Annotated in this window: 54 protein-coding genes (1 of these 54 running past the window's edge); 30 read left to right on the plus strand and 24 right to left on the minus strand. The window is 60.6% G+C overall.

Features of this window, described 5'->3' with window-relative positions; all coding sequences use genetic code 11:
• The 10 genes from ftsY to hutH all read left to right on the plus strand — a co-directional run.
• Positions 1–1,587: signal recognition particle-docking protein FtsY (gene ftsY / locus BN1121_RS16590; protein ID WP_156139409.1), on the plus strand; the 1,587-nt coding region annotated here is incomplete at its 5' end.
• A 48-nt stretch (positions 1,588–1,635) separates the two neighbouring features.
• A complete protein-coding gene (gene ftsE / locus BN1121_RS16595) occupies positions 1,636–2,304 on the plus strand; it encodes a cell division ATP-binding protein FtsE (RefSeq protein WP_005353859.1) in 669 nt (222 codons plus the stop codon).
• Positions 2,304–3,257 (plus strand): permease-like cell division protein FtsX, encoded by a 954-nt coding sequence (gene ftsX, locus BN1121_RS16600; protein WP_005353877.1) that lies wholly within the window; start codon positions 2,304–2,306, stop codon positions 3,255–3,257. The genes ftsE and ftsX overlap by 1 nt, the downstream gene beginning before the upstream one ends.
• Positions 3,258–3,726: 469 nt before the next feature.
• Positions 3,727–4,575, plus strand: a complete 849-nt coding sequence (gene rpoH / locus BN1121_RS16605) for an RNA polymerase sigma factor RpoH (RefSeq protein ID WP_005353879.1) — start codon at positions 3,727–3,729, stop codon at positions 4,573–4,575.
• Positions 4,576–4,712: 137 nt separating this feature from the next.
• Entirely contained in the window at positions 4,713–5,369 is a 657-nt protein-coding gene (gene can / locus BN1121_RS16610; protein ID WP_005353880.1) for a carbonate dehydratase, read from the plus strand.
• Positions 5,366–6,070, plus strand: a complete 705-nt coding sequence (hutC, locus tag BN1121_RS16615; protein ID WP_005353882.1) for a histidine utilization transcriptional repressor HutC — start codon at positions 5,366–5,368, stop codon at positions 6,068–6,070. Before can ends, hutC begins: the two co-directional genes overlap by 4 nt.
• Positions 6,071–6,227: 157 nt before the next feature.
• Positions 6,228–7,451 carry an imidazolonepropionase gene (gene hutI, locus BN1121_RS16620; protein ID WP_005353884.1) on the plus strand — a complete coding sequence of 408 codons (1,224 nt, stop codon included), beginning with the start codon at positions 6,228–6,230 and terminating at the stop codon, positions 7,449–7,451.
• Positions 7,448–8,371 (plus strand): formimidoylglutamase, encoded by a 924-nt coding sequence (hutG, locus tag BN1121_RS16625; protein WP_005353886.1) that lies wholly within the window; start codon positions 7,448–7,450, stop codon positions 8,369–8,371. The genes hutI and hutG overlap by 4 nt, the downstream gene beginning before the upstream one ends.
• A 45-nt stretch (positions 8,372–8,416) precedes the next feature.
• Complete coding sequence (gene hutU, locus BN1121_RS16630) at positions 8,417–10,120, plus strand: urocanate hydratase (RefSeq protein ID WP_005353888.1); 1,704 nt, start codon at positions 8,417–8,419, stop codon at positions 10,118–10,120.
• Position 10,121: 1 nt separating this feature from the next.
• Positions 10,122–11,654 carry a histidine ammonia-lyase gene (hutH, locus tag BN1121_RS16635; protein ID WP_005353890.1) on the plus strand — a complete coding sequence of 511 codons (1,533 nt, stop codon included), beginning with the start codon at positions 10,122–10,124 and terminating at the stop codon, positions 11,652–11,654.
• Between the two features lie 98 nt (positions 11,655–11,752).
• On the opposite strand, the gene BN1121_RS16640 is transcribed toward hutH, so the two are convergent.
• Positions 11,753–12,811, minus strand: a complete 1,059-nt coding sequence (locus BN1121_RS16640) for a porin (protein WP_005353891.1) — start codon at positions 12,809–12,811, stop codon at positions 11,753–11,755.
• Positions 12,812–13,032: 221 nt separating this feature from the next.
• Between BN1121_RS16640 and glpX the strand changes: the two genes are divergently transcribed.
• Entirely contained in the window at positions 13,033–14,043 is a 1,011-nt protein-coding gene (gene glpX / locus BN1121_RS16645; protein WP_005353895.1) for a class II fructose-bisphosphatase, read from the plus strand.
• 71 nt (positions 14,044–14,114) lie between these two features.
• Complete coding sequence (locus BN1121_RS16650) at positions 14,115–14,366, plus strand: YkgJ family cysteine cluster protein (protein WP_005353898.1); 252 nt, start codon at positions 14,115–14,117, stop codon at positions 14,364–14,366.
• Here the strand turns inward: BN1121_RS16650 and BN1121_RS16655 are convergent.
• On the minus strand, positions 14,363–16,213 hold the full coding sequence (locus tag BN1121_RS16655; RefSeq protein WP_005353899.1) for a methyl-accepting chemotaxis protein: 1,851 nt from the start codon (positions 16,211–16,213) through the stop codon (positions 14,363–14,365). The two genes, BN1121_RS16650 and BN1121_RS16655, sit on opposite strands and share 4 nt — an antisense overlap.
• Before the next feature lie 147 nt (positions 16,214–16,360).
• Here BN1121_RS16655 and rraA point away from each other — a divergent pair, with 147 nt between their 5' ends.
• Positions 16,361–16,846, plus strand: a complete 486-nt coding sequence (gene rraA / locus BN1121_RS16660; protein ID WP_005353900.1) for a ribonuclease E activity regulator RraA — start codon at positions 16,361–16,363, stop codon at positions 16,844–16,846.
• A 275-nt stretch (positions 16,847–17,121) separates the two neighbouring features.
• On the opposite strand, the gene BN1121_RS16665 is transcribed toward rraA, so the two are convergent.
• The 3 genes from BN1121_RS16665 to BN1121_RS16675 form a co-directional block, all read right to left on the minus strand.
• Entirely contained in the window at positions 17,122–17,787 is a 666-nt protein-coding gene (locus BN1121_RS16665; RefSeq protein ID WP_005353901.1) for a 7-cyano-7-deazaguanine/7-aminomethyl-7-deazaguanine transporter, read from the minus strand.
• A gap of 71 nt (positions 17,788–17,858) precedes the next feature.
• Positions 17,859–18,176 carry a DUF3630 family protein gene (locus BN1121_RS16670; RefSeq protein ID WP_005353902.1) on the minus strand — a complete coding sequence of 106 codons (318 nt, stop codon included), beginning with the start codon at positions 18,174–18,176 and terminating at the stop codon, positions 17,859–17,861.
• Between the two features lie 10 nt (positions 18,177–18,186).
• Positions 18,187–19,611 carry a protein adenylyltransferase SelO gene (locus tag BN1121_RS16675; RefSeq protein ID WP_005353905.1) on the minus strand — a complete coding sequence of 475 codons (1,425 nt, stop codon included), beginning with the start codon at positions 19,609–19,611 and terminating at the stop codon, positions 18,187–18,189.
• Between the two features lie 80 nt (positions 19,612–19,691).
• Here BN1121_RS16675 and BN1121_RS16680 point away from each other — a divergent pair, with 80 nt between their 5' ends.
• A complete protein-coding gene (locus BN1121_RS16680) occupies positions 19,692–19,994 on the plus strand; it encodes a c-type cytochrome (protein WP_005353909.1) in 303 nt (100 codons plus the stop codon).
• A gap of 5 nt (positions 19,995–19,999) precedes the next feature.
• Here the strand turns inward: BN1121_RS16680 and recQ are convergent, their stop codons facing one another.
• Positions 20,000–21,820, minus strand: a complete 1,821-nt coding sequence (gene recQ, locus BN1121_RS16685; RefSeq protein WP_005353911.1) for an ATP-dependent DNA helicase RecQ — start codon at positions 21,818–21,820, stop codon at positions 20,000–20,002.
• Positions 21,821–21,935: 115 nt separating this feature from the next.
• Between recQ and BN1121_RS16690 the strand changes: the two genes are divergently transcribed.
• Both BN1121_RS16690 and BN1121_RS16695 read left to right on the plus strand, forming a co-directional pair.
• On the plus strand, positions 21,936–22,400 hold the full coding sequence (locus BN1121_RS16690) for a thioesterase family protein (protein ID WP_005353915.1): 465 nt from the start codon (positions 21,936–21,938) through the stop codon (positions 22,398–22,400).
• A gap of 122 nt (positions 22,401–22,522) precedes the next feature.
• On the plus strand, positions 22,523–23,050 hold the full coding sequence (locus BN1121_RS16695) for a hypothetical protein (RefSeq protein WP_005353918.1): 528 nt from the start codon (positions 22,523–22,525) through the stop codon (positions 23,048–23,050).
• A 126-nt stretch (positions 23,051–23,176) separates the two neighbouring features.
• On the opposite strand, the gene BN1121_RS16700 is transcribed toward BN1121_RS16695, so the two are convergent.
• The 4 genes from BN1121_RS16700 to hemC are packed head-to-tail and all read right to left on the minus strand — an operon-like array spanning position 23,177 to position 27,079.
• Complete coding sequence (locus BN1121_RS16700; RefSeq protein ID WP_005353920.1) at positions 23,177–24,340, minus strand: heme biosynthesis HemY N-terminal domain-containing protein; 1,164 nt, start codon at positions 24,338–24,340, stop codon at positions 23,177–23,179.
• An 11-nt stretch (positions 24,341–24,351) separates the two neighbouring features.
• On the minus strand, positions 24,352–25,422 hold the full coding sequence (locus BN1121_RS16705; protein WP_005353922.1) for a uroporphyrinogen-III C-methyltransferase: 1,071 nt from the start codon (positions 25,420–25,422) through the stop codon (positions 24,352–24,354).
• Entirely contained in the window at positions 25,419–26,153 is a 735-nt protein-coding gene (locus BN1121_RS16710) for a uroporphyrinogen-III synthase (protein ID WP_005353924.1), read from the minus strand. Before BN1121_RS16710 ends, BN1121_RS16705 begins: the two co-directional genes overlap by 4 nt.
• On the minus strand, positions 26,150–27,079 hold the full coding sequence (gene hemC, locus BN1121_RS16715) for a hydroxymethylbilane synthase (protein WP_005353926.1): 930 nt from the start codon (positions 27,077–27,079) through the stop codon (positions 26,150–26,152). The genes BN1121_RS16710 and hemC overlap by 4 nt, the downstream gene beginning before the upstream one ends.
• A gap of 322 nt (positions 27,080–27,401) precedes the next feature.
• On the opposite strand from hemC, the gene BN1121_RS16720 reads away from it, so the two are divergent.
• On the plus strand, positions 27,402–29,888 hold the full coding sequence (locus tag BN1121_RS16720; protein ID WP_043157606.1) for a class I adenylate cyclase: 2,487 nt from the start codon (positions 27,402–27,404) through the stop codon (positions 29,886–29,888).
• Positions 29,889–29,942: 54 nt separating this feature from the next.
• Here the strand turns inward: BN1121_RS16720 and BN1121_RS16725 are convergent, their stop codons facing one another.
• On the minus strand, positions 29,943–30,596 hold the full coding sequence (locus tag BN1121_RS16725; protein ID WP_005353928.1) for an alpha/beta hydrolase: 654 nt from the start codon (positions 30,594–30,596) through the stop codon (positions 29,943–29,945).
• Entirely contained in the window at positions 30,593–30,907 is a 315-nt protein-coding gene (cyaY, locus tag BN1121_RS16730) for an iron donor protein CyaY (protein WP_005353930.1), read from the minus strand. The genes BN1121_RS16725 and cyaY overlap by 4 nt, the downstream gene beginning before the upstream one ends.
• A 73-nt stretch (positions 30,908–30,980) precedes the next feature.
• On the opposite strand from cyaY, the gene lptM reads away from it, so the two are divergent.
• From lptM to BN1121_RS16755, 6 genes are read left to right on the plus strand one after another with little or no spacing between them, the layout of a single operon-like run.
• On the plus strand, positions 30,981–31,157 hold the full coding sequence (lptM, locus tag BN1121_RS19585; RefSeq protein WP_005353931.1) for an LPS translocon maturation chaperone LptM: 177 nt from the start codon (positions 30,981–30,983) through the stop codon (positions 31,155–31,157).
• 20 nt (positions 31,158–31,177) lie between these two features.
• The gene (gene lysA, locus BN1121_RS16735) at positions 31,178–32,431 is read left to right on the plus strand and encodes a diaminopimelate decarboxylase (protein WP_005353933.1); all 1,254 of its coding nucleotides are present in this window, start codon (positions 31,178–31,180) and stop codon (positions 32,429–32,431) included.
• An 11-nt stretch (positions 32,432–32,442) separates the two neighbouring features.
• Entirely contained in the window at positions 32,443–33,273 is an 831-nt protein-coding gene (gene dapF / locus BN1121_RS16740; RefSeq protein WP_005353935.1) for a diaminopimelate epimerase, read from the plus strand.
• Positions 33,270–33,950 (plus strand): DUF484 family protein, encoded by a 681-nt coding sequence (locus BN1121_RS16745; protein WP_005353937.1) that lies wholly within the window; start codon positions 33,270–33,272, stop codon positions 33,948–33,950. The genes dapF and BN1121_RS16745 overlap by 4 nt, the downstream gene beginning before the upstream one ends.
• Positions 33,943–34,863 (plus strand): tyrosine recombinase XerC, encoded by a 921-nt coding sequence (xerC, locus tag BN1121_RS16750; RefSeq protein WP_005353939.1) that lies wholly within the window; start codon positions 33,943–33,945, stop codon positions 34,861–34,863. The genes BN1121_RS16745 and xerC overlap by 8 nt, the downstream gene beginning before the upstream one ends.
• Positions 34,864–34,874: 11 nt before the next feature.
• Entirely contained in the window at positions 34,875–35,579 is a 705-nt protein-coding gene (locus BN1121_RS16755) for an HAD-IA family hydrolase (protein WP_005353941.1), read from the plus strand.
• 1 nt (position 35,580) lies between these two features.
• Here the strand turns inward: BN1121_RS16755 and BN1121_RS16760 are convergent, their stop codons facing one another.
• Positions 35,581–37,092 (minus strand): cyclic nucleotide-binding domain-containing protein, encoded by a 1,512-nt coding sequence (locus tag BN1121_RS16760; protein WP_005353943.1) that lies wholly within the window; start codon positions 37,090–37,092, stop codon positions 35,581–35,583.
• A 106-nt stretch (positions 37,093–37,198) separates the two neighbouring features.
• On the opposite strand from BN1121_RS16760, the gene BN1121_RS16765 reads away from it, so the two are divergent.
• Complete coding sequence (locus tag BN1121_RS16765; RefSeq protein WP_043598117.1) at positions 37,199–37,606, plus strand: hypothetical protein; 408 nt, start codon at positions 37,199–37,201, stop codon at positions 37,604–37,606.
• On the opposite strand, the gene glnG is transcribed toward BN1121_RS16765, so the two are convergent.
• The 4 genes from glnG to glnA all read right to left on the minus strand — a co-directional run bounded on the left by glnG (position 37,603) and on the right by glnA (position 42,210).
• Entirely contained in the window at positions 37,603–39,012 is a 1,410-nt protein-coding gene (gene glnG / locus BN1121_RS16770) for a nitrogen regulation protein NR(I) (RefSeq protein ID WP_005353948.1), read from the minus strand. The two genes, BN1121_RS16765 and glnG, sit on opposite strands and share 4 nt — an antisense overlap.
• An 8-nt stretch (positions 39,013–39,020) precedes the next feature.
• Positions 39,021–40,073, minus strand: coding sequence for a nitrogen regulation protein NR(II) (gene glnL, locus BN1121_RS16775; RefSeq protein WP_005353950.1), 1,053 nt, complete (start codon positions 40,071–40,073; stop codon positions 39,021–39,023).
• A 69-nt stretch (positions 40,074–40,142) separates the two neighbouring features.
• Positions 40,143–40,706: a DUF4124 domain-containing protein gene (locus BN1121_RS16780; protein WP_005353952.1), complete on the minus strand. Its 564-nt coding sequence runs from the start codon at positions 40,704–40,706 to the stop codon at positions 40,143–40,145.
• 94 nt (positions 40,707–40,800) lie between these two features.
• On the minus strand, positions 40,801–42,210 hold the full coding sequence (glnA, locus tag BN1121_RS16785) for a glutamate--ammonia ligase (RefSeq protein ID WP_005353953.1): 1,410 nt from the start codon (positions 42,208–42,210) through the stop codon (positions 40,801–40,803).
• 348 nt (positions 42,211–42,558) lie between these two features.
• Between glnA and typA the strand changes: the two genes are divergently transcribed.
• Both typA and BN1121_RS16795 read left to right on the plus strand, forming a co-directional pair.
• Positions 42,559–44,379, plus strand: a complete 1,821-nt coding sequence (gene typA / locus BN1121_RS16790) for a translational GTPase TypA (RefSeq protein WP_005353956.1) — start codon at positions 42,559–42,561, stop codon at positions 44,377–44,379.
• Positions 44,380–44,491: 112 nt separating this feature from the next.
• Positions 44,492–45,364, plus strand: coding sequence for a virulence factor BrkB family protein (locus BN1121_RS16795; RefSeq protein ID WP_005353958.1), 873 nt, complete (start codon positions 44,492–44,494; stop codon positions 45,362–45,364).
• Positions 45,365–45,415: 51 nt separating this feature from the next.
• Here BN1121_RS16795 and bacA read toward each other — a convergent pair whose 3' ends face one another.
• The 4 genes from bacA to BN1121_RS16815 all read right to left on the minus strand — a co-directional run bounded on the left by bacA (position 45,416) and on the right by BN1121_RS16815 (position 49,511).
• On the minus strand, positions 45,416–46,231 hold the full coding sequence (gene bacA, locus BN1121_RS16800; RefSeq protein WP_005353960.1) for an undecaprenyl-diphosphate phosphatase: 816 nt from the start codon (positions 46,229–46,231) through the stop codon (positions 45,416–45,418).
• 263 nt (positions 46,232–46,494) lie between these two features.
• Positions 46,495–47,520, minus strand: a complete 1,026-nt coding sequence (gene tdh, locus BN1121_RS16805; protein WP_005353963.1) for an L-threonine 3-dehydrogenase — start codon at positions 47,518–47,520, stop codon at positions 46,495–46,497.
• Between the two features lie 52 nt (positions 47,521–47,572).
• Complete coding sequence (locus BN1121_RS16810; protein WP_005353965.1) at positions 47,573–48,763, minus strand: glycine C-acetyltransferase; 1,191 nt, start codon at positions 48,761–48,763, stop codon at positions 47,573–47,575.
• 112 nt (positions 48,764–48,875) lie between these two features.
• Positions 48,876–49,511 carry a TetR/AcrR family transcriptional regulator gene (locus tag BN1121_RS16815; RefSeq protein ID WP_005353966.1) on the minus strand — a complete coding sequence of 212 codons (636 nt, stop codon included), beginning with the start codon at positions 49,509–49,511 and terminating at the stop codon, positions 48,876–48,878.
• 135 nt (positions 49,512–49,646) lie between these two features.
• On the opposite strand from BN1121_RS16815, the gene rfaD reads away from it, so the two are divergent.
• The 3 genes from rfaD to BN1121_RS16830 all read left to right on the plus strand — a co-directional run bounded on the left by rfaD (position 49,647) and on the right by BN1121_RS16830 (position 53,694).
• Positions 49,647–50,600 carry an ADP-glyceromanno-heptose 6-epimerase gene (gene rfaD / locus BN1121_RS16820; protein WP_005353967.1) on the plus strand — a complete coding sequence of 318 codons (954 nt, stop codon included), beginning with the start codon at positions 49,647–49,649 and terminating at the stop codon, positions 50,598–50,600.
• 108 nt (positions 50,601–50,708) lie between these two features.
• Positions 50,709–52,469 (plus strand): bifunctional glycosyltransferase family 4 protein/polysaccharide deacetylase, encoded by a 1,761-nt coding sequence (locus BN1121_RS16825; RefSeq protein ID WP_005353968.1) that lies wholly within the window; start codon positions 50,709–50,711, stop codon positions 52,467–52,469.
• Positions 52,453–53,694: an O-antigen ligase family protein gene (locus BN1121_RS16830; RefSeq protein ID WP_005353969.1), complete on the plus strand. Its 1,242-nt coding sequence runs from the start codon at positions 52,453–52,455 to the stop codon at positions 53,692–53,694. Before BN1121_RS16825 ends, BN1121_RS16830 begins: the two co-directional genes overlap by 17 nt.
• A 346-nt stretch (positions 53,695–54,040) precedes the next feature.
• On the opposite strand, the gene BN1121_RS19590 is transcribed toward BN1121_RS16830, so the two are convergent.
• From BN1121_RS19590 to BN1121_RS16840, 3 genes are read right to left on the minus strand one after another with little or no spacing between them, the layout of a single operon-like run.
• Entirely contained in the window at positions 54,041–54,667 is a 627-nt protein-coding gene (locus BN1121_RS19590) for an acyltransferase (protein WP_081606444.1), read from the minus strand.
• The gene (locus tag BN1121_RS16835) at positions 54,664–55,758 is read right to left on the minus strand and encodes a glycosyltransferase (protein WP_043598119.1); all 1,095 of its coding nucleotides are present in this window, start codon (positions 55,756–55,758) and stop codon (positions 54,664–54,666) included. The genes BN1121_RS19590 and BN1121_RS16835 overlap by 4 nt, the downstream gene beginning before the upstream one ends.
• 11 nt (positions 55,759–55,769) lie before the next feature.
• On the minus strand, positions 55,770–56,438 hold the full coding sequence (locus BN1121_RS16840; protein ID WP_043598121.1) for a glycosyltransferase family 25 protein: 669 nt from the start codon (positions 56,436–56,438) through the stop codon (positions 55,770–55,772).
• Positions 56,439–56,568: 130 nt separating this feature from the next.
• Between BN1121_RS16840 and BN1121_RS16845 the strand changes: the two genes are divergently transcribed.
• Positions 56,569–56,961, plus strand: partial view of a glycosyltransferase family 9 protein gene (locus tag BN1121_RS16845; RefSeq protein ID WP_081606461.1) — the 5' portion only. The gene runs 690 nt beyond the window's last position; 393 of the gene's 1,083 nt are visible here — the first part of the coding sequence; it begins with the start codon at positions 56,569–56,571; its stop codon lies beyond the right edge, outside the window.

The following is a 56,961-nucleotide window of genomic DNA, read 5'->3' on the forward strand; positions in this document are numbered from 1 at the left end:
CGTCTGGCGGAAGCCGCTCGCGTCGCCGAAAAGGCTCGTCTGGCCGAGGCCGCTCGCGTCGCCGAAGAGGCTCGTCTGGCTGAGGCCGCTCGCATCGCCGAGGAGGCTCGTCTGGCCGAAGCTGCCCGCATCGCCGAGGAGGCTCGTCTTGCCGAGGCCGCTCGCGTCGCCGAGGAGGCGCGTCTGGCCGAAGCCGCTCGCATTGCCGAGGAGGCTCGTCTGGCCGAAGCCGCTCGCGTCGCCGAGGAGGCGCGTCTGGCCGAAGCCGCTCGCGTTGCCGAAGAGGCTCGTCTGGCTGAGGCCGCTCGCGTCGCCGAAGAGGCTCGTCTGGCCGAAGCCGCTCGCGTCGCCGAAGAGGCTCGTCTGGCCGAAGCCGCCCGCGTCGCCGAAGAGGCTCGTCTGGCTGAAGCCGCTCGCGTCGCCGAGGAGGCTCGTCTGGCCGAAGACGCTCGCGTCGCAGAGGAAGTCCGTCTGGCGGAAGCCGCTCGCGTCGCCGAGGAGGCGCGTCTGGCCGAAGCTGCTCGCGTCGCCGAAGAGGCTCGTCTGGCGGAAGATGCTCGCGTCGCCGAGCAGGCCCGTCTGGCCGAAGAGGTCCGTGCCGCTGAGGCCGCCAGTGTGGCTACCGCTGCCGTCATAGCCGACGACACCCAGGAAAAACCCCAGCGCGAGGGGCTGTTTGCTCGCCTCAAACGCAGCCTGGTGCGCACCCGTGAGAACATAGGGTCAGGCTTCTTCGGTCTGTTCCGTGGCAAGAAGATCGACGACGAGCTGTTCGAGGAGCTGGAGACCCAGCTGCTGAGCGCGGATCTCGGCATCGAGACCACCACTCGCATCATCGATGGCCTGACCCAGCACGCCAGCCGCAAACAGCTCAAGGATGCCGAGGCGCTCTATGGCCTGCTCAAGCAGGATATGGGCGAGATGCTGACCCAGGTCGAGCAGCCCCTGGTGATCGACACCAGCAAGAAGCCCTACGTCATCCTGATGGTCGGTGTGAACGGGGTGGGCAAGACCACCACCATCGGCAAGCTGGCCAAGCAGTTCCAGGCCGAGGGCAAGAGTGTGATGCTGGCCGCCGGCGATACCTTCCGTGCCGCCGCGGTCGAGCAGCTGCAGGTGTGGGGCCAGCGCAACAATATCCCGGTGATCGCCCAGCATACCGGCGCCGATTCAGCCTCCGTCATCTATGATGCCATCGAGGCGGCCCGCTCGCGCGGGGCCGACGTGCTGATCGCCGACACCGCCGGCCGTCTGCAGAACAAGAACAACCTGATGGAAGAGCTCAAGAAGATAGTGCGGGTGATGAAGAAGCTCGATGAGGCTGCGCCCCACGAGATCATGCTCACCGTCGACGCCGGCACCGGCCAGAACGCCCTGAGCCAGGCCAAGCTGTTCAGCGAGGCGGTGGGGCTGACGGGCATCACCCTTACCAAGCTCGATGGTACCGCCAAGGGTGGCGTCATCTTCGCGGTGGCGGACAAGTTCCAGATCCCCATCCGCTACATAGGGGTGGGCGAGGGGATCGATGATCTGCGTCCCTTCGTGGCCAACGACTTCATCGAGGCCCTGTTCAGCCGGGATGAGTAACCATTGGCGGGCTCCTTCGGGAGCCCGTGCAGCGATCAGGATGTGTCCATGATTCGTTTTGAACAGGTCAGTAAGGTCTACAGTGGTGGCCATCAGGCGCTGCAGAAGGTGAGTTTTCACCTTCGCAAGGGAGAGATGGCCTTCCTCACCGGTCACTCGGGGGCGGGCAAGAGCACCCTGCTCAAGCTCATCAGTGTGATGGAGCGCCCCAGCGATGGGCGCATCTTCTTCCACGGTGACGAGGTGACCCGTCTCGACCGGCGCTATATCCCCTACGTGCGGCGCCAGATTGGCATGATCTTTCAGGATCACCGCCTGCTGATGGACAGAACCGTGTTTGACAACGTGGCCCTGCCATTGGTGATCGAGGGTTACAGCCATGGTGACATAGTTCGGCGGGTGGCAGCGGCCCTCGACAAGGTGGGGCTGCTCGGCAAGGAGCGTTACCAGCCGCGCATGCTCTCCGGTGGTGAGCAGCAGCGGGTAGGGATCGCCCGGGCCATCGTCAACAAGCCACCCTTACTGCTGGCCGATGAACCGACCGGTAACCTGGATCCCCAGCTCTCCATGGACATCTTGCGCCTGTTCGAGGAGTTTAACCGGGTCGGTGTGTCTGTCCTGATCGCCACTCACGATCTCGGGCTCATCGCCCGCATGCGTTATCGCACCCTGACGCTCAAGGCCGGCCGCATGTATTCGCAGGAGAAGGAGGCGTAATGGGGGTCGTTCGTCACAAGCAGCCGCCGCTGCGCCGCTTTGCCATGTATTGGGTGGACCATGTTCGCCAGGCTTTCGCCAGCCTGGGAGAGCTGTGGCGTTATCCGCTCGCGACCATGATGACCCTGGCCGTACTCGGAGTGAGCCTGGCACTGCCCTCCTGTTTCCACGTGCTGCTCAAAAATGCCGAGCAGGTGGAGAGCGGTTGGCAGGACAGCTCCCAGATCACCCTCTATCTGCGCAAGGATCTGCCCGAGGAGAACATACAGGCGCTGCGCAAGCGCATTCTTATGTATCCCGAGGTGGACAGCGTCGACTACCTGAGTCGCGACAAATCCCTGGCCGAGTTTCGTGAGCTCTCCGGTTTTGGTGATGCGCTCGACTATCTCGACGGCAATCCCCTGCCACCCGTGCTGATTGTGGTTCCGGATCCGCGTTGGCGTAATCCGACCGGGGCCAGCGAGTTGCTGGCCAAGCTCAATGGCGAGAGTGGTGTCGAGCAGGGCAAGCTGGATCTGCAGTGGCTCGAGCGGTTGCAGGGGATCATCAACCTGCTGCGCCATACCATCACGGGTATCGCCGTCTTGTTGCTGGCTGCCGTGCTGCTCATCGTCGGTAACACCTTGCGTCTGAACATCCTCAACCAGCGCTCCGAGATCGAGGTGCTCAAGCTGGTGGGGGCGACGGATGCCTTCATCCATCGTCCTTTTCTCTATACCGGCATCTGGTTCGGGGTGATCGGTGGCATGCTGGCCTGGTGGCTGACCGAGGTCATGGTGCTGTGGAGCGAAGGGGTGGTCAGCGAGTTGGCGGGCCTCTATGGCAGCGAGTTCCGTCTGGTGGGGTTGGGGTTGGTGGATGGACTCAACCTGATACTGCTCGGTGCGTTTTTGGGTCTGATTGCATCCTGGTTTTCGGTGCACCGGCATATCCGGGATATTGAACCTTCTTGATTCATTGGTGATTATTTAATAGGCGGGAAAATTCGCTGGATTTTGCGATCCGGATCAAGTACAAGAACTCCCCTCGCTGGCGACGGGTTCATTCTCGCAGTAATCTGAACTATGGATGTCGACGGCAAGGATCTTAGAGGATCCGTGAACTTCCCGCTGCGGAAGTGGTCTGATTAACTGGATTTCTATGGGTGTGGCAAAGGGCCCTGCCTGTGTCGACTTGGCAAGCATGTGAAGGTTGCGAGCTCCGCAACAATGGACTTAGCATGCTACTTTTCAGGGGTCCTTCACTGTGACCCCTTTTTTTATGCTTATTCATAGGGTGTTCAGAGGGTGGTTCTCAGGATGGACACCTTGCGAGTCGACCATCGATTCACTAGCATGAGCTGGCCCGCATAACGGGCCTTGGTTGGTGGACAGCCCCTCTGAGGGTGTTAGACTGGCCGGATTGAGAAGAAAGAGGTATTCAATGGGAACTTCATTGCAGCGCACCATGGCCTTGATTCCGCAAGGCAGTCTGGAGAGTTATATCCAGGGGGTGAACACGATTCCTGTGCTCAGTGCAGAGGAAGAGCGCGCTCTTGCCGAGCGGCTGCAGCAGGATGGGGATCTCGAGGCTGCACGCCAGCTGGTTATGTCCCACCTGCGTTTTGTCGTTCACGTGGCCAAGAGCTACGCCGGTTACGGCCTGCCCCAGGCCGATCTTATTCAGGAAGGCAACATAGGCCTGATGAAGGCGGTCAAGCGCTTCGATCCGAGTGTCGGTGTGCGTCTGGTCTCCTTCGCCGTGCACTGGATCAAGGCCGAAATCCACGAGTACGTCCTGCGCAACTGGCGCATGGTCAAGGTGGCGACCACCAAGGCCCAGCGCAAACTCTTCTTTAACCTGCGCAAGGCCAAGAAGCACCTCGGCTGGTTCAGTCAGGAAGAGGTCCGTGCCGTGGCCGACGATCTCGGCGTCTCTCCCGAGGAGGTGGTCGAGATGGAGGCCCGCATGAGCGGCCACGATCAGGCCTTCGATCTGCTCGACGACGACGAGGACGGTTTCGCCCCGGTCCACTATCTGGAGGACAAGTCCTCCGATCTCGCCAGCAACTTCGAGAGCGACAACTGGGACGATCACGCCACGACCCGTCTCTCCTATGCACTGTCCACCCTGGACGAGCGTAGCCAGCACATCATTCGTGCCCGCTGGCTGGATGAGGACAATAAGGCGACCCTGCAGGAGTTGGCCGATGCCTACGGCGTCTCAGCCGAGCGGGTGCGTCAGCTCGAGAAGAATGCCTTGAAGAAGCTCAAGGACGCCATGGATGCTTGATAGCATCTGCCATAAACAGGGCCTGCGGGCCCTGTTTTTGTTTCCGTCCTAGAGGTCACACCTCTGTGATGCGGACTTGCCTGTCCTGCCATCCCCTGTGATAAGGTGCGCAGCAGAGCACGACAGGGAGAATCTTCGTGAAATTGCTGAACCAGCTGTTCGTCAACAACCGGGAGTGGGCCGAGCAAATCAAGGCCGAGGATCCCGACTTCTTTACCCAGCTCTCTTCCCAGCAGGCACCCGAGTACCTCTGGATCGGCTGCTCGGATAGCCGGGTCCCCGCCAACCAGCTGATGGGGCTGCTGCCGGGTGATGTCTTCGTGCACCGCAACGTGGCCAATCTGGTGGTCCACACCGATTTCAACTGCCTCTCTGTGCTGCAATATGCGGTCGAGGTGCTCAAGGTGAAGCACATCATCGTCTGCGGTCACTACGGGTGTGGTGGGGTGAAGGCGGCGATGCAGAACCAGGAGCTGGGGCTCATCGACAACTGGCTGCGCAACATCAAGGACGTCTACTTCAAGTACCAGGGTGAGATCGACGCGGTCGAGGATGAACACGAACGCTTCGACTTCCTGTGCGAGCTGAACGTGGCCGAGCAGGTCTCCAATGTCTGCCACACCACCATAGTGCAGAACGCCTGGCGCCGTGGTCAGGAGTTGGCAGTACACGGCTGGATCTACGGGATCAAGGATGGCCTGCTGCAGGATCTTAACGTCTGCATCAACGGGCCTGAGCAGATCCCGGATCTCTACCGCACCTGGGTCGATATCAAGCCCAGAATCCGGCGATGACGGCACCCCGTTATCGCCAGATCCGGCAGTTTGTGCTCGACGCCATCGGCTGCGGCGAGTTGAACCCGGGGGATCGCATCCCGACCGAGGCGGCACTGTGCGAACGCTTCGGTGTCAGCAGGATGACGGTGAACAAGGCCTTGCGCGAGCTGACCGCCGAGGGGTGGCTGGTGCGCACCGCCGGATCCGGCAGCTTCGTGGCGGATCGGCGTGCCGAGTCACCCCTGCTCGAGATCCGCAACATAGCGGACGAGATCGCCGAGCGCGGCGCCCGCTACAGTGCCCGGGTGATCCGGCTGGAGCAACAGAGGGCAGATGATAAGGTGGCGGTGCAGCTTGGCCTGCGGGTTGGCGCCCCCATCTTCCACAGTCTGATCGTCCATCAGTCCGACAATGAGCCGCTCCAGCTCGAGGAGCGCTTCGTCGATGCCGAGCGCTTGCCCGGCTATGGCGAACAGGACTTCACCGCGCTCACTCCCAACGCCTACCTGATGCAGGTCTGCCCCCTCTCCGAGATGGAGCATCTGGTGGAGGCCGTGTTGCCGAGCGCCGGTGAGGCGGCCCTGCTGCAGGTGCGGGTCGACACCCCCTGCCTGCTGCTGCATCGACGCACCTGGTCAGAGGGGGGGCTGGTCTCCTATGCCCGCCTGCTCTCGCCTGGGGATCGTTACCGGCTGCGTTCCCAGACTCGATTCGCCTAATTGTATATACATTAATCTGTTCCACTGACCCGCCCGACCGGCGGGTTTTTTGTGCCTATACTCTAATCGTGATCGTTGTTGCAGCTTTGTAACGAACGGTCTGGTTTGCCTGTGCCACTTCCTGTATAAGATTTGTATATACATTTCGGAGTCTGGCATGAACAAGGAACTGTTGGCCTGCGATCGGGTCTGGATCAACCTCACTCCCGCCACCATGAGCGATGGCTATGACCTCCTGGCCCCCCATGCCCTCGGCGTGAAAGCGGGCCGGATCCACGCCCTGATCCCCATGAGCGAGCTGAGCGGGCCCTTTCCCGAGAGCTGGCAGGATATGAAGGGCCGCCTGGCGACCCCGGGTCTTATCGACTGCCACTCCCACCTCATCTATGCCGGCAGCCGCGCCGCCGAGTTCGAGCAGCGGCTGCAGGGGGTCCCCTATGCGGAGATTGCCCGCCAGGGTGGCGGCATCCTCAGCACTGTGCGTGCCACCCGAGCGGCCAGCGAGGATCAGCTGTTCACGCTCGCGCTCGATCGGCTCAAGAGCCTGCTGCGCGAAGGGGTCACCACGGTCGAGATCAAGTCTGGCTATGGCCTGACTCTGGAGGACGAGCTCAAGATGCTGCGGGTCGCGCGCCGCCTTGGCCGTGCCCTGCCGGTGCGGGTACGCACCACCTTGCTGGCGGCCCACGCCGTGCCGCCCGAGTTCGATGCAGATGGCTGGGTCGATCTCATCTGTGATCAGCTGATCCCGATCGCCGCCGCAGAAGGGCTGGCCGACGCGGTCGACGTCTTCTGCGAGGGGATCGCCTTCAACCTGGCCCAGTGCGAGCGGGTCTTCGCCGCCGCCCGTGCTCATGGCCTGCCGGTCAAGGGGCACATGGAGCAGCTCTCCAACTTAGGGGGCAGCGCGCTCGCCGCCCGCTACCGCGCCCTCTCGGTGGACCACCTGGAACACCTGGATGCCGCCGGCATCACCGCCCTGGCCGAGAGCGGCACTGTGGCGGTGCTGCTGCCCGGCGCCTTCTACTTCCTGCGCGACACCAACCTGCCGCCGGTGCAGGCGCTGCGCGAGGCCGGCGTGCCCATCGCGGTCGCCTCCGACATCAACCCCGGCACCTCGCCGCTGGTCTCCTTGCGTCTGGCCATGAACATGGCCTGCACCCTGTTTCGTCTCACCCCGGAGGAGGCGCTGTGTGGCGTCACCCGTCACGGCGCCACGGCGCTTGGCGCAGCAGGGCTGGGTCAGCTCAAGGTAGGCATGGAGGCCGACTTCCTGGTCTGGTCGTGCGCCCACCCGGCCGAGCTGGCCTATCAGGTCGGCGTCGACCAGCTGGTGGCGCGGGTGGTGAAAGGACAGGAAACCCTGGGAGGTCTGGCATGAGCGAGATGCAGATATGGCAGGGGCGTCAGGATCCGGAAGACGGCGCACTGGCCCTGCGCTGGCATGACAGGGTGCAGCCCTGGCAGGGACGCGGTGAACCCGGCGTGGTGCTGCTCGGCTTCGCCTGCGACGAGGGGGTGCGCCGCAACAAGGGGCGCGTCGGTGCGGCCGGTGCGCCGCTGGCGGTGCGCAAGCTGCTCGCCAACACGGCCTGGCACCTGAGTCAGCCCGTCTACGACGGCGGTGACGTGTGCTGCGAGGACGGTGATCTCGACGCCGCCCACGGCCGGCTGGCCGATCGGGTCGCCGCTGCGCTGGGGCAGGGCCAGTTCCCGCTGGTGCTGGGAGGCGGCCACGAGGTGGCCTTCGGCAGCTGGAGTGGCCTCAACCGCCATCTCAACGGCAAGGGTCGTGTGGGCATCATCAACTTCGACGCCCACTTCGACCTGCGCATGAAGCTGGAGCAGGCGAGTTCCGGCACCCCCTTCTTCCAGATTGCCGAGCAGTGCGCTGCCCAGGGCTCGCCCTTTAACTATGCCTGCCTCGGGGTGGCCGAGACCGCCAACACGGCGGCCCTGTTTGCCCGCGCCGAGGCGCTGGGGGTGTGGCACGTGCTGGACGAGGCGATGACCCCGACCGAGCTGCCAGCCTTGCTCAACGGGCTGGATGCCTTTATCGCCCGCTGTGACCACCTCTATCTGACCATCGATCTCGACGTGCTGCCCGCCGCCGTGATGCCGGGGGTGAGCGCCCCTGCCGCCCGTGGCGTGGAGCTGGCCGTCATCGAACCCCTGATCGCCCATATCCGGGCCAGCGGCAAGCTCAGGCTCGCCGATCTGGCCGAATACAACCCGAGCCTGGATCAGGACAACCGCAGCGCCCGCGTGGCCGCGCGCCTGGTCCACCAGTTGACCAAGTAGCGGCGCACCGCGCCGCCTGACCGTATCGATAAACAAGGAGTGTCTATGTCTGTACAACACCAGGATCCCCGCCACGATCCGAGCCGGATCATCCGTGCTCCCCACGGTACCCAGCTGACTGCCAAGAGCTGGCTCACCGAGGCGCCCCTGCGGATGCTGATGAACAACCTGGATCCGGAAGTGGCCGAGCATCCCCAGTCCCTGGTGGTGTACGGCGGTATCGGTCGCGCCGCCCGCAACTGGGAGTGCTACGACAAGATCGTCGAGGTACTGACCCGTCTCGAGGATGATCAGACCCTGCTGGTGCAATCCGGCAAGCCGGTCGGCGTGTTCCAGACCCACAAGGACGCGCCGCGCGTGCTGATTGCCAACTCCAACCTGGTGCCGCACTGGGCCAACTGGGAGCACTTCAACGAGCTCGATAAGAAGGGCCTGATGATGTACGGCCAGATGACCGCCGGCTCCTGGATCTACATCGGTACCCAGGGCATCGTCCAGGGCACCTACGAGACCTTCTTCGCCGTGGCCAACCAGCACTTCAACGGCGAGCCCAAGGGCCGCTGGATCCTGACCGGGGGCCTCGGCGGCATGGGCGGCGCCCAGCCCCTGGCTGCCACCATGGCCGGTTTCTCCATTATCGCCGTGGAGTGCGACGAGACCCGCATCGACTTCCGTCTCAAGACCCGCTACGTCGACAAGAAGGCCTACAGCCTGGATGAGGCGCTGGCCATGGTCGAGGAAGCCAAACAGAGCGGCACCGCCGTCTCCGTCGGCCTGCTCGGCAACGCCGCCGACGTCTTCGCCGAACTGGTGGCCCGCGGCATCACCCCGGACGTGGTGACCGACCAGACCTCCGCCCATGACCCGGTACACGGCTACCTGCCCCAGGGCTGGAGCGTGGCCCAGTGGCGCGATCTGCAGAAGAGCGCGCCGGAAGAGGTGAATGTCGCCGCCCGCCGCTCCATGGCCCGTCAGGTTGAAGCCATGCTGACCCTGCAGTCCCGCGGCGCAGCGACCCTGGACTACGGCAACAACATCCGCCAGATGGCGCTGGAAGAGGGTGTCAAGAATGCCTTCGACTTCCCCGGCTTCGTCCCGGCCTATATCCGTCCGCTGTTCTGCGAAGGGATCGGTCCGTTCCGCTGGGTGGCCCTCTCCGGCGATCCGGAAGACATCTACAAGACCGACCAGAAGGTCAAAGAGCTGATCCCGGACGATCCCCACCTGCACAACTGGCTCGACATGGCCCGTGAGCGCATCGCCTTCCAGGGTCTGCCGGCGCGTATCTGCTGGGTCGGGGTCAAGGATCGGGTTCGCCTCGGCCTGGCCTTCAACGAGATGGTCAAGAATGGCGAGCTCAAGGCGCCGGTCGTCATCGGTCGCGATCACCTGGACTCCGGTTCCGTGGCGAGCCCGAACCGTGAAACCGAATCCATGATGGACGGCTCCGATGCCGTCTCCGACTGGCCGCTGCTCAACGCCCTGCTCAACACCGCGGGCGGCGCGACCTGGGTCTCCCTGCACCACGGTGGCGGTGTCGGCATGGGCTTCTCCCAGCACTCCGGCGTGGTGATCGTCTGTGACGGCACCGACGACGCCGCCAAGCGGGTCGGTCGCGTGCTGCGCAACGACCCGGGCACCGGGGTGATGCGTCACGCCGATGCCGGCTACGAGATTGCCATCAACTGTGCCCACGAGGCGAAACTGGATCTGCCGATGCTGGACGCAGCAGGCAAAGGGGTGAAATAAGATGTTCGAACTCAATCTGCAACCGGGCAAGCTCTGCCTCGCCACCCTGCGCCGCGTCAGCCGCGAGCCGGTACACGTCAGTCTGGATCCGTCCGCCCTGCCGGAGATCCACGCCTCCGCCGCCGTGGTCACCAAGGTGATCGAGCAAAACCGCGTGGTGTACGGCATCAACACCGGCTTCGGCCTCCTGGCCAATACCCGCATCCCGGTAGAGCAGCTGGACGAGCTGCAGCGCTCCATCGTGCTCTCCCATGCCGCCGGTATCGGCGAGTACATGGATGACGCCACCGTGCGGCTGATGATGGTGCTCAAACTCAACTCGCTCGCCCGTGGTTTTTCTGGCATCAGGCCACTGGTGCTGGAGGCCCTGATGCGCCTCATCAACGCCGAGGTGTATCCGGTGGTGCCGAAGAAGGGCTCCGTCGGCGCCTCCGGCGATCTGGCGCCGCTGGCCCACATGAGCTGCCTGCTGATCGGTGAAGGCAAGGCCCGCCACAAGGGCGAGCTGATCGACGCCACCACGGCCCTCAAGATTGCAGGCCTGGAGTCCATCGCACTGGCACCGAAAGAGGGGCTGGCGCTGCTCAACGGCACCCAGGCGAGCACCGCCTTCGCGCTGGAAGGGCTGTTCCACGCCGAGGATCTCTACGCCGGCGCCATCACCATAGGCGCCATGAGCGTGGAGGCAGCCCTTGGCAGCCGCCGTCCGTTCGATGCCCGCATCCACGCGGTGCGCGGCCAGCGCGGGCAAGAAGACGCGGCCGCCTGCTACCGCCACCTGCTGGTGGACGGCAGCGAGATCGGCATGTCCCACCACAACTGCGAGAAGGTGCAGGATCCTTACTCCCTGCGCTGCCAGCCCCAGGTGATGGGTGCCTGCCTGACCCAGATCCGTCAGGCCGCCGAGGTGCTGGTGTGCGAGGCCAACGCGGTTTCAGACAACCCGCTGGTGTTTGCCGAGGATGAGGACATTCTCTCCGGCGGCAACTTCCACGCAGAACCCGTGGCCTTCGCCGCCGACAACCTGGCGCTGGCCATCGCCGAGATCGGCTCGCTCTCAGAGCGTCGCATGGCGCTGCTGATCGACTCGCGCATGTCCGGTCTGCCGGCCTTCCTGGTCAACAACGGCGGCGTGAACTCCGGCTTTATGATCGCCCAGGTCACCTCGGCGGCGCTCGCCTCCGAGAACAAGACCCTGGCCCACCCGGCCTCGGTGGACAGCCTGCCCACCTCGGCCAACCAGGAGGATCACGTCTCCATGGCCACTTTCGCCGGTCGCCGGCTGGCGGACATGGCCGAGAACACCCGCGGCATCCTGGCGGTGGAACTGCTGGCGGCAGCGCAAGGGTTGGATTTCCGCGCACCGCTGCGTTCCACCGAGCTGGTGGAGCTGGCCAAGGGCCGCCTGCGCGAAGAAGTCAGCTTCTACGACAAGGACAGGTATTTCGCACCGGACATCGAGGCGGCCGCCGCCCTGCTGGGCCGTGCCAGCTACAACGACCTGATCCCGGCCGGCGTGCTGCCGAGCCTGTAACGGTGGGCAATGATGCGGGGCGCCTTGTGGCGCCCCGTTTTTTATCGATAAAAAGGCCCGGCGCAGCTAGGCTGGCCGGGCAGAAGCACGGAACGTGATTAGAAGTCGTAACGGGCGGCCAGTTGGAAGTCATCCTTGTTGGCGATTCCCTTGCCAGCGACGCTATCCAGATTGTTGATGCGGTATTCGCCGATGACGCGCAGGCTCTTGTTGAACTTGTACTGGGCACCCAGGGTGTAGTAGTCGATGGAGTCGATGTCGGCCTTGCCGCTTTGCTCGATCTTCTGCTTGTTCCACAGGGCCATCAGGCCGAAGCCGTTCTCGAAGTTATAGCCCAGGGCCGCTTCCCAACCGGTGTGATCCTGACCGCTCTTGGTGAAGTCGGAGCCGTCGGCATAGCTCAGGGCGGCGTAGGCGGCCTTGTTGTCATACTTGGCGGAGATCAGCCACAGCTTGGCATCCTCTTCGCCTTTCTGCTGGCGCAGGCCCACGTTGTAGGCGGTACCCAGAGACAGGTTGAACGGGAAGGTGTAGGCCACGGCGGCGCCATAGGCCGGGTCGCTGTCCTTGTTGCCCATGTCTTCGGTGTCGCCACCGTCGAACTTGTAGCTGGCGTCGAACTGCAGGCCGTTGAACAGACCGGAGTACTTCAGCACCGAGCCGGCACGGTTGGTGGCGAAGGTGTCGGTCTTGGCGCCGAGCGCCTCGTTACCGTAGCCATCGGAGAGGGAAACGTCGGTCCAGTCGGCCAGGAAGCCCGGAGCCCCCTTCTGGCGACCGAAGGTGACTGTGCCCCAGTCGCCGCCCAGGCCGGCGAAGGCCAGACGAGTACGCAGGTTGTCGGAGTTCTCGCTAACCGTCTTTTCGCTGTCATTGATATACATCTGCACTTCGTATTGGGCCACGGCCTTCAGACCACTCTGGATCTGGCTCTCGGCCTTGGCACCGAAGCGGACGAACTGGTTGGCACCCTGCTTGGCACTGTAGTCGCTCTTGATGGCGCCATTGGCATCCAGCTCCTTCTTGTCACCGAAGAAGTGACCGGCATAGATGCGGCCATAGAGGTCCAGGGCCATGGTGTCGTTTTTGTACACTTCGGCCGCTTGAGCCTGGATGGCACCGGTCATGGCCAGCGCGATAAGCGTCAGTTTTTTCATTGTCATTCCTTGAAGTTGCAAGCATTAGTCAGTGGAAGCGAGGCCATGCTAGGCAGGACGGATGACAGTCAGGTGACTGGAACATGACGAGTTGGTGTCACTTTTTATGGTTTTTTATTAATCGGTTCTCTTTTCGGCGGTGAAGCGTCAGTTTTATGCGAAAAGGTTTGCCCGTGTGGTAGAATGCCGCCCGTTTTTAAGGTTCCTAGGTTGGGTATGCGATGAGACGTGAACTGGCAATCGAGTTTTCCCGAGTGACCGAAGCCGCCGCGCTGGCCGGCTACAAGTGGCTCGGGCGAGGTGACAAGAATATTGCGGATGGCGCCGCGGTTGCGGCGATGCGCCATATCCTCAACCAGATCAGCATCGACGGAGAAGTGGTCATCGGTGAGGGGGAGATCGACGAGGCTCCCATGCTCTATATCGGCGAGAAGGTCGGTACCGGTGGCGGAGATGCTGTGGACATCGCCGTCGACCCGATCGAGGGAACCCGCATGACCGCCATGGGCCAGGCCAACGCCCTGGCCGTGCTCGCCGTGGGTGACAAGGGCACCTTCCTCAAAGCGCCCGACATGTACATGGAGAAGCTGGTGGTCGGGCCCCAGGCCAAGGGGGTCATCGATCTCAACCTGGCTCTGGAGCTGAACCTCAAGGCGGTGGCCAAGGCGCTCGGCAAGCCCCTGTCGCGCCTCACCGTCATCACCCTGGCCAAGCCGCGCCACGAGAAGGCGATCAAGGAGATGCAGGGTCTCGGCGTGCGGGTGTTTGCGATCCCCGACGGCGACGTGGCGGCCTCTGTGCTGACCTGTTTGCCGGACAACGAGGTGGACATGCTCTATGGTATCGGCGGCGCCCCGGAAGGGGTGATCTCGGCGGCCGTTATCCGCGCCCTGGGCGGTGACATGCAGGCTCGTCTGGTACCGCGCCATCTGGTCAAGGGTGACAGCCCCGATATCCGCGCCCTGGGCGAGCAGGAAGTGGCCCGCTGCGAGGCCCTCGGTATCGAGGTTAACAAGGTGCTCAAGCTGGAGGATCTGGCGAAGAACGACAACGTCATCTTCTCCGCCACCGGCATCACCAAGGGGGATCTGCTCGATGGCATCACCAGCGATGGCAAGATGGCCACCACCGAGACCCTGCTGATCCGCGGCAAGTCCCGCACCATCCGCCGTATCAAGTCGATCCACTATCTGGAACGCAAGGATGATGCGGTGCGCGACATCATACTGTAAGGTCTGCCTTCCTTACGCATCATGAAAGACGGCCCATCTCGCGATGGGCCGTCTTGCTACTGGAGTATCCCATGGAATGTCGTGCCGGCTGCGCCGCCTGCTGTATCGCCCCCAGCATCACCTCGCCCATCCCCGGCATGCCCGGCGGCAAGCCGGCCGGCGTGCCCTGCGTCCAGCTCGATGAGCGGCTCGGTTGCAAGCTGTTTGGTCGCTCCGAGCGCCCCGCCGTGTGTGGCGGCTTCAAGCCGATGCCGGATGTGTGCGGCAGCAGCCGTGACGAGGCGCTGTGGCTCATCGGTGAGCTGGAGCGCCTGACCCACTAAACCTGATAGCGGGCCACCGCCTGGTTGAGGCGATGGGCCTGCTCGGTCAACTCCTGGCTGGAGTGGGCGTTTTCGTCGGCCATCTTGCTCGACTCCTCGGCGATGTCGCGAATGTTGGTGACGTTGCGGTTCACCTCTTGGGCCACCAGACTCTGCTGCTCGATGGCGGCGGCGATCTGGGTGCTCATGTCCATAATGCGGGTGACATCCTCGGTGATCTGATCGAGCAGCTGGCCGGCGTTGGTCGCCTCGCTCGCACTGCTGATCCCCTGCTCACGGCACTCTTCCATCAACTGCACTATGCTGCCGGTCTGCTGCTGCAGGGAGGCGATGATGGCGGCGATCTCCTGGGTGGACTGCTGGGTGCGATTGGCCAGTGAGCGAACCTCATCCGCCACCACGGCGAAGCCGCGCCCCTGTTCCCCGGCCCGAGCCGCCTCGATGGCGGCGTTGAGGGCCAGCAGGTTGGTCTGCTCGGCAATGCCACGGATAACGTCCAGCACCGAGCCTATGGTCTGGCTGGCCTGTTGCAGGCGAGCCACTTCACTCACCGTATGCTCCAGGTTGTTGGCCAGGGCGCCGATCTGTTGCACCGTCTGGCCGACCGCGCCGCGCCCCTCCTGGGCCTTGTTGTTGGTCGCCTGGGCGTTGGAGGCGGCCAGCTCGGTGTTGCGGGCGATCTCCTCTATGGTGCTGCCCATCTGGTTGGAGGCGGTGGCCACTTGATCGGTCTCTTGCAGCTGGCGAGTGGCGCCGTCACTGGCGCGCTTGACGTTGGTCGAGAGGTGATTGGAGGCATCGGTCAGGGTGTTGGCGCTCTGTTTCACCTCGTGCAGCAGGTCACGAAAACCGTCCAGCATCACGTCCAGGTTGTCGGCCAGCTGGCCCATCTCATCCTGGCCGCGCATGGCGATCTTGAGGCGCAGATCGTTGTCACGCCTGATCCGGTTGACCGTGTCGTTGACTCGGGAGATGGGCCTGTCGATGCTGCGTCCGAGTAGCACGCTCATGGCGCCGACGCACAGTATGATGATGGCGCCGCACAGCAGCATCAGGTTTTCGAGCAGCGTGATGCGCCTGTCCAGCAGATCGGCGATGCGCTGATTGGCGGCGGCGAACACCTCATCGGTCTGGTGCACCACGTCGCGCATCTTCAGCAGCATGCCCTCGTTCTCTTTGAGGCCGAGCTGCTGCATCCCCTGCGCCAGGGCGAGGAAGTCGCGCCTGTACTGGTTGCTGGCGGTGACGATGGGGCCACTCTGCTCCGCCGGCAAGGCGGCCAGGGCCTGGGTGAAGCTGGTGTGCAGTTTCTCGAATTTGTCGACGTACTGCATATCCGATCGCAGCATGAAGTCTTTCTCGGCGCGGCGCAGCTGCAGCATGGTGACGAGTAACGACAGCTGCTGCTCACCGAGGGCGGCCTCGACGTCGTGCACCGCCTTGCGCAGCTGGCCGTAGAGCCCCTCTTCCGGGCCCAGGCCAATCTGCTGCATCTGTTTGACGATGGTGGAAAACAGGGTGCTGTAGTCACTCATCAGGCCGTCGAGGCGCGCCAGCTCGCCACGCACCTCGCCGAGAGCGTCGTCTTGCTGCAACTCGTCGTTGAAGCGATGGAACTGCTCCTTGCCCTGATTGAAGCGATCAACCATGGCGGTGTCCTTGCGTAGCAGAAAGTCTTTCTCGGCACGGCGCATGTTCAGGATGGCGTTCTCCTGTAGCAAGACGTTGCGCTGGGCTTCGGCGAGATGATCTTTGACCAGGGAGGAGTAATAGAAGAGACCGCTCAGCACCAGCATGGCCACGGCGACCAAGGCGGAGTTGAGGATCAGCTTGTGGCGTATCAACATGGTTGGCTCCAACACGTCTACGACTGGATTTCTTCAAGCGTAATCGCAAAACGTGATCTGCAAGGAGCAAAGCGGCAATAACCTTTGAATTGCCCGGTGCACTCCTTATACTGGGTGTCACCTGTTTCCAGCCGTGGACCCGTCACTATGGAATACAACACCTCAGAACTGTGCGACATCTACCACGACATGGTGGACGTCCTCGAGCCCATGCTCTCTTCCTTCGGCGGCCGTAATTCGTTTGGCGGCGTCATCACCACCGTCAAGTGCTTCGAGTCGAATGGGCTCATCCGTGAGCTGGTGCGCGAGAGCGGGGTCGGTCGTGTCTTGCTGATCGATGGCGGTGGTTCATTGCGCCGTGCCCTGATCGACAGCGATATTGCGGCGACGGCGGCCGAAAATGGCTGGGAGGGGATCGTCTGCTACGGCTGCGTGCGCGAGGTGGATCAACTCGAAGATCTGGATATCGGCATTCAGGCGCTGGCCGCGATTCCGGTTGGGGCCGATGACAAGGAGGTGGGTGACACCGACCTGCCGGTCAACTTTGGTGGCGTCACCTTCCTGCCGGACGATCACCTCTATGCCGACACCACTGGCGTGATCCTCTCTCCCGAGCCGCTGGACATCGAGTAGGCATCGCAGCCCATGACCACGACGGGAGCCAACGGCTCCCGTTTTTGTTGGCGCTGGCTCTCGGGTAAAAAAAAGGGCCAGCATGAAGCTGGCCTAATCTGGAAGCAATGTGAGCAATGTCGTGCCTTCACAGAGGTGTCCACTACTACCCTAGGGTGTTGCCATGGTGGTCAAATCCGGAACGCAAGTTAAAGATAATCATTCTCATTTGTGTTTGCAAGCCTCTTGTTCATCGGATGAGCAAATAAATCGGCCACCTCAGGGTGGCCGATGGCTTAGTGATGGGCGGTCTGCAGGGTCAGGCCCGGCTCGCCGACCAGCTTGCGGGTCAGATAGCGCAGCAACATGCCGTAGAGCGGGACGAACAACCCTAGGCTTATCAATAGCTTGAAGGTGTAGTCGACGATCGCGATCTCGACCCAGTGCTCAGCCATGAAGGGGTCGCTGCTCTGCCAGAAGGCGATGGAGAAGAAGCTGATAGTGTCGACCAGATTGCCAAACAGGGTCGAGGCGGTGGGGGCAACCCACCAGGCCTTGAGCTGGCGCAGCCGGTTGAAGACCACCACATCCATGAATTGTCCGACGGCATAGGCGGCGAAGCTGGCCAGGGCGATGCGTGCCACGAACAGGTTGAACACGGCGAGCTGATTAAAGCCCTGATACTGCCCCTCGAAGAAGAGCACCGAGAGCACGTAGGAGACAGCCAGCGCCGGCAGCATCACCAACTGGATGATCTTGCGCGCCAGCGGGGCGCCAAAGACCCGCACCGTGAGATCGGTAGCCAGGAAGATAAAGGGGAAACTGAACGCGCCCCAGGTGGTGTGGAAGCCGAATATGGTGATCGGCAGCTGCACCAGATAGTTGCTGCTCGCGATGATCAGGATGTGGAAGAGAGAGAGACGGATCAGGGCCGTCTGGTACTGATAAGGGGTCAGATTCACGTTGTGACCTTTTTGGTTAATGGGGTTAGGGAACCCATGCCGCCACCATGGCGGCAATTAGAGGGGCAGGATTATACCCCCTCGCCTCCAGAGTGCAATCCTTGAGCAGCGTGATGGCGTGCCAGCCAGTCGAGCAGCGGGCGATCATCGGGGTGACAGACTTCCAGCCAGCACACCTCGCCATAGTGTTCGTATTGCAGCAGCAGCTTGCTCCCCTCGAAATCCACCACCCAGCAGTGGCGATCCGCCCCTTGTTCTCGCTCGACCAATCGCAGCTCCCAGGCGGCCAGCAGAGCGGGGGCCAGGGTCGGGAAGCTCGCTTCATCGAGACCGGGGTGGGTGAGTAGCAGGCTGCCGCTCACCGGGTCTTGTTTATCCAGATGCCACATGGCGCGCTCCTCAGCTGCTGCAGGAAAGGGTGGTGCACTGATACCAGTCGGGGCTGGGGGTGGCCAGATCGTCTGCCTCGGGTTGCTCGTCGAAGGGGCGGCGCAGTGTCTCGAACAGGCGGGTAAAAGGGATCATGTCGCCTGCCTCGGCCGCGTCGATGACCCGCTGGGCCAGGGCGTTGCGCAGCACATACTTGGGGTTGACCGCCTCCATGCGGCGTGCACGATCGGCGTCCATGCTCCCCTCGCGGCCGAGGCGAGCGCGGTAGTCTGCGAGCCAGCTTGGCCAGGCGTCGTCCTCCGGCAACAGGGCGAGCAGGGGCGGCGGCAGCTCGCCGCTTCGGGTGAGGCGGGCGAGATGGCGCAGGAACAGGTGATAGTCGACCCCATCTCGGGCCAGCAGCTGGAACAGGCGGCGGAACAGGGCCGGGTCTTCCTCTTCCCAGCTCTGCAGGCCGAGGCGTTCGCGCATCAGGGTCGAATACTCCAGCATCAGGGTCTGCTCGTAGCCTGCCAGCCCCTGCTGCAACGCCTCGCCGGGCAGGTGGCCGGCCAGGGCCTGGGCGAGCTTTTGCAGGTTCCAGTAGCCCACCGCCGGTTGCTGATCGAGGGCGTAGCGGCCGATGCGGTCGGTGTGGTTGCAGACGAAGTCGGGCACGTAGCGGTCGATAAAGCCGTAGGGGCCGTAGTCGATGGTGAGCCCGAGCAGGGACATGTTGTCGGTGTTGAGTACCCCGTGGGTGAAGCCGGCTGCCTGCCAGCGGGCGATCAGTCGGGCGGTGCGGCGCACCACCTCGGCAAACAGGCTGATGTCATCCATACCATCGAAGTGGTGGGCGCGCAGGTAGTCGAGCAGGTCGGGGATGCGTTCCCCCTGGCCGCTCCAGGCAAAGTACTCGATGTGGCCGAAGCGCAGGTGGTTTGGGGCGGTGCGCAGCACGGTCGCCCCCGGCTCTATGGTCTCGCGCAGCACCTCTTCATCGCTGCCGACCAGCACCAGGGCGCGGGTGGTAGGGATGCCGAGGGCGTGCAGCGCCTCGCTCGCCAGGTATTCGCGGATCGACGAGCGCAGCACGGCGCGGCCGTCACCGAAGCGGGAGAAGGGGGTCTTGCCGGCCCCCTTGAGATGGAGATCCCACAGTTGGCCGTCCGGCGCCTCTTGCTGGCCGAGCAGCAGGGCACGGCCATCGCCGAGACGCGGCACATAACTGCCAAACTGATGGCCGGCGTAGACCTGGGCCACTGGCGCCATGCCGGGCAGTGCTCGCCCCTGGCCGCAGCAGGCGAGCCAGTCGGCATCGCTCACGTCGGCCAGCCCCAGCTCGCCGAGCAGCGGGCGGTTGAGGTGCAGCAGGCGTGCCCCGGCCAGCGGTGTCGGATCAACCGGTTCGCAGGCCCAGGGCAGCTCGGTGGAAAAAGTGTTGTGCAGCTTCACATTTGCTCCTTGCGCGCCTGCCCGTCGGGGACGGCGCTGCGTATACTGCCGCCGTCTCTTACTGCTGCGGAAGTGTATCTATGAAGTATTTCCCGTTTGCCGCCATCTTGCTGGTGCTGGGCGCACCGTCACTGCACGCCGCCGATGCGGCCGCCGGCAAGGAGAAGGCGATGGTGTGCGCCGCCTGTCACGGGGTGGAGGGCAAGGCAATGATCCCGGGTTATCCCCACCTGGCCGGGCAGAGCGCCCAGTACACAGCCAAGCAGCTCAAGGCATTTCGCGATGGCTCCCGCAGCGATCCATTGATGGCGCCCCTGGCCAAGGCGTTGTCGGATGCCGACATCGAGAACCTGGCCGCCTGGTACGCCTCGCTCAGCCCCTGATGGGATCAGCGTCGGCAGTAGTCGATGATGAGTTCCATGAAGGCGTCACCGAAGCGCTCCAGCTTGCGCTGGCCGACGCCGTTGATGGCCAGCAGATCGCGCTCGGTCATCGGCATCGCCTCGGCCATCTCCATCAGGGTGGCGTCGTTGAAGACCACATAGGGCGGCACTTCCTCCTCCTCGGCGATCTGCTTGCGCAGCCCCTTGAGCTCCTTGAAGAGGCGACGATCGTAGTTGCCTATGTCGAGGCGGCTGCGCTTCTCCTTGCGGCTCGAGATGGGCTGAACCCGTGGCACGGCCAGCTCCAGGGGATGTTCGCCGCGCAGCACCGGACGCGCCGCCTCGGTCAGCTGCAGCACCATGTTGCGGGTGATGTTCTGGGTCAGCAGCCCCTTGTGGATGAGCTGGCGCAGCACACTCTGCCAGTGCTCGGCGCTGTGCTCCTTGCCGATGCCATAGGTGGAGAGCTTGTCGTGGCCGTGATCGCGGATGCGCTGGTTCAGCGACCCGCGCAGCACCTCTACGACATAGCCCATACCGAAGCTCTGGCCGACCCGCCAGACGCAGGAGAGCGCCTTCTGCGCGTCCTCGGTGCCGTCATAGGTCTTGGGTGGATCGAGGCAGACGTCGCAGTTGCCGCACGGCTTGTCCAGGTATTCCCCGAAGTAGTTGAGCAGCACCTGGCGGCGGCAGGTCTGGGCCTCGGCGAAGGCCGCCATGACGTTGAGCTTGTGCTGCTCCACCTGCAGCTGCTGCGGGTTCTCTATGTTCTCGAGTAGCAGCCGCACCCGGCCTATGTCAGCCGGGTCGAACAACAGCACCGCCTCGGAGGGTGATCCGTCGCGGCCGGCGCGGCCGGTCTCCTGGTAGTAGGACTCGATGTTCTTGGGGATGTCGTAGTGCACCACGAAACGCACGTTGGGTTTGTCAATCCCCATGCCGAAGGCGACGGTGGCGACCACGATCTCGATGTCGTCGCGCAGGAAGGCGTCCTGGGTCTGCTGGCGCTGCTCCAGGGGCAGGCCGGCATGATAGGGGGCCGCCTTGCAGCCGTGGCGGGCCAGTCGCTCGGCCACCTCTTCCACCCGGTTTCGGCTCGAGCAGTAGACGATGCCGCAGTTTCCCTTCTGACTCTGCACGTAGCGCAGCAGCTGCTCAGCCCCCTTGAACTTCTCCACCAGGCTGTAGCGGATGTTGGGGCGATCGAAGCTGGCGATATGGATGAAGGGCTCGTGCAGGGCCAGGCGGGTCAGCATGTCCTGCCGGGTTGCCTCGTCGGCGGTGGCGGTGAGGGCGATCACCGGCACGTTCGGGAACCATTGCTTGAGCCGGCCCAGGGCCGCGTACTCGGGGCGGAAGTCGTGCCCCCACTGGGAGACGCAGTGGGCCTCGTCGATGGCGAACAGGGAGAGGGGAAGCTCCGCCAATCGTTCCAAAAAATCGGGTTGAAGCAGCCGCTCGGGGGCGACGTAGAGCAGCTTGATCTCGCCGTGGCGCATGGCGGCGAAGACCTGCACCATCTCTTCGCGGCTCAGGGCCGAGTTGAGGTAGGCGGCGGCCACCCCGTTGGCGCGCAGGGTGTCGACCTGATCCTTCATCAGCGAGATGAGGGGCGACACCACCACCCCGAGGCCCGGACGCAGCAGGGCCGGTACCTGATAGCAGAGGGACTTGCCACCGCCGGTGGGCTTGAGTACCAGCACGTCGCGCCCGGCCAGCACCTGCTCGATGATCTCCTGTTGGCCAGCCCTGAACTGCTGGTAGCCGAACACCGCCTGCAGCAGGGCCAGGGGGGTATCGGGCAGGGTCTCGGCAATGGCGGTCATGTTCTCTCCTTTGGGGCCGCCATTCTAAAGCAGGGGGCCGACACAATAAACCGCGATTGCTAATGTTAATGCCCTGTTGCAGACTGGCTGGAGTCTTTACTCCAGGGATGCGGAAATGAAGCAGATGCTCAAGAAGATGGCCTTAAGTGGCATCGCCAGCCTATTTACCGAGAAGATGCCGTTTAACCGGCTGCTTGGCATGGAGGTGACTCACTACGACTTCGAGCGGGTTGAGCTGCGCATCCGCATGGACGACAAGCTGATCGGCAACCCCTTTCACAACATATTGCACGGGGGGGTCACCGCCAGCCTGCTCGACGTGGCCGGTGGCATGATAGTCGCCGCCTCGTGCATCGACGAGCTGGAGGAGTTCTCGCCGAGCTACCTCAAGGAGCGCTTCTCACGCCTCGGCACCATAGACCTGCGCGTGGATTACCTGAGACCGGGGCGGGGCACTGAGTTTATCGCCACCGCCCACATCATCCGTGCCGGCAGCAAGGTCGCGGTGGCCCGGATGGAGCTTCATAATGAAGAGGGGACTCATATTGCTTTTGGAACAGGCACTTACCTAGTCGGTTAGAACCTATAGAACAGGGTCGAATAAAAAACAACCACTGATTTGATTTCGTTCAAAGGGGAGGCTGGCCCAGCGGCGAGTGCGGGCTCATACTTCTGTCGGGGCAAGGTGCAAGGAGGTACGCCATGAGTGCGGGAGTCGCCAGCAAGTCATCGGGTGCGATTCTGGAACAGCTCAGATCCATGCAGGAGCTGGTTCAGACCCCCGAATGCCGGCACTGGCTCGAGCAGGAGCTGGGGGGCTATGCGGCCACCTCTGTGCTCCCTTGGTACCGCATCATCGCCTGTCGGCAACGGGGGCACTTCATCGATCTGGATAGCGGAAAACATCTGACCTGCCACATCGGCAATCAGGCGCTTAGCCAACGTGACTTGGCCAAGGTCCAGTTTATCTATGCAAGAGAACCCGCCGCCTACTATCTCTGTCAGCATGGCCCCGAGCTCGAACCCTGGCCAGACGAGCTGCTGCAAGCCTACCAGGGCGTGTTGATCCCAGGGCATTTCTGCCTGCATGCCTGGCACGAGCCACTCGGTTCCCTGCGTCTGCAAATTGCACAGGGACTGGTTCATTTCATGGCCGAGTATCCCAAGTGCGCCAACATGACGGCGCAACATGGCTTGAAGGCGATGCAGCACAGGCACTGGCATTTCTAGCGTGAAGGCGCAAGGAGGGCACCATAGAGCAATCAGCCAAGACGGATAACACAATCTGAAGACAAGCGGTCGATAACAAGACCATATGAAGAGGCCACCCAAGGGGTGGCCTCGATCATTAGCGGGTTAACCCAGAGCGAGGGACAGGGCCTGCCGGTAGTATTCGTTGGCCTTGTTGGTGAGGCGACGCTGCTCCATGATCCGGGCCAGCGCGTGGTAGACGGCGGCGCTCGGCTGGCTGGCCAACTCGGCTTCGAGCAGGGGCTGGGCCTCCTCCAGTTGACCGGCCAGCAGCGCTACCTGGCCCAGCGCGGCGCGCGCGCCAGGCTGATCCTGCATCTTGCGTAGCTGCACCAGCATCGTCTGGTAGTTCTCCAGCTTGAGGCGCGGCAGCTCGGCCAGCAGCAGGGGAGAGTTCTCCTTGCGCAGGGCATCGAGCCAGAGATCGGCCGCCTCGCTCTCGGCACCCAGGGCCCGCAGATAGCGGCCATAGGTGAGTAGCAGGTGTGGCTGCTGGCGCAGCTTGCGCGGCATCTCGAGCCACACCGGGCGCAGGGTGTCGAGCTGTCCGCTCCCCTCTTCCAAGCGGGCGCTCCAGGCTTCCTCCAGCAGGTGCTCTTCGCGTGCGGGGGAGAGCCGTCCCACCTTGCGCAGGGTGGGCAGCAGATCGATGAGGGCCGGCCATTCGCGACGGGCGCGGCGAATCTGCATCAACTGCTCCAGCACCATGGGGTGACGCGGCTGCAGGGCGTAGATGGGCTCCAGGGCTGCCAGAGCCTGCTCGTACTGCTCCTGCTCTATCTGCAATTGGGTTTGGGTCAGGGTCAGGGCCAGCTCGGCCTTGGGGTTCTCCTGCTGGGCCAGCTGCAGGTATTCGTCGCGGCGAGCCTCGTCGCCACGGGCCTGGGCGGCCTTGGCTGCGCTCAGGTAGTTGAGCAGGGGGGTGTCGCTGTTGCGGGCGCTCTTGACCAGCAGTTTCTCGGCCTGGCCATAGTGGCCCTCGGCCATGGCCAGGGTCGCGGCCACTGTCTGTTGGTTGGCCTTGCTGCGGCGACGCTTGCCAAACCAGCCGGCGGTGTTACGGCGCAGGCGCAGCAGGCGTACCAACATCCACTCGAGTAGCAAGAGTGCCCCGTAGAGCAGGATGGCGAGCAGTGCCAGGCTGGTGACCGAGCTCTCCACCGTATAGTTACCGAGGGCGATCAACACGTAGCCCTTGTTGCCCGCCGCTTCGGGACCGAAGACCAGGCCGGCGATGAGCACGGCGACCAGAAGAATGATGCGTACCATGAAACCCCCTCTCAATGGCCGGCCAGCAGGCGTTGCAGGCGATCGTTGAGGACCTGCTCAAGCAGGGCCTGAGTCTGGAGGCGCTCCGGATAATTGAACTGGATCCGTTCATCCTTGAGCTTGTCGATCTCGGCCAGCACGTAGCGGGTCGCACTGTCTTCCTGATTGAAGTACTGCTTCACCCAGCGCTGGGCCTTCTCCAGGCTGTCGCCATAGAGATCTTGCTGCTCCCGATAGACGGCCAGCTGGGCTTGTAGCAGCTTGGTCTTGAGGTTCTCGCGCAGGTAGATCTCTTGCTGCGGGGAGAGCAGGGCTTCGACGGCGCCGTCACGGCGGCGGATGGTGACGAAGTTTTCGGTGAAGTGGACCCAGTTCTTCTTCAGGTTGCTTTGCCAGTCATCCAGCTTGTCGCTGACCGCCTGGTCGGCCTGGCTGACCGCTTCGGGCATGGCGACCGCATTCATGGGCAGCAGGTCAATCTGGTCGGAGAGCGCGGCCAGCTTCAGGGTCAGCCCTTCCCGATCCAGAGTCGGCAGGGCTTTAAGCTTGGCGATGTCCTCGGCCATGGCCTTGCGGATCGGCATCAGGCTGGGATCGCCGAGCGCCTTGATGCGCTCATCGGCGTTGGCCAGCATGGTGATAGCGGAGACCAGATCGTGCTCCAGCCAGAGCTTGCGACCGGCCATACGCACCAGATACTCGGATTCGGCCAGTAGCCAGTCATTGGGGCGCTTCTCGTTGAGGTCGAGCACCCGGCTCTGCAGGCTGCTCATCTCGCTCTGCAGCAGCTGCAGGTTCTTCTGCTGTCCCTGTTGATCCTGTGACAGGGCCGCCTTCAGCGCACTCAACTCACCGTTCGCGCTGGTCAGCTGGCTCTTGAGGCTGGCCATCTCGGCCTGCTGGGCAACCCCGCGCTGGTGACCATGCACATAGGTCCAGCCGGTCAGCCCCAGGGTGAGGGCGATGGCAACGCTACCCAGCACCAGGCCTGCTCGTCCGCCTCGGGTCTGGGAGGGGGCGGGGTGTTTGGTCTCGGTCGGGGCCTCTTGGGCCGTGACGGGCTGCTTCTGTTCTTCTGTCATTGCTTCTTCCTCAGTTCCAGGGCCGCGAGCAGAGCGTCATGGTCGGCCCCACGGGCTGTCGTGATGTCGAGAAACCCGGCCTGCGCCGCCTGCTCGGCAATGCGTGGGCTGGGTACAAACAGGGGGAGTCGCAGCAGCCACTCCCGATATTCAACTGGCGTAGCGGCCAGTAGCGCGTCGAGCAGTTCGCCACTGGTGACCAACAGGCTGTCGAGACCGGCTTGCTGCCACTGACGGCAGAGAAGCTCACCGTCCTGGTGCGGGTAGTGGCGGTGATAGACGCTCAGGCAGGTCACGTCGGCTCCCCGCTCGCGCAGGGTATCGGCGATGAGCTCGCGCCCGCCGTTACCGCGCAAGATGACGACGCGCTTACCCGCCACCGCCTGCAGGCCGGGGAGCGCGAGCAAGCCTTCGCTGCGCGGATCGACGGGGAAAGTGCCGGTCAGACCCGCCTCACGCAGGGTCTCTGCACTGGCTTCGCCGACCGCAAAGTACTCGATATTCGGCCAGGTCTGACCAGTTTGCAACAGAAAGTCCCGAGCGAACAGCACCGCATGACGACTCACCACTATGGCGATCTGGGCGTGTTGCAGGTGGTGGGAGAGGCTGGCCAGATCGTCCCCCGGCCGCAGCTCGAGCAGAGGGTGCACCAGGGGAGCGTGACCGGCGGCGCGCAACCGGGCCGCCAGGGCATCGGCCTGGGGGCGGGGGCGCACCACCAGCGGCGTCATGCGCCGTAGACCTCGGCCAGGATGCGATCCGCACCGGCAGCCAGCAGACGCTCTGCCAAGGCCTCACCGAGCGACTCGCCATTGGCCAGGGGGCCGCGGATCTCGTCGCGCAGCATCTGACTGCCGTCCGGGCTGCCGACCAGTCCGCGTAGCCAGATTTGATCCCCCTCAACCAGGGCGTAAGCACCGATAGGGACCTGACAGCCCCCCTGCAAGGCACGATTCATGGCCCGTTCGGTCAGCACCCGGGTGCGGGTCTCGGCATGTTCTAGGGGGGCCAGCAGCGCCTTGACTGCCTCGTCGTCCAGGCGGCACTCGATCCCGACGGCACCCTGCCCGTTGGCCGGCAGGCTCTGCTCCGGTTGGATGAAAGCGGTGATGCGGTGTGCCATCTCCAGCCGCTTGAGGCCTGCCGCCGCCAGTATGATGGCGTCATATTCACCGGCATCGAGCTTGGCGAGACGGGTGTTCACGTTGCCACGGAGATCGCGGATCACCAGATCCGGTCGGCTGGCGCGTAGCTGACACTGGCGGCGCAGGCTGGAGGTGCCGACCACGGCGCCGAGCGGCAAGGCCTCTAGGGTGGAAAAGTGATTGGAAACAAAGGCATCACGGGGATCCTCCCGCTCGCAGATGGTGTGCAGGCCAAGCCCCTCGGGGAACTCCACCGGCACGTCTTTCATGGAGTGCACCGCGATGTCGGCACGGCCCTCGAGCATGGCGGTCTCGAGCTCCTTGACGAACAAACCCTTGCCACCGACCTTGGCAAGCGGTGTATCGAGGATCTTGTCACCCTGAGTGCTCATGGGGACCAGCTCCACCTGCAGGTCGGGGTGGATCGCCTCCAACTGTGCCTTGACGAAATTGGCCTGCCACAGGGCCAGGGGGCTTTTGCGGGTGGCGATTCTCAGGGTTCTGACCGACATATCAATCTGTTGCATCATTTTTACAAGGAAAACGATCTTATCACCCTTTCGGCAGGCTTTCATGGGCGAGGGGGGAAAAGCGGGATCCCCCCCAAACTGTGCCAGTTGGGAATAATTTTTATTCCCTTGAAACTAATGGTTAACTATATGAATAAAAACGCCTTTATCACTTTCCTGTGAAACCTGTTGAAGAGTGTGGATAAATTATTACGGGATAGCTCAGCCCCTTGTTTACCGCCATGAATTGCATTGTTAACATGATCACAGTTTCGTGACGTTCCGCACCGGTTGACGTCCTCTTCACAGGTACAAAGGCAGGTCTTTGCTCGCAAATTTGGAGACGCTTGTTCGCCGCTACGATGAGCTGAATTGGCTCAAAACGGAACGGGCGCTGGGCATCATGAGTCGCTACGGGCAGCAGGTCTTTCACCTGCTGCCCGTCTTGCTGCATTTCAATCACCCCTTACTTCCCGGTTATGTCTCCGGTCGTGTCCCGCACGGCATCTGCAACTTTATTCCCAACGACCAGCAGCAGGCCTTCATCGACGATATCTGTCTGACGGCCCACTGCACCGGCGGGTTGACCACCACTGAGCTCTCTATCCTGGGCCTCTACACCATGGGGAGCACCTCCTCCATCGGGCAGTGCTGTCACTCGGATCTGGATGTCTGGGTCTGTCACTCGGCCGGGCTCGACAGCGAGCGGCTCGAGATGCTGGAGCACAAGTGCCTGCTGTTGTCCCGTTGGGCCGAGCAGAGGGGGGCCGAGGTCAACTTCTTCCTGATCCCCGAGAACAAGTTCCGTCAGTCCAACAGTGCCGAGATGGAGGGCGAGAGCTGTGGCAGTGCCCAACACCTGTTGCTGCTCGACGAGTTTTATCGCAGTGCCATGTGTCTGGCCGGCAAGCGACTGCTCTGGTATCTGGTGCCACTGAGCTACGACGATCGCTACGACACCTATGTGAATGACCTGTTCGATCGCGGTTTGCTGAGCCGTGACGAGTGGCTCGATCTGGGGTCATTTAACCGGATCCCGGCCGAAGAGTACTTCGGCTCTGCCCTGTGGCAGCTCTACAAGGGGATAGACTCACCCTACAAGGCGGTGCTCAAAACGGTGCTGATGGAGGCTTATTCCCATGAGTACCCCGAGACCAAGCTGCTGTCGGTCGAGAGCAAACGCTGGTTCCAGCACAACGAGGGCATGAGTTATCGCCTCGATGGCTACTGCCTGATGCTCGACAAGGTGACCAACTACCTCAAGTCCATCGGAGACATGCAGCGACTCGATCTGGTGCGCCGCTGTTTCTACCTCAAGGTGTGTGACGGCCTGAGCGATCACGGCCCAACCTGGCGCCGCGAGCAGCTGGTTCAGCTGGTCTCCTATTGGGGTTGGAGCGAGGAGAAGATCCGCCACCTGGATCATCGGCGTGACTGGAAGGTGGGGGAGGTTAAGGTGGCCTACGCGGAGCTGCTTGAGGCCCTCATGCAGAGTTACCGCAATCTCATCCTGTTTGCCCGCCGCAACAACATCAGCGAGTCGATCAACCCGGAAGACATAGGCATCCTGTCGCGCAAGCTCTATGCCGCCTTCGAGAGCCTGCCGGGCAAGGTGCAGCGCATCAACCTCAAGATTGCCCCGGATCTGGGTGAACCGGATCTCAGCTTCATCCAGGTGCCCCATGGCCGCCTGAACCGGGCCGGTTGGTACCTCTATAAGCATTCCCTTGAGCCGGGCGACATCATAGGTCGCGCCCCGCTCGAATATAACGGTTACATCAGCAAGTTGGTGGCCTGGAGCTACTTCAACGGGCTGATGACCACCCAGAGTCGGGTCCATCTCTTCAATCAGGGATCGGACCTGCACATCGACAACCTGCACCAGTTCTGCCGCGATCTCTCCAACACCTTCCCGGTCAAGTACCCGGCCGCCAGCAACCTGGCATTGAGCCGTCCCTGCGAGATCCGCCAGCTGGCCATCTTCCTCAACCTGGAGGTGGACCCGTCGAGCCACTGGGTCGGTCAGGTGATCGAGTTCGATGCCAACACGGCCGATATCTTCTCGTTTGGCCGCAATCAGGAGTGTCTGGTGGGCACCATCGATCTGGTGTATCGCAACTCCTGGAGCGAGATCCGGACCCTCCACTTCCGTGGCGAGGAGGCGGTGGTCAATGCTCTCACCACCATACTCGGCAAGATGCATCAGGACGCCGCCGCTCCTGAGCGCATCGAGGTGTTCTGCTACAGCCAGCACTTCCGCTCCCTGGTCCGCACCCGCTTCCAGCAGCTGGTGGCCGAGTGCATCGATCTGCGCCTGGCCCGTGACAAGCCGCGTCTGGTCAAGACCCTGGCCCTGGGGCAGGAGAAGTACGGCATCTTCTTCGAGCGCCGCGGTGTCTCGGTCAAGAAGCTGGAGAACGCGGTCGACTTCTATCGCCATATCTCTCACAACAAGCTGGATAACCTGCCCCTGCGCCTGGACAAGACCCATAGCCAGCATCTGCCCGCCATCGTCGATGCCTACGCCAGCGAAGGCCTGGTGCAGTTCTTCTTCGAAAACCAGGGCAGCGGTTTCAACATCTACATCCTCGATGAGGCCAACCGGGTCGAGGTCTACCAGCACTTCGCCGGTAACAAGGAGGAGCTGGTGCAGGGGGTGAACCGCTTCTACACCTCGAGCCACGAGCGGTTCAGCGACGATGGCCAGTTCATCAACTTCAACCTGCCCCAGTTCTACGAGATCATCACCCAGGGCGGGGAGCAACAGGTGATTCCCTACCGTACCCAGGGGCCGACCCGCGAGGTCGGTTAAGTGCCAGACAGACGAAGGGCCTGCAATTGCAGGCCCTTCTCATATCCGCACCGTTCAGGCACCGAGGCGCGCCAGCAGCCAGGCGCGCAGGTCACCAAGCTGAGGCATGCAGATCTCGTGGCGCATCGGGTACTCGTGCCACTCGGGATGCAGGCCCGCCTGCTCGAGCCGCCCCTTGGCCTCCCAGCCCAGCGACAGGGGCACCACATCGTCATAGATGCCGTGCATATAACAGACGGGGGTGGCGCGGGCCGCCTCGGTCAGTTCGGCCATCAGGGCGTCGGGGGCCGCCAGATAGGTCGACAGGCAGAGCAGGCCGGCCAGGGTGACCGGCAGGCGCAGGGCGGTAAAAGAGGCGATCACGCCCCCCTGGGAGAAACCGGCCAGCACGATGTGCTCGGGGGCGAATCCCTCGGCCATCAGTTGCTCGATGAGAGCCTGAATACGCCCGGCACTCTCGCGCACATGGGGTTCGACCGCGCGGCGCTCGATGTGCTCAAGGCTCTCGATGTCGTACCAGGCACGCAGCCGGTAGCCCAGGTTGATGGTCACCGGGCGCTCGGGGGCGTCGGGTAGCAGGTGGCGGACTGGCAGCCCGGGCGGCAGGGCCAGGGCCTCCACCAGGGGGGCGAGGCCGGCGCCGGAGTCACCGAGGCCGTGTAGCCAGATGACGGCGTGGCGGGCGCCGCTCGGATGCAGGTCGATCACGGGAACTGTACCGGTTCACCGGATTGGTCGCTGCAAGCCTTGCCGAGCAGGGCCTTGAGCTCGTTGCCGAAGCGGTTATCTACCCAGCGGTCACCCTGCAGATCGAAGTGGTAGCCGTTTTCTCGGGTGGCGACCCAGATCTGGTGCAGGGGCTCCTGCTTGTTCAGGATCACCTTGGTCTTATTGTCGAAGGCCAGGGTCAGGATGCCGCCGGCACGCTCGCAGTCGATGTCCGGATACTGCTCGTCCACCGTGTCCTCGACGTACTGGAAAAAGGCGTCCACCAGGGCGTGATACTCGTGATCCTTCATCGGTTTATCCTGTTGCTTTTAACAATGTGAGTGCGATTATAGAGGGCCGAAATTATTTTCACAGCGAACCTTTATGACAATCCAGCTCGCCAAGGGCCTAGTGGCCATTCTCCTCTGTCTGGGACTGACCGCCTGTGGGCTCAAGGGGCCGCTCTACATGCCGCCTCCGCCCGAGCAAACCCAGTCCCAGCTGCACGGGGGTGCGAGTGCCCCGGCTGCACAGTCCGCTCCGGGGGCTGAGCTGCACTAAATTAGGAAGGAACCTCCCTCTTGGATCACTTCAACTACGACGCCGAAGGTCAGCTGAGGGCAGAACAGTGCCTGTTGGCCGATCTGGCCGCCGCACACGGCACCCCGCTCTACGTCTACTCACGCGCCACCCTGGAACGCCACTGGTGCGCCTTCGATGCCGCCGCCGGCGACATTCCCCACCTCATCTGCTATGCGGTCAAGGCCAACTCCAACCTGGGCGTGCTGAACGTGCTGGCTCGGTTGGGGTCGGGTTTTGACATCGTCTCCGGCGGTGAATTGGCCCGAGTGCTGGCGGCAGGGGGGGATCCCGGTAAGGTGGTCTTCTCCGGCGTGGCCAAGAGCGAGCAAGAGATGCGCTTCGCGCTTGAGAAGGGGATCTTCTGCTTCAACCTCGAGTCCGAGGCCGAACTGGAGCGGTTGAATCGGGTGGCGGGCGCCATGGGGCGCAAGGCGCCGATCTCGGTGCGGGTCAACCCGGACATCGATGCCGGCACTCACCCCTATATCTCGACAGGCCTCAAACAGAATAAGTTCGGCATCCCGATCGAGTTGGCGCCGGCCATCTACCGCAAGGCGGCGGCCATGGCCCATATCGAGATCAAGGGGGTGGACTGCCACATCGGCTCCCAGCTGACCGAGCTGGCGCCCTTCATGGAGGCGACCGACAAGCTGCTGCGCCTCATTGACGAGCTCGCCGCCGAGGGGATCCACATCCATCATCTGGACGTCGGTGGGGGCTTGGGGGTCAACTATGGCGCCGAGCAGCCACCGCATCCGAGCGATTACGCCAGTGCACTCAAACAGAAGCTGGCGGGGCGTAACCTGACCATATTGTTCGAGCCGGGTCGCGCCATCGCCGCCAATGCCGGCGTGCTGCTGACCCGAGTCGAGTACCTCAAGCCCGGTGAGAGCCGCAACTTCGCCCTGATCGATGCGGGCATGAACGATCTGCTGCGCCCCTCCCTCTATGGCGCCTGGATGAACATCATCGAAGTCGACAGCCGTACCGCCTATCCCAGAGCCCTCTACGACGTGGTTGGCCCGGTGTGTGAGACCGGCGATTTCCTTGGTAAGGAACGGGAGCTGGCCATCGCCGAGGGGTCTCTGCTGGCCGTGCGTTCGGCGGGAGCCTATGGTTTCGTCATGTCTTCCAACTACAACACCCGCCCACGCGCTGCCGAAGTGATGGTGGACGGTGATCGCGCCTATCTGGTACGCGAGCGCGAGCGCCTCGAACAACTCTGGCAGGGCGAACAGCCGCTGCCGCAATAACGGAAACCCTGATGCTGATTGAATTTTCCAAGATGCATGGGCTGGGGAACGACTTCATGGTGATCGACAGCGTCACCCAGAAAGTATTTCTCAGCAACGAGGTGATCAAGCGATTGGCGGATCGTCACTTCGGTATCGGCTTCGACCAGTTGCTGCTGGTGGAGCCCCCCTACGATCCGGAACAGGACTTTCACTACCGCATCTTCAACGCCGACGGCTCCGAGGTGGAGCAGTGTGGCAACGGGGCCCGCTGCTTCGCCCGTTTCGTGCGCCTCAAGGGGCTCACCAACAAGGATCGCATCGCGGTCAGCACGGCGCGCGGCAAGATAGTGCTGCAGCTCGAACAGGGTAATCAGGTGACGGTCAACATGGGCGTGCCCCAGTTTGAACCGGGGCGGATCCCGTTTCGTGCCCAGAAGGCCGAGAAGACCTACCTGTTGCGTGCCGGTGAACACACCGTCATGTGCGGCGCCGTCTCCATGGGTAACCCCCACTGTGTCATCGAGGTGCCCTCGGTGGCCGACGCTCAGGTCGAGACTCTGGGTCCCCTGATGGAGCGCCATGAACGTTTCCCCGAGCGGGTCAACGTGGGCTTCATGGAGGTGGTCAATGCCGGTGAGGTGAAGCTGCGGGTGTTCGAGCGCGGTGCCGGTGAGACGCTCGCCTGTGGCACTGGCGCCTGCGCCGCCGCCGTCATCGGCATGAGTCAGGGCAAGCTCAAGGAGCGGGTCAAGGTCTCACTGCCGGGCGGCGATCTGCAGATTGCCTGGAAGGGGCCCGGGTCGCCCGTCTACATGACGGGGCCGGCCGAACATGTGTTTGATGGACAGATAGAGATATGAGTGAACCCAGATGGCAGGAAAGCGGAGTCGATGAGGCGCAGGTGTTGGAATACCTGGCTCGTCATCCGGAATTCTTCCTGCACCATCCCCAGCTGATCGATCGGCTGCGTATTCCCCACGATCGCAGAGGCACAGTCTCGCTGGTTGAGTTGCAACTGGGGCGCCAGCGCGAGCGCATCGAGCAGCTCGAGCAGGAGATCACCGAGCTGATGCAGGTGGCCAGTCAAAATGAGCGGATCTTCCGCTGCTATGCCGAGGTTTATGCCGAGCTGTTTGCCTGCCACGATCTGTTCGATCTCAGCCGTCTGCTGGCCAGGGCCTTCGTCCAGCAACTGAGGCTCACCTCGGTGCGGCTCTGGCTCAACCCCCGCCAGGTGACGGTGCCAGAGGGGTCGCGCCTCTTTCTGGCCGATGGACGCCAGCTGGAGGTGCTGCTGACCACTCGTCTGCCGGGACAGGAGTGTTATCAGGGGCGCTTGAGTCAGGGTGAGAAGCAGGCCCTGTTCGGCCAGGATGTGCTGGTTAACTCGGTTGCCCTGCTACGGCTAGGCGATCTCGGCATCCTCGCCTTCGCCAGCTCGGATCCCAGTCACTTCTCCCCCCACAACGATACCCTGCTGCTGAGCCAGCTTGGCCGACTGTTGCAGCTGCGCCTGCCCGAGTTGATCAGTGGCTGAACCGGCTCCCGCTCTACTGGCCGATATCGAGGCCTTTCTCGAGTTCCTGCGGGTGGAGCGCCAACTGAGCGCACACACCCGCGATAATTATCGGCGTCACCTCGAGCAGATGGCCGCGCGGATCGGCGAACTTGGCGTCGATGACTGGTCGCGTCTCGAGGGGAATCAGGTGCGTAGCCTGCTCACCCGGCTGCACAAGGAGGGGTTGGTGCCGCGCACCCTGGCGGCCAAGCTGTCGGCCCTGCGCAGCCTGTGCGACTGGCTGGTGCGCCACGGCCGCCTGGCTGCCAACCCGGCGCGCGGCGTGCAGGCGCCCAAACAGGGGCGACCCTTGCCGAAGAACCTCGATGTGGATCAGGTCTACCAGCTGCTCGCCATCGACGAGCAAGACCCGCTGGCGGTACGCGATAGGGCCATGATGGAGCTCTTTTATTCGAGCGGTCTGCGCCTCGCCGAATTGGTCGGACTGGATCTGGCGGATATCAAGCTCGACGAGCGGCAGGTGAGGGTCATCGGCAAGGGCCGCAAGGAGCGACTGCTGCCGGTTGGACGCATGGCGATAGAGTGGCTCGGCAAGTGGCTGGCACTGCGCCCCGCCTTTGCCCAACCGGATGAGCCGGCGCTGTTCCTGTCGAAGCAGAAGCGGCGCATCACGGCCCGCTCTGTGCAGCTGCGTCTCGACCAGTGGGGCAACCGTCAGGCGCTGGATGCCCATGTCCATCCCCATAAACTGCGCCACAGCTTCGCCACCCATATGCTGGAGTCCTCCGGCGATCTGCGGGCGGTACAGGAGCTGCTTGGTCACGCCAATCTGGCGACCACCCAGATCTATACCCATCTCGATTTCCAGCATCTGGCCAAGGTGTATGACCAGGCCCATCCGCGCGCCAAGCGCAGCCAGGAGGACGAGTGACAGGAGTTTCCATGCGTTTTTACCGCCGCTGGCAGCCGGTGCAAGCCATCACCTTCGATCTCGATGACACCCTCTATGACAACGGCCCGACCATGATGCGTGCCGAGGCCTGGCTGGTGGAGCATATGCGTAGCCAGTATCTGGAGACCGCTATGCTGGATGCCGAGCGCTGGCGCGATATCAAGCGCAGCGTGCTGGCGCGCGAACCCGAGCTGGTCCATGACGTTAGCCTCTGTCGGCGCCGTCAGCTGCAGGCCGGGTTGGAGCTGGGCGGCATGGCGGCCGAAGCGGCCCAGCGAGAGGCGCAGAAGGTGTTCACGCTCTTCACCGCCTTGCGCTCCGAGGTGGAGGTGACAGAAGAGACGCACGTCCTGCTCTCCAGGCTGGCCGAGCGCTACCCTCTAGTCGCCGTCACCAACGGCAATCTGGACATGGAGTGGGCGGGGTTGGCGGGTTACTTTCGCTACGTCCACAAGGCCGGTGACGGGCGGCGCATGAAGCCACATCCGGATCTGTTCGCACTGGCGCTGGGGGATCTTGGATTGCCGGCATCCCAGGTGCTGCACGTGGGGGATCACCCGGTCACCGATCTGCTGGGCGCGCGTCGCCACGGTTTGCGCACCGCCTGGCTCAACGATCGCGGCTTGCCGCGTCCGGCCCAGCTACCCGACGTGGAGATCGCCCACCTGAGCGAGCTGGCCAATCTGCTGCTCTGAGCTATTTCACCCCGAAAAGGCTGCGTAGCTTGTCGAAAAGATCCCTGCTCTGGGGAGGTGTCGGCTGGTTGGCTTCTCTGGCCAACAGGTCGGCCTGCTCCTGCTGCCGGCGTGTCAGCGCCTGGTAGAGGGGTTGCAGCATGCTCTCTCTGGCCACGAAGAGGGATTGGAACATGGCCTGGTTGATGCGATAGCTCTCTACCGTGCCAAGTGCCCGCACCGTGAAGGGGCTGGGCTCCCCGGTGAGCAGGCTCAGCTCGCCAAAAAAGTCCCCCGGACCCAGCCGCCCCAGTAACAGGGTTCGTCCCTCCTGCTCGATCAGCAGTTCAGCCTCTCCCTTGACCAGCACGAACAGCCATTGGGCCAGTTCCCCCTGAGCCAGCATGACATCGCCGTTGACGAAGGGGGCGAATTTAAGCTGATCGGCCAGTTGTAACAGTTCTTCTTCCTCCAGCATCGCAAACAGGGGGAGTTGCTGCAGCACCGCCATTCGCTCGGCCGTATGCCGTTTGTGGCGTGCATCCTGATGCTGCTTCTCCTTCGTCATGAAGACGTTGAAGATGGGAGGGGTGAGACGGCGGTCGTTACGGCGCAGGGCCGCATCGATCAGGGTCCGCACTATCGAGTCTGTGGGGTCATCGGCCGCCAGATCCGTTAACCAATAACGCACCGCATAGCGGGCGATGCCATTCTCCACGTTCATCAGCAGGCAATCGGGTTGTGGCCAGGGGGCCACGTTAGGCAGTCGGGTCTCACGCAGGGAGTGCTCGACCAGCGCGATGATTTGGGTGGGCAGGGTATCGAGGGAGAGATCGAACCAGATCCAGCGGCGCCACTGCACCGGCAGACCGGTGCGCCGCCCCAGCACGGTAAAACGTTGTTTGAGCAGATGGCTGTTGGGGATCACCACGGTTTCCCAGTTACGGGTCTCTATGGTGGTGGCGCGCCAGTTGATCTGCACCACACGACCCTGCACCGAGTCCACCATCAGCCAGTCACCCAGGCTGATGGAATCGTCGAGCTGAATGGAGACGCCGGCCAACAGGTTTCCGAGGGTGTCTTGCATCGAGAAGGCGATGATGGCGGTCAGCACCGCCGAGGTCGTCACTATCTCGCCGAGGGAGAGGCCGGTGGCGTAGAGACGATAGAGTGCCCATCCCACATACGCCAGGGTCACCACTATGTCGGCAACGATCTGGGGTATGCGCATATGAAAGAGCGGGAGCAGGAGATGGAAGGTGAGTAAGCCCCAGACCCGGATCAAGATAAGACCCGCAGTGAGGGTCACCAGCTCGTGCAGCCACTTGTCGGGGAGAGGGAGGCGCAGCCAGGTCCCCTGCATCTGAACCAGCAGGGCCAGGGTTAGCACCAGCAGAGCCTGGCTGCAGGCCGACTTGAGGTCGCGCCGATGAGCCGGGTTACGCAGGGCATGAATAGCCATCAGCATCAGGGTGAAGAGGGTCCAGGCAGGGTGTTCCTGCAGCCAGACAAAGGCAGGCAGCAGCTCTCTCATAGGAACTCCATCGTTTATTTGTGATCATAGTTCGACCCGGAAAGGGTGCACGAATGGAACAGATTCTTTATGCTGGCTGCCTGACGCCGCAGTAGGGAGAGAGAGGGTGCGTTACAGAGGATGGTGGCTGTTGCTGCTGGCGCTCGGGGGATGCGATCTGGCCCTGCAGCGATATCGTGTCGAGTTCGAGGACGGCTCCTGGCGCGAGATCTCTTTCCTGCCGTTTGCCGACGAGGCGCGCTGGCGTGAGGGATGCAAGAATGGCGAGGTGGTGAGCGATCTCACCATGCCGCTGGCATGGCAAGAGCGTAGCGACGGTGAGCGCGAGCTGCTGATCGGTGGCGAGCCGTTCGAGACTGACAATAGTGGTCTCTATCGCAGCAATGGCATCCTGTTTGGACATACCTCCGACTTCATTCAGCGTGGCTTGCACGGGCTGGAAGCGTGCCGTTCAGCCAACCACTCCCAGACCGGCAAATCATCCCAGTTCAATCTGGGGAGTTTCGGACGCTAGAGATCGAGCTCCTTGAGCTTACGGGTGAGGGTGTTGCGACCCCATCCGAGCAGCCTGGCGGCCTCCTGCTTGTGGCCCTGGGTATGCTCCAGCGCCGTCTCCAGCAATATCTTCTCAAACTGAGGCAGCGCCTCGGCCAAGATGTCGACCTCGCCCCTGGAGAGCCGGGTGGCGACCCAAGCGCGCAGCAGGTGCTGCCAGTTTCCCACCGCCTCTCCCACAGGCAGTGTCTCCGGCTCTGGAGTGAGTAGCTCGGTCGGTAGATCCGCCAACAAGATCTCCTGTCCCGATGCCATCACGGTCAGCCAGCGACAGACGTTCTCCAGCTGGCGTACGTTGCCAGGCCAGGGCAGGCGGCTCAGGTAACGCTCCGTCTCCGGATGCAGACTCTTGGACTCCACCCCCATCTCCCGTGCCGCTCGCAGCAGGAAGTGACGGGCCAGTTGGGGTATGTCCTCACGTCGTTCGCGCAGGGCCGGGATGTGAATGCGGATGACGTTGAGCCGATGGAAGAGATCCTCGCGAAACTCTCCGTCGGCCACTCGCCTCTCCAGATTCTGATGGGTGGCGGCGATGATCCGCACGTCCACCTGCACCGGCTGGTGGCCACCGACCCGATAGAACTGGCCATCGGCCAGCACCCGCAGCAACCGGGTCTGTACGTCCAGAGGCATGTCGCCGATCTCGTCGAGGAACAGGGTGCCGCCATTGGCCTGCTCAAATCGTCCCTGACGAATGGCGTTGGCGCCGGTGAAGGCCCCCTTCTCATGGCCAAAGAGTTCCGATTCGATAAGGTCTTTGGGAATCGCGGCCATGTTCAGGGCGATGAAGGGCTTGCTGGCGCGTGGACTGTGCTTGTGCAGGGCATGAGCGACCAGCTCTTTGCCGGTGCCGCTCTGACCGTTGATGAGAACCGAGATGCTGGAGCGGGACAGGCGTCCGATGGCGCGAAATACCTCCTGCATGGCGGGCGCCTCGCCGATGATCTCGGGGTTGGCCTCCTGCTCGTGCTGGGTGTGGCGTCGTTTGCTGCGCTGCTCTCGCTGGTGATTCTCGGCGCGTCGCACCAGGCTCACCGCCTCGTCGATATCGAACGGCTTGGGTAGGTATTCGAAGGCACCGCGCTGATAGGCGTTGACCGCACTGTCGAGATCCGAGTGGGCGGTCATGATGATGACCGGCAGATCGGGCTGGCGCAGGTGGATCTGATCGAGCAGGCTGAGGCCGTCTATCCCCGGCATGCGGATATCCGACAAGATGACGTCGGGAGTGTGGCTCTCGAGGGCATCAAGCAGGCTCTCTCCCTCACTGAAGGCATCGCAACTCATCCCCTCGCTGCTGAGGGCGCGTTGCAGCACCCATCGAATCGAGCTGTCGTCATCGACTATCCATACTTTGGCTGTCATGGGGATCCTCACTTGCGAAGCGGCAGATGGATGGAGAATTCGGTGTGACCGGGCCAGCTGATGCACTCGATGCGCCCCCTGTGCTGGTCGATCAGGTTCTGGGCGATGGAGAGACCGAGCCCGGTGCCTCCCTCCTTGCCGGTCACCATGGGGTAGAAGAGGGTGTCGCGGATCGCCTCAGGGATGCCGGGGCCGTTATCGATGATCTTGATCTCGGCCGCCAGTCGGTAGCGCTGGCCGTGGATGGTGACCTGGAAGGCGGTGCGGGTACGCAGGCGGATCTCGCCGTGCTGCCCCAACGCCTCGGCGGCATTGCGCACTATGTTGAGGAAGGCCTGCTGTAACTGATCCGGCTCCATCTCGAAGTCGGGAATGCTGGGGTCATAATCCCGCTCGATGCGGATGCCGGGCGGGAGTTCCAGCTCCACCAGACGGCGCACCTGTTCCAGCACCGAGTGCACGTTGTGGACCTTGTGCTGACCGGGGCGCTGGGGGCCGAGCAGTCGATCCACCAAGGCGCGCAGGCGATCTGCCTGCTCGATGATGATGCCCGTGTATTCGCGCAGGGAAGGGTCGGGCAGCTCTCGCTGCAGCAGTTGGGCGGCGCCGCGCAGACCACCCAGGGGGTTCTTGATCTCGTGGGCCAGGCCGCGCACCAGCTCCTTGGCAGCCTGCTGCTGGGCGTGTTGCTGCAGCTCCTGGCTGATCCGTTTCTGCTGATCTATCTTGCGCAGCTCCACCAGCATCAGGCGCTGCTCATGGTCGGCCAGCGGGGTGGCGCTGAGTTCGACCAGGCGAGGCTCCCCCTCGACCACCAGGGTCACCTCGTTGTCGGTAAAGCCCTGCCCAGTGGTGAGCCCCCGGCGCAACCGCTGCAAATCGAGCGAGATGTGTTCGAGTAGCTGGGGAAACTCGATGCCGATGAGACGGCGCTCGCTTAAGGAGAGGAGTTGCTCGGCGGCCGGATTGACGTAGTGAATACAGAGCCGTTCATCGATCAGGATGACGGCGGTGAGCAAGTTGTCGAGTACGACCTGGGCTTGAGCGGAGCGGGTGGGCACGGGTTTCTCCCTGAAACGGTGCTTTGCACCATGTTGGTGCATTCAGTCTACCCGCTCCGGTGCACCGGGTCATCCCCCCTTGGCTTTCGGTTCGGGTTTGGGCTTGTTGTCCACCTTGGCGCGGTGCAGGTAGAAAGTCACAACAGGGGATTTAGCAAGGATCGTACCGTTCTCACCGACCACTTCGACCATGGCCTCATGAGCGCCGCGGTCCAGATTCTCCAACCTGAGGGCGAGGCTGTTCTTTACTTGGCCTGTGTGCTTGCCATCGAGTTTGAGCCTCATCTCGTACTGAGCGGGGGGCTGAGGGGTGATGGCCGCCTGAAACACCACGTTACCCGTGTTGTCCCGCAGGGTACTGCCCGCTTCCGGAGTGATGAGTGCAACCTGAAGTTCCTTCTTCTTGTCGGCCTGCTCTTTACCCGTCAGGCGATCGTAGTCTGCGACCTGCACCATGTTGGGGCTGGGTCCGACCGAGGGGGCCACATCGAGATTGACGGGGCGGGCCTGCTTGCCGGGGGGGGCGCTGTCACTGTAGTGGATCACGCCGTTGGCATCGGTCCAGGTGTAGATCTGCGGCTCGGCGGCTGGCAGGGCCAGGGGTAGCAGCAGAAGCCAAAGTAATCTCCTCATGGGGCCATCCTTGTGCTCGGGTTTTGTTCAAAGCCTATCAGATGTGCAATAAAAAACCCGCCACGACGGGCGGGTTTTGCCAGCAAGCGGGTGTTTACAGGGAGTAGTAGAGCTCGAACTCGACCGGGTGCGGGGTCATGCGCACGCGATCCACGTCGGCCTGCTTAAGCTCCAGGTAGGCGTTGATGAAGTCGTCGCTGAACACGCCGCCGCGGGTCAGGAACTCGCGGTCTGCATCCAGTGCAGCCAGGGCCTCGTCCAGAGAGCCGGCCACGGTCGGGATCTCGGCCGCTTCTTCAGCCGGCAGATCGTACAGGTTCTTGTCCATGGCATCGCCCGGATGGATCCTGTTCATGATGCCGTCCAGACCGGCCATCAGCTGGGCTGCGAAGGCCAGATAGGGGTTGGCACAGGGATCCGGGAAGCGCACTTCGATACGACGACCTTTCGGGCTCGGCACTACCGGGATACGGATGGAGGCGGAACGGTTGCGGGCGGAGTAGGCCAGCATGACCGGTGCCTCGTAGCCCGGTACCAGACGCTTGTAGGAGTTGGTGGTCGGGTTGGTGAAGGCGTTCAGTGCCTTGGCGTGCTTGATGATACCGCCGATGTAGAACAGGGCAGTTTCGGACAGGCCGCCATACAGGTCACCGGCGAACAGGTTGACACCGTTCTTGGCCAGGGACTGGTGGCAGTGCATGCCGGAGCCGTTGTCACCGAACATGGGTTTCGGCATGAAGGTGACGGTTTTGTTGTAGGCGTGGGCCACGTTATGGATCACGTACTTCAGCACCTGCACTTCGTCAGCCTTCTTGGTCAGGGTGTTGAAGCGGGTGGCGATCTCGTTCTGGCCGGCGGTGGCCACTTCGTGGTGGTGCGCCTCCACAACCTGACCCATCTCTTCCAGGATCAGACACATGGCGGCACGGATATCCTGAGAGGAGTCAACCGGAGCAACCGGGAAGTAACCCCCCTTGACCATGGGGCGGTGGCCCTTGTTGCCGTGCTCGTAGTCGGTACCCGAGTTCCATGCGGCTTCTTCGGACTCGATCTTCACGAAGGTGTGGCCCATGGTGGTGGAGAAGCGGATATCGTCAAACATGAAGAATTCCGGCTCCGGCCCGAACAGGACGGTATCGGCGATGCCGCTGGACTTCAGGAAGTCCTCGGCGCGCTTGGCAATGGAGCGAGGGTCGCGGTCGTAACCCTGCATGGTTGCGGGCTCCAGCACGTCGCAGACGATGTTCAGGGTGGTCTCTTCGGTGAAGGGATCCAGCTTGGCGGTAGAGGCATCCGGCATCAGCACCATGTCAGACTCATTGATGCCCTTCCAGCCGCCGATGGAGGAGCCATCGAACATCTTGCCGTCTTCGAAGAAGTCTTCGTCGACCTGGTGGGAAGGGATAGAGACATGCTGTTCCTTACCCTTGGTATCGGTAAAGCGCAGGTCGACAAACTTGACTTCGTGTTCCTTGATCAGGGCCAAAACGTTCTGGGCTGACATCGTGCGTAACCTCCGGTGTTTGAAACGGGTGCGGGTGAGAGCTTCTTCCGACAAACTAAGCGAGTATCGTGCCAACTCTGTGACACCTTGATTTCAGTGCCTCAGGGTAGGGCATACCTGCTTCTTAATGGCGCAGTGGTGCAGGTTTTGCACCAAAATGATGCGTTGATGGATCATTATGGTGCGCCTGATGACCGAGTGCTCCAAAAGAGTATCAGAGCAGGGAGCGGAGCAGGTTGCTTTGATCCTGATCGGTGACAGATGTCGAGGGACGAGCAATTCTGCTAGGAAGATCACAAACACAAGAGTACAATTACCGCCCAATTTTACCCGGTAATTGAGGCGAGAATGTTAGAAAAGCTCCGCAATATTGCGATTATTGCGCACGTTGACCACGGCAAGACCACCCTGGTTGATAAACTGCTGCAGCAGTCCGGCACCCTGGACCGTGGCAGTGAAGGCCAGGAACGAGTCATGGACTCCAACGACCTGGAGCGTGAACGCGGCATTACCATTCTCGCCAAGAACACCGCGATCCGCTGGAACGACTACCGCATCAACATCGTCGACACCCCGGGTCACGCCGACTTCGGTGGCGAGGTAGAGCGCGTGCTCTCCATGGTTGACTCCGTACTGCTGCTGGTGGACGCCGTTGACGGCCCGATGCCGCAGACTCGCTTCGTGACCCAGAAGGCGTTTGCCCATGGTCTGAAGCCGATCGTCGTGGTTAACAAGGTTGACCGTCCGGGTGCACGCCCTGACTGGGTTATCGATCAGGTATTCGACCTGTTCGACAACCTGGGTGCCACCGACGAGCAGCTGGACTTCCCGATCGTCTACGCCTCCGCCCTGAACGGCATCGCCGGCATGGAGCCGGACGCCCTGGCCGACGACATGAGCCCGCTGTTCCAGGCCATCGTTGACAACGTCTCCGCCCCGGACGCCGATCCGGAAGGCGAGTTCCAGATGCAGATCTCCCAGCTGGACTACAACTCCTACGTGGGCGTTATCGGTATCGGCCGCATCAAGCGCGGCAGCGTCAAGCCGAACATGCAGGTCACCATCGTCGGTCGTGACGGCAAGACCCGCACCGGCAAGGTTGGTCAGGTCCTGGGTTACCTGGGTCTGCAGCGTACCGAGGCACTGAGCGCCCAAGCGGGCGACATCATCGCCATCACCGGTCTCGGCGAGCTGAAGATCTCCGACACCATCTGCTCCAACGCCGCCGTCGAGGCCATGAAGCCCCTGACCGTTGACGAGCCGACCGTGACCATGACCTTCCAGGTCAACACCTCCCCGTTCGCCGGCAAGGAAGGGAAGTTCGTCACCTCCCGTAACATCCGTGAGCGTCTGGATCAGGAGCTGGTGCACAACGTGGCACTGCGCGTCGAAGACACCGAAGATCCGGACAAGTTCCGCGTCTCCGGTCGTGGCGAACTGCACCTGGGCATCCTCATCGAGAACATGCGTCGCGAAGGTTACGAGCTGGCCGTATCCCGTCCGGAAGTAATCCTGCGCGAAGAGAACGGCGTCAAGATGGAACCCATCGAGACCCTGACCGTCGACATCGAAGAGCAGAACCAGGGCTCCGTGATGGAGAAGCTGGGTGAGCGTAAGGCCGAACTGCGTGACATGGTGCCGGACGGCAAGGGTCGCGTGCGTCTCGACTACGTCATTCCGGCCCGTGGCCTGATCGGCTTCCAGACCGAGTTCATGACCCTGACCTCCGGTACTGGCCTGCTCTATCACACCTTCGACCACTACGGCGAATTCCGTGGCGGCAGCATCGGCCAGCGTCAGAACGGCGTGCTGATCTCCAACGCCACCGGTAAGGCACTGGGCTTCGCCCTGTTCAGCCTGCAGGATCGCGGCCGTCTGATGATCGGTCACGCCACCGAGGTGTACGAAGGCCAGGTGATCGGCATCCACACCCGCTCCAACGACCTGACTGTTAACTGCCTCAAGGGCAAGCAGCTGACCAACATGCGTGCCTCCGGTACCGATGAGGCCATCGTGCTGACCCCGCCGGTCAAGATGACTCTGGAGCAAGCGCTCGAGTTCATCGATGACGACGAGCTGGTTGAAGTGACGCCGAAGAGCATCCGGGTTCGCAAGAAGCTGCTGACCGAGAACGATCGCAAGCGCGCCGGTCGTAACAAAGAAGATTAATTCGCAGCCGTTGCGAGATAAGAAGGGGCCCCATGGGCCCCTTTCCTTTTTTGCCCCTGGCGCCCCCCTCTGCCACAATGGCGCCTTAGACCGTATCCAAGAGACACTAAGCATGCCTGAGAGACTGAGTACTGCCGCCCGGGCCGGCCTGCTCTTCCTGCGCCGCGACGGGCGTCACTTCGCCGAGTTCGTCTGGGGGCGATTCCAACAAGATCGCCTGACCGTCACGGCCGGCTACCTTGCCTATGTGACTCTGCTCTCCCTGGTGCCCATGATAGCCGTGGTGTTCGGCATGATGTCGGCCTTTCCGGTGTTCCAGGGGGTCAAGCAGGCGCTCGAGCAGTTCGTCTACCACAACTTCGTGCCGACGGCCGGTGAACTGGTGCAGGAGTACATCAACGGCTTCGTGGCCAATGCCACCAACACCACGGCCGTAGGGATCGGCGCCCTGGTGTTCGTGGCCCTGATGCTGATATCGGCCATCGACAAGAACCTCAACTACATCTGGCGCACTCGCCAGGGGCGTCCACTCGGGCAGGCGTTTGCCATGTACTGGATGATCCTGACGCTCGGTCCCATCCTGATTGGCGCCAGCATCGCCGTGAGCTCCTACATCGTTTCACTGCGCCTCTTCTCCGAGGGGCATCTGTTTGGCCTGGGCTACTGGCTGCTGCGGGGGCTCCCCTTCCTGCTCTCGGTCTTCGCCTTCCTGCTGGTCTATACCGTCGTGCCCACCTGCAAGGTCCGGGTAAGACACGCCCTGATCGGCGCCGTGGTGGCCGCCTCCCTGTTTGAGCTGGCCAAGCGGGGCTTCGCCCTCTATATCACCAACTTCCCCTCCTATCAGGCCATCTATGGCGCATTGGCGACCGTGCCGATTCTGTTCGTCTGGGTCTACCTGAGCTGGTTGGTGGTGTTGTTAGGGGCTGAAGTGACGGCCTGCCTTGGGGAGTACCAGCGGCCAGCGCCCGAGGAGCTCGGCTAAGAGAAGATAAAAGAGAGAGACCGGCCATAAGGCCGGTCTCTTTGTATGGGGTCAGGCCACAAACACCAGGTAGACGGCGAAGGCCACCACGAAGCGGTAGAGGGCGAAGGGGATAAAGTCGAGGCGACGGATCAGGGCCAGGAAGGTCTTGATGGCAAACATGGCGACCACGAAGGCGGTGACAAAGCCCACCGCAAACATGGGGAGGTCGGCCAGGGAGAGGAAGTCGCGGCTCTTGTAGAGATCGAGGCCGCTGGCCGCCACCATCATGGGGACCGCCAGTATGAAGGAGAACTCGGCCGCCGCCTGGCGACTGATCCCCATCAGCATGCCGCCGCTGATGGTGGCGCCGGAGCGGGAGAAACCGGGCCACAGGGCCAGGCACTGGAAGCAACCGATACCGAAGGCCTGTTTGTAGCTTATGTCGTCCAGGGTCTCGGCACGCACCGCGGGGCGGGCCTTCTCGGCGATGATGAGCAGGATGCCGCCGGCCACCAGGGCGTACATGACGGTGACCGGTCCAAACAGGTTGGCCTTGATCCAGCTGTGGATCATCAGCCCGATCACCACGGCCGGCAGCATGCCGAGGATGATGTGCACCAGGGAGAGGGTGGCATGATCCTGAGGGGGCTTCTGTCCGAAGTGGATGCCGATGAGGCCGAACAGGCGACGCCAAAACACAGCCACCACCGCCAGGATGGAGCCGAGTTGGATCACCACCTCGAAGGTGGCGGCCTTGGGGCCTTCGAAGCCGAGCAGGTGGCCGACGATGATCATGTGGCCGGTAGAGGAGACGGGAAGGAATTCGGTCAAGCCTTCCACCACGCCCAAAATAAAGGCGACGAGTAGGGTATAGGTGTCAGTCATGTACTGGGAGCATCCTGGCAATAGGGAGGAAAACATGCCCCTCTACGGAGCGCGCCTATATTGCGGCAAGGCCGGCATGGATGCCATGAAAAAAATGTGAATGTGGGGGCAGCCATGGCGCCGGTTCAGGGACTGCGGAGGAGTTCGTCAGCAGCGATGCATGGCGCGTGTGACTCGCTGTGGCGTGGGGGCCAGCGGATGTAAAAAGTCCCCAAGGGATGCTCGGGGACGTTTCCTTCATGACGGGTTGTGATGTGGGACTATCAGTCCCAGCTCAGCACGACCTTGCCCGACTGGCCCGAACCCATGGCGTCGAAGCCCTGCTGGAACTCGTCGATGGGGAAGCGATGGGTGATGATGGGGGTGAGATCCAGCCCGGACTGGATCAGGCTTGCCATCTTGTACCAGGTCTCGAACATCTCGCGGCCGTAGATCCCCTTGATGAACAAGCCCTTGAAGATCACCTTGTTCCAGTCGATGGCCATGGTGGAGGGAGGGATGCCGAGCATGGCGATCTTGCCGCCGTGGTTCATCTTGTCGAGCATCTCCTGGAAGGCGGACGGCACGCCGGACATCTCCAGCCCCACGTCGAAACCTTCGGTCATGCCGAGCTCGTTCATCACGTCGGCCAGCTTCTCCTTGGCCACGTTGACGGCGCGGGTGGCGCCCATCTTGCGGGCCAGCTCGAGGCGGTACTCGTTGACGTCGGTGATTACCACGTGGCGGGCGCCGACGTGGCGGCAGACGGCGGCGGCCATGATGCCGATGGGACCGGCGCCTGTGATGAGCACATCCTCGCCGACCAGATCGAAGGAGAGGGCGGTGTGCACGGCATTGCCGAAGGGATCGAAGATAGAGGCCAGCTCGTCGGATATGTTATCCGGCAACTTGAAGGCGTTGAAGGCAGGGATCACCAGGTACTCGGCGAAGCTACCCTGGCGGTTGACGCCCACCCCAATGGTGTTGCGGCACAGATGGGTGCGCCCGGCGCGGCAGTTGCGGCAGTGACCGCAGGTGATGTGCCCCTCACCGGAGACCCGATCGCCGATGGCGAAGCCGCGCACCTCCTGGCCGATGGCGACCACTTCGCCCACGTACTCGTGGCCGACCACCATGGGGACGGGAATCGTCTTCTGGGACCACTCGTCCCAGTTGTAGATGTGCATGTCGGTGCCGCAGATGGCGGTCTTGCGGATCTTGATGAGCAGGTCGTTGTGGCCGAGCTCCGGCATGGGGACATCGGTCATCCAGATGCCCTTGGCGGGGTGCAGCTTGGAGAGTGCTTTCATGGTTGTTCCTTCACGATGAATGCCAAAAAGGGGGCCATCGGCCCCCTTGAAATCAGATGACGCCGAGCTCGCGGCCGATGCGGATGAAGGCATCGATGGCGCGGTCCAGCTGCTCGCGGGTGTGGGCGGCCGACATCTGAGTGCGGATACGGGCCTGGCCCTTGGGCACGACCGGGAAGGAGAAGCCCACCACGTAAATGCCCTCGGCCAGCATGCGGCTCGCCATCTCGGCGGCCAGCTTGGCATCCCCCAGCATCACCGGGATGATGGCGTGGTCAGCCCCGGCCAGGGTGAAGCCGGCGGCGCTCATGCGGCTGCGGAAATAGCGGCTGTTCTCCTGCAGGTGGGCGCGCAGATCGTGGCCGTCGGCCAGCATGTCGATCACCTTGATGGTAGCGGCGACGATGGCCGGTGCCAGAGAGTTGGAGAAGAGGTAGGGGCGGGAGCGCTGACGCAGCCAGTCGATCACTTCCTTCTTGCCCGAGGTGTAGCCGCCGGAGGCGCCGCCCATGGCCTTGCCCAGGGTGCCGGTGATGATGTCGACCCGATCCATGACGCCACAGTATTCGTGGGTGCCGCGGCCGTTCTGGCCGATGAAGCCGACGGCGTGGGAGTCATCCACCATCACCAGGGCGTCATACTTGTCGGCCAGATCGCAGATGGCTTTCAGGTCGGCGATGACGCCGTCCATGGAGAAGACGCCGTCGGTGGCGATCAGCTTGAAGCGGGCGCCGTCAGCGGTGGCCTGCTTGAGCTGTTGCTCGAGGTCGGCCATGTCGTTGTTGCCGTAGCGATAGCGCCTGGCCTTGCACAGTCGCACGCCGTCGATGATGGAGGCGTGGTTCAGGGCGTCGGAGATGATAGCGTCTTCGGCACCGAGAAGGGTCTCGAACAGACCGCCGTTGGCGTCGAAGCAGGAGGAGTAGAGGATGGTGTCCTCGGTGCCGAGGAAGCTGGATAGCTTCTGTTCCAGCACCTTGTGCTGATCCTGGGTGCCGCAGATGAAGCGCACCGAGGCCATGCCGAAGCCGTGGCTGTCGAGGCCCTCCTTGGCTGCGGCGATAAGCTCTGGATGGTTGGCCAGCCCCAGATAGTTGTTGGCGCAGAAGTTGAGCACTTCCTGCCCGCCGACCATGATACCGGCCTGTTGGGCCGAGGTGATGAGTCGCTCCTGCTTGTAGAGACCGTCAGCCTTGACCTGCTCCAGCTCGGTGGCCAGGTGGCGATAAAATGCGTTGGACATGAGTGATTCCTCGTGGTCGTGGGGGGCTTGCCCAAAGTGGCAACATATTACTCTGTCTCTCCGGCCACGGGATTCAACTCTTTTTATCTTATTTAAACAACTGTGAAACAGATCACCCGGCCAATTCCCGATAATGCTGTTCGAGACCGGCGATCTGAGGCCTGGCGGCTTCGCGCAGATAGGGGCGCAGGATGAAGAGCACCTTGAGCACTCCCTTGTAGAGTAGCGGCTTGGTGATGCGGGTACCGGGAGCCTGGGCTATCTGATAGGCGATCCAGAAGGTCACCACCATCTTGATGGTCTGGCCGAGGGCCGGCATGTCTTCTTCACTCACCTGTAGCACACCGCCGTCACAGAGACTGCGAAGTAGCCCCTGTACCGAGCTGGCGAGTTGCTCCTGCGCCTTGAGGTACTTCTGCTGCAGCTGCTCATCGCGACTCAATATGTCGGGCAGATTGGCGTAGAAGAAACGGAACTGCCACATCAGATAAAAGATGGCATCGAGATAGCCCATCAGGTGCTCGATGCGGATCTCCTTCTCCTGAACCGGGGCGAAGCTCTCGGCCAGATGCTTGGCATAGTGGTCGAAGATGCTGTGAATGATGTCTTCCTTGTTGCGGAAGTGGTAGTAGAGGTTGCCGGGGCTGATCCCCAGATGGGCGGCGATGTGGTTGGTGGTGACGTTGCGCTCGCCCTGCTCGTTGAACAGCTCGGTGGCACCATGGATGATCCTGTCTCTGGTCTTCATCGTCTCTCTCCCCTGCTCAGGATTCGTCTATGGCTTCTGGGCATGATAAACTTTTCGGCAATTTTCAAATCGCCCACTATACACAGCTTCACAACTGTGTCACACGGTGGGCCTTCGCACTAGAGGGTAAGCCCCATGATCGTAGTCACTGGCGGTGCCGGCTTTATCGGCAGCAACCTGGTCAAGCAGCTGAACGCCCAAGGGCGCACCGACGTGGTGGTGATCGATGATCTCACCGATGGTACCAAGTTCGTCAACATCAGCGATCTCACCATCGCCGACTATATGGACAAGGACGAGTTTCAGGCCCGCATCGTCTCTGGCGACGAATTTGAGGAGTGGGACGGCATCGAGGTGATCTTCCACGAAGGTGCCTGTTCGGCCACCACAGAGTGGAACGGAAAATTCATCATGGAGGTCAACTACGAGTACTCCAAGGATCTGTTCCACTACTGTATCGAGCGTGAGATCCCCTTCATCTACGCCTCGTCTGCCGCTACCTATGGCGGTCGCAATGATAATTTCATCGAAGACCCCAGATTCGAGCAACCGCTCAACGTCTATGGCTACTCCAAGCAGCTGTTCGACCAGTATGTGCGCCGTTGGATGCCTCAGATCAATTCCCAGGTGGTGGGTCTCAAGTACTTCAACGTCTATGGCCCGCGTGAGCAGCACAAGGGCTCCATGGCCTCTGTCGCCTTCCACCTCAACACCCAGGTGAAGCAGGGACAGAACCCCAAGTTGTTCGAGGGCTGCGACGGCTTTCCGAACGGTGGCCAGATGCGCGACTTCATCTATGTGGATGACGTCTGCAAGGTGAATCTCTGGTTCTGGCAGAATCCGGAGCATTCGGGCATCTTCAACTGTGGTACCGGCCGTGCCGAGCCGTTCCAGAACGTGGCCGAGGCGGTGATTGCCTATCATGGCAAGGGCGAGGTGGAATACATCCCCTTCCCGGATCATCTCAAGGGGCGTTATCAGAGCTTTACCCAGGCCGATCTGACCCGCTTGCGCGGCGTCGGCTACGACGGCGAGTTCAAAACCGTTGCCGAAGGGGTGGCGGATTACATGGCCTGGCTCAACCGCTGAGTCGGTCGCCAGATGAGGTGAAGAAACCGGAAGCGGGCGACACCCCCTTCCGGTTTCTGCTGTCTGCGCTTGTGTGTTCTTTCTCTATTTCTACCGGGTAACTGCGCGATGAATATATTGATGGCTCTCTCCCAGCTTGAGGTCACGGGGGCTGAGGTTTATGCCACCACGGTCGGCAATGAGCTGACCCGACGAGGGCACAACGTCTTCTACGTTTCCGATACCCTGACCAAGCCGACCCTGGGGCCCGTCTTTAAGCTTCGTTTTAACAAGCGCAGCATACTGCGCCGCTTCTGGCACGTTTTCTACCTCATCTATCTCATCAAGTGTCACAAGATCCAGCTGGTACATGCCCATTCCCGTGCCTCCGGCTGGAGCAGTTTCGTCGCCTGCAAGCTGACCCGCACCCCCATGATCACCACGGTACACGGGCGTCAGCCGGTACATGCGTCGCGCAAGGCGTTCCATGCGCTGGGTTATCGCGCGGTGGCCGTGTGTGAAGATATCGCGCACCAGATCATCGACAACCTGGGGGTCGACCCCGCCATGGTGCAGGTGCTGCGCAATGGCATCGAAACCGACAGATTTCACCCTGCGGCACCACCGGCCAATGACAAGCCGGTGATCGCCATTATTGGGCGCTTGAGTGGCCCCAAAGGAGAGCTCTGTTATCGCCTGCTCGACGAGGTGCTCGATCTGGAGGCGTGCCGGGTCCGCGTAGTGAGCGGTAGCCGGGTGCCTGAGCGCTTCGAGCGTTTCAGCGGACAAGTCGATTTTGTCGGCTATGTGGACGATGTGCCCGCCTTGATGGCCGGCTGCGATCTGGTGATCGGTGCCGGTCGTGTAGCGATGGAGTCCCTGCTCTGTGGTCGGCCGACCCTGGCCATTGGTGAAGCCAAGGCCATCGGGCTGGTAACCGAAGAGAACCTCGGCGATGCCTTGGCCAGTAACTTCGGCGATATAGGTCCCACGGATCTGGCCATCGATTTTGCGGCCCTCAAAGGGGAAGTCACCACCGCCCTGGCCTGCCAAGGCGTGGCGGATGTAATTCGACAGCGGATTGCGCATGAGTATGGCTTGCAGAGGGTCGTCTCTGGTCTGGAGAACATCTATCAGGACGCCGTGGTGGATACATTGCGCCGGGAGATGCCCGTCATCATGTATCACCGCTTTATTGACCACGAGAGTGAGAAAGGCGTGCACGGTACCTGGATTCCCGTTGCCATGTTTGAGAAGCATCTGCGGCTCTTGAAGCGACTCGGGTACGAGACCCTCACTTTTCGTGATCTTGCCGATAAGGGGTTTATCCACCGGCTGGAATATGGCAAGAAGTACCTCATGATCACCGTCGACGACGGTTATCGGGACAACCTCACCCGTATGCTACCGCTGCTGGAAAAATATGGTTACAAAGCCGTGGTGTATGTGGTGACCGGAGAGGACCATAATCGCTGGGATGTCGAGCACCCGACCAACCCGGATACCCGCGTGCCCCTGATGGATGGCGAGCAGCTCAAGGCGTTGGTGGCGAGCGGTCATGTGGAGATCGGTGGTCATACCCTGACCCATCCTCGCCTGAGCCAACTCTCGTCGGTAGACCAGGCTAATGAGATAGACGAGAACAAGCGTCAGCTGGAAGCCTTGTTGGGTCAACCGCTGCTCTCGTTCGCCTATCCTTATGGGGACATGAACGAGAGTGCCAAGCAGCAGGCAGAAATGGCCGGATACCGCTTTGCCGTAGCAACCAACAGTGGTCCCAAAGCCATGCATCGGGATCCCTATCAGATCCGCAGAATCGCTATTTTCCCTCGTACAGATGTATTTGGGTTTTGGCGTAAGGTTCGTGGTAATTATGTTTTCCGAAAATGAGAAAAAGTCGACTGGCTTTAACTGTTTAATGATAGAGAAAATATTGGTTGGGATTTTTTCGGCCAGTATTTTCGTCAGTAAGCCGGCAATCACCATCTCAATGGCATTGTTGGTCGGATTTTCTTTATTTCGATATTTCAAAGATGGAGAGTATAGATCGGCCCTAAGAGGGGACGCGATAGTTGTCAGCTCAATAGTTGTATTCATCGTCGGGTTGTTTTCTAGATTGTTATCTCCTGGTGACATAAGAGATGTGGGGTATTTTTTTTATAAGGGGTTGTTTTTAGTAGTATTCCCTATTTTGTTGCTGACCTTCCGTGATAAAGAAAATAGACAGTTAGCGTTTGTGCTCTCAATGGCCGGATTCTCTATCTCTGTGTTCATGTCATTTATTCAGGCGTTCATATTGCCAGATGCCGGATGGAATGGAGAGAGAGTGTCTGGGTTGTGGGACATATTGCGCTGGGCCGAAATTACAACGTTTGTTTTTGTTTTCTTGCTGGCGAAACTGTTTGACGAAAACGCGCTTCATAAGAAATATGTGATTTTTCTATGCATGTGTTTTGTCGCAGTGAGTCTGATCTTGTCAGGTGGCCGAGCGGGTTGGGTGGCTGTCATAGTGACCTCTACATTGTATATGCTGTTTTTAAACAAGAAATATTTAATTGTATCGGCCTTATTGCTCGGTGCTGGCACCTTTATCATCGGTAAATGGGAGCCAGAAAAAATAGAGTTTGTGATGGGTAGAGCCCTGTCCGTGACAGAGACGAAAGAGGATTATTCAAACTACAGCAGGTTATTGATGTGGGGGAATGGTCTCAAATGGCTTGAGGCTAATATGGTAGATAATCCGAGGCAATTTATGTTTGGTATCGGGTTCAAACGATTCGAGAAGGAGTATACAGAATATTTAGATTCAATTTCTGACTCAAGAGAACTAATTAATATTACTCATGGAAACTACTCTATGAGGGATCTTCATAATGCGTATATAGACTCAAGTAACAAAATGGGGGTCTTATATACAGTGTTATTTTATGCATTTTTAGTCTTTGTTGCATATTCTTTTATTCGCAATGGTATTGCTCACCAAGGGGTCGGGCTGATTCTATCCTTTGTGATTCTGGGCGTATTTTATGCCAACTATCTTGAGTTTCAGACGTCAGTTTTTTTCTTTTTGTTAGCGCTTTCTCATTCTAGTGTTGCAATGCGCAGGCGTGATTGATTTATTTGGTTATATGAGTGATATATCTAGAATACCTGAGCAGTTATTGAGATTATTGACTGTGTTGGTTATATTCCCACTCGGTGTTAAGACAGTCAAGGAGATTAAACCCGTTTTCCATCTATGTTCGGCTACACGTTGGTGACATCGGCCAGGCTAGTCAACGAGGAAGTGGTAGGGAATCAAGATATCCAGGCCGCGTTTTTAGGCCATGTTGATCATCCATGATCTTATATTCATGTTCATGCTGAAGTATCGAGTGACCACTTGAAAGAGGTGGCTAGCAGGCAGGCTTTTTTCCTCTGTTCCTGTGCTGATTACATAGTGCTTTGGTGCCCTCGACGTGTCATTCTGGAATGACGGATTCTCTATTCCAAGAGATGTCGCCTTTTATCACTTTCGCAGGCTGACCAGCTACAATTACATATTCAGGTACAAAACCAGTTATGATGCTGTTTGTGCCAACGATAGAGTCATGCTGGATACTGGACCCTTTTAGTATAACGCTACGAGCGCCAATCCAAACATGATCTCCTATGTGTATTGGTTTTCCAGGGTTGATCCTTTCTCCGGTTTTACGACTTATAATCTTGTGTGAATCTGTATTTCTTATTTCCACATCATAAGAAATCATGCAATCATCGCCAATATTTATTTCATATGGCTCGAATGACGCAATCATGGCCCCAGAAATTGTGGTATTATCACCAATGTTAATAGCGCCACCTACATTATCAATGAGTATTTTTGTGTTCACCAGATCGCAATTGTTTCCTATATACAGCTTGTTGTTTCTTCCGTTAACATTAATTTCACAGTTTCTCATTCTGACATTTTTGCCAAGAGAAACCGTATTTCCTACGCCTTTTATTCTTACTTTAGACTGCTTTATTTTACAACCAGAGTAAGAAAAAACATTACCTTTAGAAACACGCAGAACAAATCTGTCCAATATCAAGGATAAGATCTTCATATGTTTTCAATGACCTCGTTGAATTTACTCACCATGTGATCTGAACCAAATTTAGTTATCTCTGCCTCGACATTCAGTTCAGGTTTTTTGTCTTCACATAACAGAGTCGCTAATCGAGCAACATCTCCGACCTCGAAAAGATGACCGAGGCGGCCATGGTCGAGAATTTCAGACGGACCAACTTTACAGTTACTTGAGATAACATAACCATTAAGAAGTAACGCTTCTACAATAACCAAACCAAAGCCTTCATCCTTGGAGCTCAGCACGAATTTTCTTGCGTTTTTCATCCATACATACGGATTTTGCTTTTCCCCAAGGAAGTGAACATAATCACTTATGCCCAGATTCTCTGACAGCGTCTTCAGATTTGTTCCATCCGGGCCATCTCCTATGATGACCAGTTGGTCGTTTAACCCATTCTCCCTAGCCAAACAATAAGCCTTGAGTAAGGTATCTACATCCTTTGTTTCTTCGTTAAGACGACAAACAGTTAGTATGTATCTGCTGGTTAGTAATGCCTTTTCATTGGAAGTGATTGATGAGGTGTCTTGGCTATATCCCCGTAACTCTTCAAAGTTGAATGGGTTATATATTACGTGCGTTTTGTTGAACCAAGATGGATTGAGGTGCTTTATCTCATTATGCATATCATGACATATGGTGATGATCGCATCATAGGCGGTGCATCGTATGGATATGTCTTTTTTTCTATTGATGAGATGATGAAAACCTGAGTGCAGGTATGTTATCTTTTTTTGTTTGAAGTTCTTGATGTATTTATGGAAGTCACAATCTAGAAAGTCTACGATCACATCACAATCGTTGAGCAATGACTTCAACATCATCTTTCTTTTTATTGACTTATATATCTTGAATAAAAAATTGTTTTTCAAGTACTCATTCTCTGTGAATATTGCATGACAAGATGCATGCGCTTTCATCTGAGAAGCGATTTCAGATTTTGAGTCTTTGTTTGTCACGACAGAGATATCGTAGGTACTCTGGGCTGAGAGAGTCTGTACATATGTAAGGAGCACCTTTTCCGCACCACCCATATCCAAGCTGTTGATTAGAAATGAAATTTTCATTTTAAATCGCCTTATTCTATATGCGAGCCGTAGTCTCTGCCTGGTATGGTTGTATCCAAATGCCCGGTATCAACACAGTTGGGTTCAATGCCAAAAGTTTTAAGGCTATTCTTTTGTATTAATCCCGTCAGATAGTCAGCCGGCATTCTTATTGGATAAGCAACATCCAAAATCTTTTTCGCACCATTGAGTGAGAGTGCATAAGCCACGGCCCCAATAATACAACGTTTAGACGTACTTGATGGGGACCTGTAATGCACTAACCGATAATCATGTGGAAGCTTATGCCATAGTGGCCAGCGCTTTGCTTTTCCATGGAAAAGATAAAGCATCTCGAAGCTGGGTTTCTTCATGACGGAGGCCAGTATCTCCGGGACACATGAGAGTAGATATGCGTCGTCCTCTAGAATGAGGGCGTGCGATATATTCTCGGAAACTATTTTTTCATATATTCTTATGTGGCTCATTGCACAGCCGATCTCGGATTTATTCATGCTATGCCCGAAGTTTTTTTTACAAAACTCTTGGTCCACAAGACTGAGTTCATCTTCCGATAGAGTCGAGCCGTCAACGCCAAAGAAAAATTCGAAGTCCAATCCGAGCTGATTCATCCTATTCGATAGGATATTCTGTCTTTCTTTGTTTCTTTCTAGACTGATAATAAAAATTTTCATGTTCATGGCGATGCCTTAATACGGTTTTTTCAAGTATACCATTCTGTAAACCATGACTCTAGTAGTTACTGCTACCAAAAATAATGGAAATATATTATTATAAGCGTGTTGTTCTTTCTATCTCGTGACATCAAATATGCGTAGTGTAAAAGACTGGCTGCTAAGGCAAAAAGACAATATCAGGCGATACGTTGGAATCATTCTGTTTGATCGTGCCAAGCAGAAGCGTCAATGTTTGGACAACAAACCTGTGCTTTTTATCCGTTGGGATGCGAAATTAGGTGATTCGATTGTGGCATCCTGGGTAGCCAGAGAACTCAAGAAAAGCAATGCCAAACGAAAAGTTTGGGTTGTCACTAGCTCATCAATGGCATGTTTATACAAAGAACATTTCCTATTCGACCGAGTCTTCACCATCAAGAAAAGACCCTCATACAGTGAGTTGAAGGTGCTCTGCAATGACATCGGGGATGTTGACTATGTTGTTCATTTTGGCAAGCGACTTAAGATGAAGGATCTGTTCTTTCTG

Source organism: Aeromonas diversa CDC 2478-85 (genome assembly GCF_000819805.1).
Classification (GTDB): domain Bacteria; phylum Pseudomonadota; class Gammaproteobacteria; order Enterobacterales; family Aeromonadaceae; genus Aeromonas; species Aeromonas diversa.

Bases quoted from the DNA above. Each gene is read 5' to 3' on its own strand.
- recQ (WP_005353911.1), bottom strand. From the start codon at position 21,820: ATGACCGCCATTGCCGAGACCCTGCCCGATACCCCCCTGGCCCTGCTG.
- BN1121_RS19590 (WP_081606444.1), bottom strand. From the start codon at position 54,667: ATGAAGATCTTATCCTTGATATTGGACAGATTTGTTCTGCGTGTTTCT.
- dapF (WP_005353935.1), top strand. From the start codon at position 32,443: ATGCTGATTGAATTTTCCAAGATGCATGGGCTGGGGAACGACTTCATG.
- BN1121_RS16640 (WP_005353891.1), bottom strand. From the start codon at position 12,811: ATGAAAAAACTGACGCTTATCGCGCTGGCCATGACCGGTGCCATCCAG.
- glpX (WP_005353895.1), top strand. From the start codon at position 13,033: ATGAGACGTGAACTGGCAATCGAGTTTTCCCGAGTGACCGAAGCCGCC.
- bacA (WP_005353960.1), bottom strand. From the start codon at position 46,231: ATGACTGACACCTATACCCTACTCGTCGCCTTTATTTTGGGCGTGGTG.
- typA (WP_005353956.1), top strand. From the start codon at position 42,559: ATGTTAGAAAAGCTCCGCAATATTGCGATTATTGCGCACGTTGACCAC.
- hutU (WP_005353888.1), top strand. From the start codon at position 8,417: ATGTCTGTACAACACCAGGATCCCCGCCACGATCCGAGCCGGATCATC.
- BN1121_RS16650 (WP_005353898.1), top strand. From the start codon at position 14,115: ATGGAATGTCGTGCCGGCTGCGCCGCCTGCTGTATCGCCCCCAGCATC.
- hutH (WP_005353890.1), top strand. From the start codon at position 10,122: ATGTTCGAACTCAATCTGCAACCGGGCAAGCTCTGCCTCGCCACCCTG.
- hemC (WP_005353926.1), bottom strand. From the start codon at position 27,079: ATGTCGGTCAGAACCCTGAGAATCGCCACCCGCAAAAGCCCCCTGGCC.
- hutG (WP_005353886.1), top strand. From the start codon at position 7,448: ATGAGCGAGATGCAGATATGGCAGGGGCGTCAGGATCCGGAAGACGGC.
- BN1121_RS16705 (WP_005353922.1), bottom strand. From the start codon at position 25,422: ATGACAGAAGAACAGAAGCAGCCCGTCACGGCCCAAGAGGCCCCGACC.
- BN1121_RS16655 (WP_005353899.1), bottom strand. From the start codon at position 16,213: ATGTTGATACGCCACAAGCTGATCCTCAACTCCGCCTTGGTCGCCGTG.
- BN1121_RS16745 (WP_005353937.1), top strand. From the start codon at position 33,270: ATGAGTGAACCCAGATGGCAGGAAAGCGGAGTCGATGAGGCGCAGGTG.
- hutI (WP_005353884.1), top strand. From the start codon at position 6,228: ATGAACAAGGAACTGTTGGCCTGCGATCGGGTCTGGATCAACCTCACT.
- BN1121_RS16680 (WP_005353909.1), top strand. From the start codon at position 19,692: ATGAAGTATTTCCCGTTTGCCGCCATCTTGCTGGTGCTGGGCGCACCG.
- tdh (WP_005353963.1), bottom strand. From the start codon at position 47,520: ATGAAAGCACTCTCCAAGCTGCACCCCGCCAAGGGCATCTGGATGACC.
- glnA (WP_005353953.1), bottom strand. From the start codon at position 42,210: ATGTCAGCCCAGAACGTTTTGGCCCTGATCAAGGAACACGAAGTCAAG.
- BN1121_RS16695 (WP_005353918.1), top strand. From the start codon at position 22,523: ATGAGTGCGGGAGTCGCCAGCAAGTCATCGGGTGCGATTCTGGAACAG.
- rfaD (WP_005353967.1), top strand. From the start codon at position 49,647: ATGATCGTAGTCACTGGCGGTGCCGGCTTTATCGGCAGCAACCTGGTC.
- BN1121_RS16795 (WP_005353958.1), top strand. From the start codon at position 44,492: ATGCCTGAGAGACTGAGTACTGCCGCCCGGGCCGGCCTGCTCTTCCTG.
- BN1121_RS16830 (WP_005353969.1), top strand. From the start codon at position 52,453: ATGTTTTCCGAAAATGAGAAAAAGTCGACTGGCTTTAACTGTTTAATG.
- BN1121_RS16700 (WP_005353920.1), bottom strand. From the start codon at position 24,340: ATGGTACGCATCATTCTTCTGGTCGCCGTGCTCATCGCCGGCCTGGTC.
- BN1121_RS16825 (WP_005353968.1), top strand. From the start codon at position 50,709: ATGAATATATTGATGGCTCTCTCCCAGCTTGAGGTCACGGGGGCTGAG.
- BN1121_RS16670 (WP_005353902.1), bottom strand. From the start codon at position 18,176: ATGTGGCATCTGGATAAACAAGACCCGGTGAGCGGCAGCCTGCTACTC.
- ftsE (WP_005353859.1), top strand. From the start codon at position 1,636: ATGATTCGTTTTGAACAGGTCAGTAAGGTCTACAGTGGTGGCCATCAG.
- BN1121_RS16835 (WP_043598119.1), bottom strand. From the start codon at position 55,758: ATGAAAATTTCATTTCTAATCAACAGCTTGGATATGGGTGGTGCGGAA.
- hutC (WP_005353882.1), top strand. From the start codon at position 5,366: ATGACGGCACCCCGTTATCGCCAGATCCGGCAGTTTGTGCTCGACGCC.
- BN1121_RS16810 (WP_005353965.1), bottom strand. From the start codon at position 48,763: ATGTCCAACGCATTTTATCGCCACCTGGCCACCGAGCTGGAGCAGGTC.
- ftsX (WP_005353877.1), top strand. From the start codon at position 2,304: ATGGGGGTCGTTCGTCACAAGCAGCCGCCGCTGCGCCGCTTTGCCATG.
- BN1121_RS16690 (WP_005353915.1), top strand. From the start codon at position 21,936: ATGAAGCAGATGCTCAAGAAGATGGCCTTAAGTGGCATCGCCAGCCTA.
- glnG (WP_005353948.1), bottom strand. From the start codon at position 39,012: ATGACAGCCAAAGTATGGATAGTCGATGACGACAGCTCGATTCGATGG.
- rpoH (WP_005353879.1), top strand. From the start codon at position 3,727: ATGGGAACTTCATTGCAGCGCACCATGGCCTTGATTCCGCAAGGCAGT.
- lptM (WP_005353931.1), top strand. From the start codon at position 30,981: ATGACAATCCAGCTCGCCAAGGGCCTAGTGGCCATTCTCCTCTGTCTG.
- BN1121_RS16840 (WP_043598121.1), bottom strand. From the start codon at position 56,438: ATGAACATGAAAATTTTTATTATCAGTCTAGAAAGAAACAAAGAAAGA.
- BN1121_RS16710 (WP_005353924.1), bottom strand. From the start codon at position 26,153: ATGACGCCGCTGGTGGTGCGCCCCCGCCCCCAGGCCGATGCCCTGGCG.
- BN1121_RS16760 (WP_005353943.1), bottom strand. From the start codon at position 37,092: ATGAGAGAGCTGCTGCCTGCCTTTGTCTGGCTGCAGGAACACCCTGCC.
- cyaY (WP_005353930.1), bottom strand. From the start codon at position 30,907: ATGAAGGATCACGAGTATCACGCCCTGGTGGACGCCTTTTTCCAGTAC.
- BN1121_RS16780 (WP_005353952.1), bottom strand. From the start codon at position 40,706: ATGAGGAGATTACTTTGGCTTCTGCTGCTACCCCTGGCCCTGCCAGCC.
- BN1121_RS16755 (WP_005353941.1), top strand. From the start codon at position 34,875: ATGCGTTTTTACCGCCGCTGGCAGCCGGTGCAAGCCATCACCTTCGAT.
- BN1121_RS16815 (WP_005353966.1), bottom strand. From the start codon at position 49,511: ATGAAGACCAGAGACAGGATCATCCATGGTGCCACCGAGCTGTTCAAC.
- rraA (WP_005353900.1), top strand. From the start codon at position 16,361: ATGGAATACAACACCTCAGAACTGTGCGACATCTACCACGACATGGTG.